At 71.7% G+C, this 56,322-nt stretch carries 55 protein-coding genes and 2 riboswitches (2 of these 57 cut by a window edge); of the genes, 36 read left to right on the top strand and 19 right to left on the bottom strand.

Going from position 1 to position 56,322, the window contains the following annotated elements:
• On the top strand, positions 1 to 1,142 hold the final stretch of the coding sequence (locus ACZ6WH_RS11090) for an efflux RND transporter permease subunit (RefSeq protein WP_432853287.1). The gene continues 2,020 nt to the left of window position 1, outside the view; the window shows 1,142 of its 3,162 coding nt (coding positions 2,021–3,162); its start codon lies beyond the left edge, outside the window; its stop codon occupies positions 1,140 to 1,142.
• A gap of 58 nt (positions 1,143 to 1,200) precedes the next feature.
• Here ACZ6WH_RS11090 and nadA read toward each other — a convergent pair whose 3' ends face one another.
• Positions 1,201 to 2,397: a quinolinate synthase NadA gene (gene nadA, locus ACZ6WH_RS11085; protein ID WP_469727595.1), complete on the bottom strand. Its 1,197-nt coding sequence runs from the start codon at positions 2,395 to 2,397 to the stop codon at positions 1,201 to 1,203.
• A 305-nt stretch (positions 2,398 to 2,702) separates the two neighbouring features.
• Here nadA and ACZ6WH_RS11080 point away from each other — a divergent pair, with 305 nt between their 5' ends.
• A complete protein-coding gene (locus ACZ6WH_RS11080) occupies positions 2,703 to 3,056 on the top strand; it encodes a HesB/IscA family protein (protein WP_361560848.1) in 354 nt (117 codons plus the stop codon).
• Between the two features lie 109 nt (positions 3,057 to 3,165).
• Here ACZ6WH_RS11080 and ACZ6WH_RS11075 read toward each other — a convergent pair whose 3' ends face one another.
• Entirely contained in the window at positions 3,166 to 4,773 is a 1,608-nt protein-coding gene (locus ACZ6WH_RS11075) for a hypothetical protein (protein ID WP_469727593.1), read from the bottom strand.
• Positions 4,774 to 4,928: 155 nt separating this feature from the next.
• Complete coding sequence (locus ACZ6WH_RS11070) at positions 4,929 to 5,162, bottom strand: hypothetical protein (RefSeq protein WP_432853279.1); 234 nt, start codon at positions 5,160 to 5,162, stop codon at positions 4,929 to 4,931.
• Positions 5,163 to 5,303: 141 nt separating this feature from the next.
• On the opposite strand from ACZ6WH_RS11070, the gene ACZ6WH_RS11065 reads away from it, so the two are divergent.
• Positions 5,304 to 6,278 carry a carbohydrate kinase family protein gene (locus ACZ6WH_RS11065; protein WP_469727592.1) on the top strand — a complete coding sequence of 325 codons (975 nt, stop codon included), beginning with the start codon at positions 5,304 to 5,306 and terminating at the stop codon, positions 6,276 to 6,278.
• Between the two features lie 13 nt (positions 6,279 to 6,291).
• Here the strand turns inward: ACZ6WH_RS11065 and ACZ6WH_RS11060 are convergent, their stop codons facing one another.
• Positions 6,292 to 7,686 (bottom strand): aminotransferase class V-fold PLP-dependent enzyme, encoded by a 1,395-nt coding sequence (locus tag ACZ6WH_RS11060; protein WP_469727591.1) that lies wholly within the window; start codon positions 7,684 to 7,686, stop codon positions 6,292 to 6,294.
• A gap of 323 nt (positions 7,687 to 8,009) precedes the next feature.
• On the opposite strand from ACZ6WH_RS11060, the gene ctaC reads away from it, so the two are divergent.
• From ctaC to ACZ6WH_RS11040, 4 genes are all read left to right on the top strand, one after another.
• Entirely contained in the window at positions 8,010 to 8,972 is a 963-nt protein-coding gene (ctaC, locus tag ACZ6WH_RS11055; RefSeq protein WP_432853274.1) for an aa3-type cytochrome oxidase subunit II, read from the top strand.
• Positions 8,969 to 10,702, top strand: coding sequence for an aa3-type cytochrome oxidase subunit I (gene ctaD, locus ACZ6WH_RS11050; RefSeq protein ID WP_432853271.1), 1,734 nt, complete (start codon positions 8,969 to 8,971; stop codon positions 10,700 to 10,702). Before ctaC ends, ctaD begins: the two co-directional genes overlap by 4 nt.
• Positions 10,699 to 11,097: a cytochrome c oxidase subunit 4 gene (locus ACZ6WH_RS11045; RefSeq protein ID WP_030616574.1), complete on the top strand. Its 399-nt coding sequence runs from the start codon at positions 10,699 to 10,701 to the stop codon at positions 11,095 to 11,097. The genes ctaD and ACZ6WH_RS11045 overlap by 4 nt, the downstream gene beginning before the upstream one ends.
• Positions 11,098 to 11,210: 113 nt before the next feature.
• The gene (locus ACZ6WH_RS11040; protein ID WP_469727588.1) at positions 11,211 to 12,485 is read left to right on the top strand and encodes a L,D-transpeptidase; all 1,275 of its coding nucleotides are present in this window, start codon (positions 11,211 to 11,213) and stop codon (positions 12,483 to 12,485) included.
• Between the two features lie 83 nt (positions 12,486 to 12,568).
• Here ACZ6WH_RS11040 and ACZ6WH_RS11035 read toward each other — a convergent pair whose 3' ends face one another.
• Positions 12,569 to 12,970, bottom strand: coding sequence for a hypothetical protein (locus ACZ6WH_RS11035; protein ID WP_361560831.1), 402 nt, complete (start codon positions 12,968 to 12,970; stop codon positions 12,569 to 12,571).
• 287 nt (positions 12,971 to 13,257) lie between these two features.
• Between ACZ6WH_RS11035 and ctaE the strand changes: the two genes are divergently transcribed.
• The 6 genes from ctaE (at position 13,258) to ACZ6WH_RS11005 (ending at position 20,596) form a co-directional block, all read left to right on the top strand.
• Complete coding sequence (gene ctaE, locus ACZ6WH_RS11030) at positions 13,258 to 13,878, top strand: aa3-type cytochrome oxidase subunit III (protein ID WP_432853265.1); 621 nt, start codon at positions 13,258 to 13,260, stop codon at positions 13,876 to 13,878.
• 86 nt (positions 13,879 to 13,964) lie between these two features.
• A complete protein-coding gene (qcrC, locus tag ACZ6WH_RS11025) occupies positions 13,965 to 14,774 on the top strand; it encodes a cytochrome bc1 complex diheme cytochrome c subunit (RefSeq protein ID WP_399708194.1) in 810 nt (269 codons plus the stop codon).
• On the top strand, positions 14,771 to 15,832 hold the full coding sequence (gene qcrA / locus ACZ6WH_RS11020) for a cytochrome bc1 complex Rieske iron-sulfur subunit (RefSeq protein WP_432853262.1): 1,062 nt from the start codon (positions 14,771 to 14,773) through the stop codon (positions 15,830 to 15,832). The genes qcrC and qcrA overlap by 4 nt, the downstream gene beginning before the upstream one ends.
• Positions 15,829 to 17,469: a cytochrome bc1 complex cytochrome b subunit gene (gene qcrB / locus ACZ6WH_RS11015; protein ID WP_361560823.1), complete on the top strand. Its 1,641-nt coding sequence runs from the start codon at positions 15,829 to 15,831 to the stop codon at positions 17,467 to 17,469. The genes qcrA and qcrB overlap by 4 nt, the downstream gene beginning before the upstream one ends.
• A gap of 188 nt (positions 17,470 to 17,657) precedes the next feature.
• Positions 17,658 to 18,722: an anthranilate phosphoribosyltransferase gene (trpD, locus tag ACZ6WH_RS11010; protein ID WP_469727586.1), complete on the top strand. Its 1,065-nt coding sequence runs from the start codon at positions 17,658 to 17,660 to the stop codon at positions 18,720 to 18,722.
• A gap of 145 nt (positions 18,723 to 18,867) precedes the next feature.
• A riboswitch (SAM riboswitch) is annotated at positions 18,868 to 18,984 on the top strand.
• A gap of 208 nt (positions 18,985 to 19,192) precedes the next feature.
• Entirely contained in the window at positions 19,193 to 20,596 is a 1,404-nt protein-coding gene (locus ACZ6WH_RS11005; RefSeq protein ID WP_469727585.1) for an aminotransferase class V-fold PLP-dependent enzyme, read from the top strand.
• 63 nt (positions 20,597 to 20,659) lie between these two features.
• On the opposite strand, the gene ACZ6WH_RS11000 is transcribed toward ACZ6WH_RS11005, so the two are convergent.
• A complete protein-coding gene (locus tag ACZ6WH_RS11000; protein ID WP_052865790.1) occupies positions 20,660 to 20,941 on the bottom strand; it encodes an Lrp/AsnC family transcriptional regulator in 282 nt (93 codons plus the stop codon).
• On the bottom strand, positions 20,938 to 21,687 hold the full coding sequence (locus ACZ6WH_RS10995; RefSeq protein WP_469727583.1) for a rhomboid family intramembrane serine protease: 750 nt from the start codon (positions 21,685 to 21,687) through the stop codon (positions 20,938 to 20,940). Before ACZ6WH_RS10995 ends, ACZ6WH_RS11000 begins: the two co-directional genes overlap by 4 nt.
• A 190-nt stretch (positions 21,688 to 21,877) precedes the next feature.
• On the opposite strand from ACZ6WH_RS10995, the gene ACZ6WH_RS10990 reads away from it, so the two are divergent.
• The 6 genes from ACZ6WH_RS10990 (at position 21,878) to ACZ6WH_RS10965 (ending at position 28,740) form a co-directional block, all read left to right on the top strand.
• Entirely contained in the window at positions 21,878 to 22,117 is a 240-nt protein-coding gene (locus tag ACZ6WH_RS10990) for a hypothetical protein (RefSeq protein ID WP_030256686.1), read from the top strand.
• Between the two features lie 21 nt (positions 22,118 to 22,138).
• Positions 22,139 to 23,506: an NYN domain-containing protein gene (locus ACZ6WH_RS10985; protein ID WP_432864281.1), complete on the top strand. Its 1,368-nt coding sequence runs from the start codon at positions 22,139 to 22,141 to the stop codon at positions 23,504 to 23,506.
• A 317-nt stretch (positions 23,507 to 23,823) separates the two neighbouring features.
• The gene (locus ACZ6WH_RS10980) at positions 23,824 to 24,846 is read left to right on the top strand and encodes a C40 family peptidase (protein WP_361560814.1); all 1,023 of its coding nucleotides are present in this window, start codon (positions 23,824 to 23,826) and stop codon (positions 24,844 to 24,846) included.
• A gap of 258 nt (positions 24,847 to 25,104) precedes the next feature.
• Complete coding sequence (locus ACZ6WH_RS10975; RefSeq protein ID WP_432853248.1) at positions 25,105 to 26,148, top strand: C40 family peptidase; 1,044 nt, start codon at positions 25,105 to 25,107, stop codon at positions 26,146 to 26,148.
• Between the two features lie 99 nt (positions 26,149 to 26,247).
• The gene (locus tag ACZ6WH_RS10970) at positions 26,248 to 27,522 is read left to right on the top strand and encodes a hypothetical protein (RefSeq protein ID WP_469727580.1); all 1,275 of its coding nucleotides are present in this window, start codon (positions 26,248 to 26,250) and stop codon (positions 27,520 to 27,522) included.
• Between the two features lie 75 nt (positions 27,523 to 27,597).
• Positions 27,598 to 28,740, top strand: coding sequence for a glycosyltransferase family 4 protein (locus ACZ6WH_RS10965; RefSeq protein WP_469727578.1), 1,143 nt, complete (start codon positions 27,598 to 27,600; stop codon positions 28,738 to 28,740).
• Positions 28,741 to 28,814: 74 nt separating this feature from the next.
• Here the strand turns inward: ACZ6WH_RS10965 and ACZ6WH_RS10960 are convergent, their stop codons facing one another.
• Positions 28,815 to 30,608 (bottom strand): AMP-dependent synthetase/ligase, encoded by a 1,794-nt coding sequence (locus ACZ6WH_RS10960; RefSeq protein WP_469727577.1) that lies wholly within the window; start codon positions 30,606 to 30,608, stop codon positions 28,815 to 28,817.
• Between the two features lie 264 nt (positions 30,609 to 30,872).
• Between ACZ6WH_RS10960 and ACZ6WH_RS10955 the strand changes: the two genes are divergently transcribed.
• The 6 genes from ACZ6WH_RS10955 (at position 30,873) to ACZ6WH_RS10930 (ending at position 36,300) form a co-directional block, all read left to right on the top strand.
• Positions 30,873 to 31,634, top strand: a complete 762-nt coding sequence (locus tag ACZ6WH_RS10955; RefSeq protein WP_469727575.1) for a metallophosphoesterase family protein — start codon at positions 30,873 to 30,875, stop codon at positions 31,632 to 31,634.
• A gap of 197 nt (positions 31,635 to 31,831) precedes the next feature.
• Entirely contained in the window at positions 31,832 to 32,302 is a 471-nt protein-coding gene (locus ACZ6WH_RS10950; protein WP_361560804.1) for an SRPBCC family protein, read from the top strand.
• Positions 32,302 to 33,501, top strand: a complete 1,200-nt coding sequence (locus ACZ6WH_RS10945) for an ArsA family ATPase (protein WP_469727574.1) — start codon at positions 32,302 to 32,304, stop codon at positions 33,499 to 33,501. The genes ACZ6WH_RS10950 and ACZ6WH_RS10945 overlap by 1 nt, the downstream gene beginning before the upstream one ends.
• A gap of 141 nt (positions 33,502 to 33,642) precedes the next feature.
• A complete protein-coding gene (locus tag ACZ6WH_RS10940; RefSeq protein ID WP_469727573.1) occupies positions 33,643 to 34,158 on the top strand; it encodes a DUF5304 domain-containing protein in 516 nt (171 codons plus the stop codon).
• Positions 34,159 to 34,361: 203 nt separating this feature from the next.
• Positions 34,362 to 35,303 carry an ROK family glucokinase gene (locus ACZ6WH_RS10935; protein ID WP_432853227.1) on the top strand — a complete coding sequence of 314 codons (942 nt, stop codon included), beginning with the start codon at positions 34,362 to 34,364 and terminating at the stop codon, positions 35,301 to 35,303.
• Between the two features lie 202 nt (positions 35,304 to 35,505).
• Positions 35,506 to 36,300, top strand: coding sequence for an endonuclease/exonuclease/phosphatase family protein (locus ACZ6WH_RS10930; RefSeq protein WP_432864278.1), 795 nt, complete (start codon positions 35,506 to 35,508; stop codon positions 36,298 to 36,300).
• A 30-nt stretch (positions 36,301 to 36,330) separates the two neighbouring features.
• Here the strand turns inward: ACZ6WH_RS10930 and ACZ6WH_RS10925 are convergent, their stop codons facing one another.
• The gene (locus ACZ6WH_RS10925) at positions 36,331 to 37,065 is read right to left on the bottom strand and encodes a hypothetical protein (protein WP_469727571.1); all 735 of its coding nucleotides are present in this window, start codon (positions 37,063 to 37,065) and stop codon (positions 36,331 to 36,333) included.
• A complete protein-coding gene (locus ACZ6WH_RS10920; protein ID WP_469727569.1) occupies positions 37,052 to 37,837 on the bottom strand; it encodes an alpha/beta hydrolase in 786 nt (261 codons plus the stop codon). The genes ACZ6WH_RS10925 and ACZ6WH_RS10920 overlap by 14 nt, the downstream gene beginning before the upstream one ends.
• Before the next feature lie 212 nt (positions 37,838 to 38,049).
• On the opposite strand from ACZ6WH_RS10920, the gene ACZ6WH_RS10915 reads away from it, so the two are divergent.
• The 5 genes from ACZ6WH_RS10915 to ACZ6WH_RS10895 all read left to right on the top strand — a co-directional run bounded on the left by ACZ6WH_RS10915 (position 38,050) and on the right by ACZ6WH_RS10895 (position 43,186).
• Entirely contained in the window at positions 38,050 to 38,778 is a 729-nt protein-coding gene (locus ACZ6WH_RS10915) for a lysophospholipid acyltransferase family protein (RefSeq protein WP_361560927.1), read from the top strand.
• Between the two features lie 123 nt (positions 38,779 to 38,901).
• Complete coding sequence (macS, locus tag ACZ6WH_RS10910; protein ID WP_469728002.1) at positions 38,902 to 40,149, top strand: MacS family sensor histidine kinase; 1,248 nt, start codon at positions 38,902 to 38,904, stop codon at positions 40,147 to 40,149.
• On the top strand, positions 40,146 to 40,817 hold the full coding sequence (locus ACZ6WH_RS10905) for a response regulator transcription factor (RefSeq protein ID WP_361560787.1): 672 nt from the start codon (positions 40,146 to 40,148) through the stop codon (positions 40,815 to 40,817). The genes macS and ACZ6WH_RS10905 overlap by 4 nt, the downstream gene beginning before the upstream one ends.
• A 168-nt stretch (positions 40,818 to 40,985) precedes the next feature.
• Positions 40,986 to 42,014 carry a 6-phosphofructokinase gene (locus tag ACZ6WH_RS10900; protein ID WP_469727568.1) on the top strand — a complete coding sequence of 343 codons (1,029 nt, stop codon included), beginning with the start codon at positions 40,986 to 40,988 and terminating at the stop codon, positions 42,012 to 42,014.
• 155 nt (positions 42,015 to 42,169) lie between these two features.
• Positions 42,170 to 43,186: a 2-hydroxyacid dehydrogenase gene (locus ACZ6WH_RS10895; RefSeq protein ID WP_469727566.1), complete on the top strand. Its 1,017-nt coding sequence runs from the start codon at positions 42,170 to 42,172 to the stop codon at positions 43,184 to 43,186.
• Here the strand turns inward: ACZ6WH_RS10895 and ACZ6WH_RS10890 are convergent.
• Both ACZ6WH_RS10890 and ACZ6WH_RS10885 read right to left on the bottom strand, forming a co-directional pair.
• Positions 43,152 to 45,008, bottom strand: coding sequence for an anthranilate synthase family protein (locus ACZ6WH_RS10890; protein ID WP_469727565.1), 1,857 nt, complete (start codon positions 45,006 to 45,008; stop codon positions 43,152 to 43,154). The genes ACZ6WH_RS10895 and ACZ6WH_RS10890 overlap by 35 nt on opposite strands.
• A gap of 108 nt (positions 45,009 to 45,116) precedes the next feature.
• Positions 45,117 to 45,173, bottom strand: a complete 57-nt coding sequence (locus tag ACZ6WH_RS10885) for a trp operon leader peptide (RefSeq protein WP_361560921.1) — start codon at positions 45,171 to 45,173, stop codon at positions 45,117 to 45,119.
• Between the two features lie 100 nt (positions 45,174 to 45,273).
• Between ACZ6WH_RS10885 and ACZ6WH_RS10880 the strand changes: the two genes are divergently transcribed.
• Together ACZ6WH_RS10880 and ACZ6WH_RS10875 are read left to right on the top strand one after the other, a co-directional pair.
• Positions 45,274 to 46,623 carry a class II 3-deoxy-7-phosphoheptulonate synthase gene (locus ACZ6WH_RS10880; protein WP_399708159.1) on the top strand — a complete coding sequence of 450 codons (1,350 nt, stop codon included), beginning with the start codon at positions 45,274 to 45,276 and terminating at the stop codon, positions 46,621 to 46,623.
• Positions 46,624 to 46,763: 140 nt separating this feature from the next.
• Entirely contained in the window at positions 46,764 to 47,021 is a 258-nt protein-coding gene (locus ACZ6WH_RS10875; RefSeq protein WP_469727564.1) for a (2Fe-2S)-binding protein, read from the top strand.
• Positions 47,022 to 47,055: 34 nt separating this feature from the next.
• Here the strand turns inward: ACZ6WH_RS10875 and bfr are convergent, their stop codons facing one another.
• A complete protein-coding gene (bfr, locus tag ACZ6WH_RS10870; RefSeq protein WP_432853211.1) occupies positions 47,056 to 47,547 on the bottom strand; it encodes a bacterioferritin in 492 nt (163 codons plus the stop codon).
• Positions 47,548 to 47,703: 156 nt separating this feature from the next.
• Between bfr and ACZ6WH_RS10865 the strand changes: the two genes are divergently transcribed.
• The gene (locus ACZ6WH_RS10865; RefSeq protein WP_432853209.1) at positions 47,704 to 48,327 is read left to right on the top strand and encodes a sulfite oxidase-like oxidoreductase; all 624 of its coding nucleotides are present in this window, start codon (positions 47,704 to 47,706) and stop codon (positions 48,325 to 48,327) included.
• 40 nt (positions 48,328 to 48,367) lie between these two features.
• Here ACZ6WH_RS10865 and ACZ6WH_RS10860 read toward each other — a convergent pair whose 3' ends face one another.
• The 6 genes from ACZ6WH_RS10860 to thiO form a co-directional block, all read right to left on the bottom strand.
• Entirely contained in the window at positions 48,368 to 48,853 is a 486-nt protein-coding gene (locus ACZ6WH_RS10860) for a DUF4396 domain-containing protein (protein WP_469727562.1), read from the bottom strand.
• A 68-nt stretch (positions 48,854 to 48,921) separates the two neighbouring features.
• A complete protein-coding gene (locus ACZ6WH_RS10855) occupies positions 48,922 to 49,824 on the bottom strand; it encodes a deoxyribonuclease IV (protein ID WP_469727560.1) in 903 nt (300 codons plus the stop codon).
• A gap of 48 nt (positions 49,825 to 49,872) precedes the next feature.
• Positions 49,873 to 51,846, bottom strand: a complete 1,974-nt coding sequence (gene pknB, locus ACZ6WH_RS10850) for a Stk1 family PASTA domain-containing Ser/Thr kinase (protein ID WP_469727559.1) — start codon at positions 51,844 to 51,846, stop codon at positions 49,873 to 49,875.
• 56 nt (positions 51,847 to 51,902) lie between these two features.
• Complete coding sequence (locus ACZ6WH_RS10845; RefSeq protein ID WP_469727557.1) at positions 51,903 to 52,745, bottom strand: thiazole synthase; 843 nt, start codon at positions 52,743 to 52,745, stop codon at positions 51,903 to 51,905.
• Between the two features lie 9 nt (positions 52,746 to 52,754).
• Positions 52,755 to 53,000, bottom strand: coding sequence for a sulfur carrier protein ThiS (gene thiS / locus ACZ6WH_RS10840; protein ID WP_469727555.1), 246 nt, complete (start codon positions 52,998 to 53,000; stop codon positions 52,755 to 52,757).
• Positions 52,997 to 54,223 carry a glycine oxidase ThiO gene (gene thiO, locus ACZ6WH_RS10835; RefSeq protein ID WP_469727554.1) on the bottom strand — a complete coding sequence of 409 codons (1,227 nt, stop codon included), beginning with the start codon at positions 54,221 to 54,223 and terminating at the stop codon, positions 52,997 to 52,999. The genes thiS and thiO overlap by 4 nt, the downstream gene beginning before the upstream one ends.
• Positions 54,221 to 54,334, bottom strand: a riboswitch (TPP riboswitch). It overlaps the preceding gene by 3 nt.
• Positions 54,335 to 54,531: 197 nt before the next feature.
• Here thiO and ACZ6WH_RS10830 point away from each other — a divergent pair.
• The 3 genes from ACZ6WH_RS10830 to thiE form a co-directional block, all read left to right on the top strand.
• Entirely contained in the window at positions 54,532 to 55,710 is a 1,179-nt protein-coding gene (locus tag ACZ6WH_RS10830) for an NAD(P)/FAD-dependent oxidoreductase (RefSeq protein ID WP_469728000.1), read from the top strand.
• Between the two features lie 90 nt (positions 55,711 to 55,800).
• Positions 55,801 to 56,166 (top strand): Rv2175c family DNA-binding protein, encoded by a 366-nt coding sequence (locus ACZ6WH_RS10825; protein WP_346100301.1) that lies wholly within the window; start codon positions 55,801 to 55,803, stop codon positions 56,164 to 56,166.
• An 82-nt stretch (positions 56,167 to 56,248) separates the two neighbouring features.
• Positions 56,249 to 56,322 carry the beginning of a thiamine phosphate synthase gene (thiE, locus tag ACZ6WH_RS10820; RefSeq protein WP_469727552.1) on the top strand. It continues 577 nt past the right edge of the window, so 74 of the gene's 651 nt are visible here — the first part of the coding sequence; it begins with the start codon at positions 56,249 to 56,251; its stop codon lies off the right edge, out of view.

Here is a 56,322-nt window from a genome sequence, read left to right as displayed (position 1 = left end):
GCAACCAGGATCTGAGCGTGGTCGTGAAGGCCGCCGACGGGGACGTGCTGAAGGACGCGGCCGAGCAGGTACGGAAGAAGGTCGCGGGCCTGGACGACGTCACCGACGTCACCAGCGACCTGGCGCAGAGCGTGCCCCGGATCTCCGTCACCGCGAACGACAAGGCCGCTGCCGCCGGTTACACCCAGGCCACCCTCGGTCAGGCCGTCGGCCAGGCGGTGCGCGGAACCACCAGCGGCAAGGCGCTGCTGGACGACGCGGAGCGGGACGTCGTGGTGAAGTCGGCGCACCCGGCCACCACCGAGGCGCAGCTGAAGAAGCTGACGCTGCCCGGCCCGTCGGGCATGGTGAAGCTCGGCGACATCGCCGAGGTGAAGACGGTGGCGGGCCCGGTGCAGATGACCCGCATCGACGGCGCCCGGTCCGCCACCATCACGGCCAAGCCGACCGGTGACAACACCGGCGCGGTCACCACGCAGCTGACGTCCGAGCTGAAGGACCTGGACCTGCCCAAGGGCGCGACCGCCGAGATCGGCGGCGTCTCGGCCGACCAGGACGAGGCGTTCTCCTCGCTCGCGCTGGCCATGCTGGCGGCCATCGCGATCGTCTTCATGCTGCTGGTGGCGACCTTCCGGTCGCTGATCCAGCCGCTGATCCTGCTGGTCTCGATCCCGTTCGCGGCGACCGGCGCGATCGGCCTGCTGGTCGCCACGGGCACCCCGCTGGGCGTCCCGGCGATGATCGGCATGCTGATGCTCATCGGCATCGTCGTCACCAACGCGATCGTGCTGATCGACCTGATCAACCAGTACCGGGCACAGGGGTACGGCGTGGTCGAGGCGGTCGTCGAGGGCGGCCGCCACCGGCTGCGGCCCATCCTGATGACGGCCCTCGCCACGATCATGGCCCTGCTGCCGATGGCCCTCTCGGTCACCGGTGACGGCGGGTTCATCTCCCAGCCGCTGGCGGTCGTCGTGATCGGCGGTCTGATCACCTCCACCCTGCTGACCCTGCTGCTCGTCCCGACGCTCTACGCGATCATCGAGCTCCGCAAGGAGAAGCGGGCGGCGAAGAAGGCCGCCAAGCGGGCCGACTCCGCCGCACCGGAGGAGGACCGTACGCCGGAGCCCGCCGGCGTCTGACCCGCACAGCGCGTGGGGCCCGTACCAAAGTCCGGTACGGGCCCCACGTGTGTGACGGCTACGGCAGCGCCAGCATCCGCTCAAGGGCGAGCTTCGCGAAGTCCTCCGTCTCCTTGTCCACCTCGATCCGGTTGACGACCTTGCCGTCCGCCAGGGACTCCAGGGCCCAGACCAGGTGCGGGAGGTCGATGCGGTTCATCGTGGAGCAGAAGCAGACCGTCTTGTCGAGGAAGACGATCTCCTTGTCCTCGGCAGCGAAACGATTGGCCAGGCGGCGGACCAGGTTCAGCTCGGTGCCGATCGCCCACTTCGACCCGGCGGGCGCCGCCTCCAGGGTCTTGATGATGTGCTCCGTGGAGCCCACGTAGTCGGCCGCGGCCACGACCTCGTGCTTGCACTCCGGGTGCACCAGCACGTTCACGTCCGGAATGCGCGCCCGGACGTCCTCGACCGACTCCAGCGAGAAGCGGCCGTGCACCGAGCAGTGCCCGCGCCACAGGATCATCTTCGCGGCGCGCAGCTGCTCGGCGGTGAGGCCACCGTTCGGCTTGTGCGGGTTGTAGACGACGCAGTCCTCCAGCGACATGCCCATGTCGCGCACCGCGGTGTTGCGGCCCAGGTGCTGGTCGGGCAGGAAGAGCACCTTCTCGCCCTGCTCGAAGGCCCACTCCAGGGCCCGCTTGGCGTTGGACGACGTGCAGATCGTGCCGCCGTGCTTGCCGGTGAAGGCCTTGATGTCCGCCGAGGAGTTCATGTACGAGACGGGCACGACCTGCCCGGCGACGCCGGCGTCGGTCAGCACGTCCCAGCACTCCGCGACCTGCTCGGCGGTGGCCATGTCGGCCATCGAGCAGCCGGCGGCCAGGTCGGGGAGGACGACCTTCTGGTCGTCGGTGGTCAGGATGTCGGCGGACTCGGCCATGAAGTGCACGCCGCAGAAGACGATGTACTCGGCGTCCGGCCGCGCGGCCGCGTCCCGCGCCAGCTTGAAGGAGTCGCCGGTGACGTCGGCGAACTGGATGACCTCGTCGCGCTGGTAGTGGTGGCCGAGCACGAAGACCTTGTCCCCGAGCTTCTCCTTGGCGGCGCGGGCCCGCTCCACGAGATCGGGGTCGGAGGGGGAGGGCAGATCGCCGGGGCACTCCACGCCGCGCTCGCTCTTGGGGTCGGCTTCGCGGCCGAGCAGCAGCAGGGCGAGCGGCGTGGGCTGCACGTCGAGGTCCTGGCGGGGCTGGGCGGTGGTCACGACACGCACCTTCTTTTTTCAGGGACAAGCGCGGCGTAGCCGCTCCAGTGGAGCCGGTGCCTGCACCGGGCTTTTCGTCGAAATGACGCTATCTATCATAGCCGCTTCACGTCAGTTTGACGATGGGCATTATGTCGATGTGACGCATCACCCGGCCGGCCGTACCCCGTCAGTCGCTGACCTTCGCGGCGGGGTGTGCGAGCATGAAGAGGGGCGGAAAATTCCCCAGAACTTCGAGCCCGCCCGGAATGAATCCGGGGCCCCGTCGGTTACTGCCGAGGGCAAGGGGTCCGTACAACCCGGGAGAGATGTAGATGAGCGTTCAGGACGAGACCACCGTCAGCGACGGCATCATCCTGTCCGACGCAGCCGCGTCGAAGGTCAAGACCCTGCTGGAGCAGGAAGGCCGGGACGACCTCGCGCTGCGGGTGGCCGTTCAGCCCGGTGGCTGCTCCGGCCTGCGCTACCAGCTCTTCTTCGACGAGCGCTCGCTCGACGGCGACGTCGTGAAGGACTTCGGCGGCGTGAAGGTCGTCACCGACCGGATGAGCGCCCCGTACCTGGGTGGTGCCTCCATCGACTTTGTCGACACCATCGAGAAGCAGGGCTTCACGATCGACAACCCCAACGCCACCGGCTCCTGCGCCTGTGGCGACTCCTTCAGCTGAGCCGGCCGGCTCCGGCGCACGGAGACATACGACGAAGGCGGCGTTCCCCGCGGGGAACGCCGCCTTCGTCATGGCCGCCCTCGAACCTCCGGCTCGCGGCGGCCCGCCGTCACTTCTGCGGCACCGTCTCACCGCTGGAGGCGTCGATGACCTCCCGGCCGTCCAGCGGGGAGTCCAGCGTCACCGTCTTGCTGAACTGCTTGGCGACCTTCACGCAGACCCCGCCCGGCTTCTTCTCCTTGCCGGTGACCTGCGCGGTCACGGCCGTGCCCGACTGGTCGGCGCTGGCCGAGTAATTGCTGCACACGCCGCCCCAGAAGCGCAGCGTCAGCTTCTTGCCGTCCTTGGAGACCGCGTACGACTCCAGGCTCTGCACGCCCTTCTTGCCCTCCTTGCCGCCCTGCGGCGGCTGCGCGGGCCGCTGGGTGGCGGCGTCACCGGCGTTCCGGTCCACCACGAACTTCGGGTCGACCGCCGGGTGCGCGACCGTCGTGCCGGCGTCCTTGCCGCCGGGCGAGCCGGGCTGCCGCACCTCGTACATCCACGACGGCACGAGCGCCTGGCTGCCGTTCACGAACTGCACCGACAGGCCGAACCGGGCGCCGGTCACCTCGGCGGGCGAGGGCTTCCCGGGCGCCGGCTCGCACGGCGCGACACCCTTCTCGCCCGCCTTGCCGTCGGCCTTCTCGTCCTTCTCGCCCTTGTTCGGCAGCGGCGTCGCGCACTTCTCCTTGCCCTTGCCCTCGGCGGAGCCGGCCCCGCCGTTCAGGTGGTCGAGCGTCTTCGCCGCGCTCAGCAACGGGTAGGTGTCGCCCTTGACCGGCCGCGCGAGCTGGCCGCTGCCGCCGACGACCCGGCCGTCCGAGCCGACCTGGAGATCGCTCTGCCAGCCGTACGTGGGCAGGCCGCCGAACGTCGGGTTCGCGGAGACGATCCGCACCGCGCCGGACAGCCCGCCGGCGTCCAGCTTCGCGTCCTGCTGCCCCAGCGCCGCGAGCACCGGCCGCACCGCCTGCTTCGCCTCGCTCTGCGACACCGCGCCCTTGCCGCTGCCGTCGTCCTCCGTGCTGGCCTCCCGGCCGCGGTACGAGGGGCAGCCGGGCCCGTCGGAGGAGTGGCCGGTCTTCGCGTCCGCCGCCTCGCCCTTGGGCGCGGCGGGCAGCGCGCAGTTGACCCCGCCCGGGGTGCCGTACTGCGCGAACGTCCACGAGCCGGTGCCGGCCTTGGCCACCTGGAGCACGGGCCCGCGGGAGTCCTTCTCCTGGCCGCCGACCTTCCAGGTGCCGCCCTCGGAGCGGATCTCGCCCGAGACGTCCAGCGCCTTGGCCAGCTTGGCCACCGCGGCCTTGCCGACCGGGCCCTGGGCGCGGTACACGGGCGCGTCGGCCGGGCCGTCCGGCAGCTCGCCGACCGCGCGGTACCCGCCGCCCTGCGGGTTCGGCTCGCCCGGCGCGATGCCGCTGTTCCCGCTGTTCCCGCTGTGCGCCTGGCCGTAGCCCTCCAGGGCCAGGGGCGGCGGGTCGGCCGCCGCGCCGGCGCTGCCGTCCTGGCCGGAAGCGCCCGATGCCCAGTACGCCGCGCCACCGCCGGCCAACAGCACGGCGGCGGCCATCGAGGCGACCACCAGCGGGCTGCGCCCGCGCCGCCCCGGGGTGGTGGGGGTGTCGGTGGAATTCTTCCCGCTGCCGGTGGCAGGGGGAGTGTCCTCGGTGCTCACCGCATCGCTCCTTCGGCTCCGCTGAACAACTGATGCGCCATCCTCCGTGAGGGGGACGCCGATTGGACGGAGCCGGGCCGCGGACGGTTCCGCCCGCGGCCCGAACGGGCCGCTGAAGGTCCGTGGAAGAGCGGTGGAGGAGTGGCTCGCCGTACTCAGTCGCCGTACTCGGACATCCCGTCCAGCAGTTTCGCAGAGGTGGCGGGCACCGTGATCCCGCGGAGCTCGGCGGCCGGGCGCGGCGGCGCGGCGAAGTGGCCGTCGCTCCGCCAGTGCGGCGCCATGCGGGCGCAGTCGCCGAGCAGTTGCTCCATCGAGTCGTACGCGGCCCCGTCCGGGTGACGGCCGGTGGAGCGATCTGTTGTGACGGGCTTCACATGTGGGGTCATATCCGCACCGTACGCACCCTTCACACCGCGAAAGAAGACCTACTATCGGGTAGTTTCGCCAGGTCGGAAGGGTCGTCCCGAACGGGTAGCGTTGGGTCACGTCCGTCACCGCCCCACGCCTCCCCGCAGGAGCGAATCGCCGTGCGTATCGCAGTCACCGGCTCCATCGCCACCGACCATCTGATGACCTTCCCCGGACGCTTCGCCGACCAGCTGGTCGCCGACCAGCTCCACACGGTCTCCCTCTCCTTCCTGGTCGACCAGCTCGACGTGCGGCGCGGTGGCGTCGCCGCGAACATCTGCTTCGGCATGGGCCAGCTCGGCACCGCGCCGATCCTGGTCGGCGCCGCCGGCAACGACTTCAGCGAGTACCGCGCCTGGCTGGACCGGCACGGCGTCGACACCGCCTCCGTACGGATCTCCGAGGTGCTGCACACCGCCCGCTTCGTGTGCACCACCGACGCCGACCACAACCAGATCGGCTCCTTCTACACCGGCGCGATGAGCGAGGCCCGGCTGATCGAGCTGCAGCACGTCGCCGAGCGCGTGGGCGGCCTGGACCTCGTCCTGATCGGCGCGGACGACCCCGAGGCGATGATCCGGCACACCGAGGAGTGCCGTACCCGCTCGATCCCCTTCGCCGCCGACTTCTCCCAGCAGATCGCGCGGATGGACGGCGACGACATCCGCACCCTCATGGACGGCGCGGCCTACCTCTTCTCCAACGAGTACGAGAAGGGCCTCATCGAGTCCAAGACCGGCTGGACCGCCGAGGAGATCCTCGGCAAGGTCGGCACCCGCGTCACCACCCTCGGCGCCAGCGGCGTCCGCATCGAGCGCGAGGGCGAGCCGGCCATCGAGGTCGGCGTCCCCGAGGAGAAGGCCAAGGCCGACCCGACCGGCGTCGGCGACGCCTTCCGCGCCGGCTTCCTCTCCGGCCTGGCCTGGGGCGTCCCCCTGGAGCGCGCCGCGCAGGTCGGCTGCATGCTGGCCACCCTCGTCATCGAGACGGTCGGCACCCAGGAGTACGAGCTGCGCCGCAGCCACTTCCTGGACCGCTTCACCAAGGCGTACGGCCACGAGGCCGCCGCCGAGATCCAGCAGTACCTGGACTGAGACCCGGCACGGACTAGACGCGGCGCCGCACCACGTACGCGGCGCCGCGTTCCGGGGGCTCGGCGGCTTCCCCCAGGTACTCCTGGCCCTGCGTCCAGCACCACGCGGGGATGTCCAGCGCCGCCACCTCGTCGTCGGACAGCACGGTCACCGTGGTGCCGACGGCCACTCCGGCGACCGCCTTCGCCAGCTCGATCACCGGCACCGGGCAGCGCGCGCCGAGCGCGTCCACGACCACGTCGCCGGACACGCCCTCAGGGGCCCGCGCGGGCCGTGCGGCGGGCGCGCCCAGCTGCTCCCGCACCCCGGCCACCGCCTCCGGCAGCACCGCCAGGAAGCGGTCCACGTCGGCCGCGTCGGTCCCGGCCGGCAGCGACACCCGTACGTTGCCCTCGGAGAGCACGCCCATCGCCTTCAGGACGTGGCTGGGCGTCAGCGTGCTGGAGGTGCAGGAGGAGCCGGAGGAGACGGAGAAGCCCGCCCGGTCCAGCGCGTGCAGCAGCGTCTCCCCGTCGACGTAGAGGCAGGAGAAGGTCACCAGGTGCGGCAGCCGCCGTACCGGATCGCCGACCACCGCCACGTCCGGCACCAGCTCCGGCACCCGGGAGCGGATCCGGTCCACCAGGCCGCGCAGCCGCGCCGCCTCGGCCACGGCCTCCCCGCGCGCGGCACGCAGCGACGCGGCCGCCGCCACCACCGCCGGGATGTTCTCGAAGCCGGGCGCCCGGCCCGACTCGCGCTCGTCCGCCGGACCCCGGTGCGCGAAGCGGGTGCCCTTGCGGACCGCCAGCAGGCCGACCCCGGCCGGGCCGCCCCACTTGTGCGCGCTGCCCGCCAGCAGCGACCAGGGGCCCTCCACCGCTCCCCAGGCGAGCGACTGGGCGGCGTCCACCAGCAGCGGCACGCCCGCCGCACGGCACGCCTCGGCCGCCTCGGCCACCGGCTGTTCGGTGCCCACCTCGTGGTTGGCGGACTGCAGGACGGCCAGCGCGGTGTCCGGGGTGAGCGCCGCGGCGAACTCCTCGGCGGCCACCCGGCCCGTACGGTCGCAGCCCACCACGGCCACGGTGCCGCCGGCCGCCTCGTGCGTCTCCGCCGCGTGCAGTACGGCGGAGTGCTCGACCGCGGAGTGGACCAGCCGGGTGCCGACACGCCGACGGCCGGCCAGCGCGCCCGCCACGCCCGTGTGCACGGACCGGGTGCCGGACGGGGTGAAGACCAGCTCGTCGGGGCGGCAGCCGACCGCCTCCGCCGCGGCCTCGCGCGCGGCGTCCAGCAGCAGCCGGGCGCGCCGGCCCTCCCGGTACAGCCGGGCCGGGTCGGCCCACCCCTCGTCGAGCGCGGCGAGGAGCGCCTCGCGGGCGACCGGGTGCAGGGGAGCGGAGGACGCGGCATCGAAGTAGGACACGGCGAAACGCTAACGCGTTCGGGCGGCGACGCCTCCGGCGCGCCGGGCCGGACCGGGAAGCGCCCGGCCGGACCGACGGCGCGGCGTCAGATGCCGGGCAGAAGCGGGGAATCCGGTTGTTCCGGGGGGCCAGTGAGGGGGCCGGGCCACCCCTTCGGGGGGTGACGCGCCGCGTTGGGCACCCTCCCCGCGCGACGCCAAATAGCGTCCAGTAGGGTTTGGTCCGCATAAACATCCAAACCCCTGCCCGTGACAGGGCCGGCGACCGACCAGCTGAGACGGCCGCAGCCGGTCCGCGGGCGAGACTCTCGGGAAGGCGCTACGTGAGTCCCAACGGCTCCGACCGCTCGTCGCGGCGCCCGATGCGGCGGAAGCTGCCGCAGGTGCTGGCTGCGGGCCTGGTCCTGCTGACCGCGACCGGTTGCACATACAAGGACTTCCCCCGCCTCGGCATGCCAACGCCCGTCACCGACGAGGCGCCGCGGATCCTCTCCCTTTGGCAGGGCTCCTGGGCCGCCGCCCTCGCAACGGGCGTGCTGGTGTGGGGCCTGATCATCTGGAGCTGGATCTTCCACCGCCGCAGCCGGACCAAGGTGGAGGTCCCCGCACAGACCCGGTACAACATGCCGATCGAGGCGTTGTACACCATCGTCCCGTTCATCATCATCGCGGTGCTTTTCTACTTCACCGCGCGCGATGAGAACGAACTCCTCAAGACTTCCAAGAAGCCGGACCACGTCGTGAACGTGGTGGGCTTCCAGTGGAGCTGGGCGTTCAACTACATGGAGAACGTGGACGGCAACAAGTCGACCACGAACATCGACTCCAAGGAACTCTCCGCGATCCCGGACAAGTGGAAGAAGTCGGCGCCCCAGGGTGCCGAGGGCGTCTACGACCAGGGCACGCCGGGCGAGCGGAACCCGCAGAACGGCAACCCCGGCCCCACGCTGTGGCTGCCGAAGGGTGAGACCGTCCAGTTCATCCTGACCTCGCGTGATGTCATCCACTCCTTCTGGGTGGTGCCGTTCCTGATGAAGCAGGACGTCATCCCGGGTCACACCAATGTCTTCGAGGTGACTCCGAACAAGGAGGGCACCTTCATGGGCAAGTGCGCCGAGCTCTGCGGCGTTGACCACTCCCGGATGCTCTTCAACGTCAAGGTCGTGTCTCCCGAGCGGTACCAGGAGCACCTGAAGGACCTGGCGAAGAAGGGCCAGAACGGTTACCTGCCGGCCGGTATCGAGCAGACCGACCACGCCAGGAACGCGGAGACGAAGAACAAGTGAGCATCCTCAACGAACCTCAGGGTGCCGCCGCCGCATCGGCCTCGGCAGCACCACCCGTACGCAGGAAGCAACCCGGCAACGTCGTGGTGAAGTGGCTGACGACCACCGACCACAAGACGATCGGCACGCTCTATCTGGTGACGTCGTTCGCCTTCTTCTGCATCGGCGGCCTGATGGCGCTCTTCATGCGCGCCGAACTGGCCCGTCCCGGCACGCAGATCATGTCGAACGAGCAGTTCAACCAGGCGTTCACGATGCACGGCACGATCATGCTGCTGATGTTCGCGACGCCGCTGTTCGCAGGGTTCGCCAACTGGATCATGCCGCTGCAGATCGGCGCGCCCGACGTGGCGTTCCCGCGGCTGAACATGTTCGCGTACTGGCTGTACCTCTTCGGCTCGCTGATCGCGGTGGCCGGCTTCCTCACCCCGCAGGGTGCGGCCGACTTCGGCTGGTTCGCCTACTCCCCGCTGTCGGACGCGGTCCGCTCGCCGGGTGTCGGCGCCGACATGTGGATCATGGGTCTGGCCTTCTCCGGCTTCGGCACCATCCTCGGCTCGGTCAACTTCATCACCACGATCATCTGCATGCGTGCCCCCGGCATGACGATGTTCCGGATGCCGATCTTCACCTGGAACGTCCTGCTGACCGGTGTGCTGGTCCTGCTGGCCTTCCCGGTGCTGGCCGCCGCGCTGTTCGCCCTGGAGGCGGACCGTAAGTTCGGGGCCCATGTATTCGACGCGGCCAATGGCGGCGCATTGCTCTGGCAGCACCTCTTCTGGTTCTTCGGACACCCAGAGGTGTACATCATCGCGCTGCCGTTCTTCGGCATCATTTCCGAGGTCATTCCGGTCTTCTCGCGAAAGCCGATGTTCGGTTACATCGGTCTGATCGCGGCGACGATTTCGATCGCGGGCCTTTCGGTGACCGTGTGGGCGCACCACATGTACGTCACCGGCGGAGTACTCCTGCCGTTCTTCTCCTTCATGACGTTCCTCATCGCGGTTCCGACCGGTGTGAAGTTCTTCAACTGGATCGGCACGATGTGGAAGGGCTCGCTGTCCTTCGAGACACCGATGCTCTGGGCGGTCGGCTTCCTGATCACCTTCACCTTCGGTGGTCTGACCGGCGTCATCCTGGCCTCGCCGCCGCTGGACTTCCACATCTCCGACTCGTACTTCGTCGTGGCGCACTTCCACTACGTCGTCTTCGGTACGGTCGTCTTCGCGATGTTCGCCGGCTTCCACTTCTGGTGGCCGAAGTTCACCGGCAAGATGCTGGACGAGCGGCTCGGCAAGATCACGTTCTGGACGCTGTTCATCGGCTTCCACGGCACCTTCCTGGTCCAGCACTGGCTGGGCGCCGAGGGCATGCCGCGTCGTTACGCCGACTACCTGGCGGCCGACGGCTTCACCGCCCTGAACACGATCTCGACGATCAGCTCCTTCCTGCTGGGCCTGTCGATCCTGCCGTTCATGTACAACGTCTGGAAGACGGCCAAGTACGGCAAGAAGATCGAGGTCGACGACCCGTGGGGCTACGGCCGCTCGCTGGAGTGGGCGACCTCCTGCCCGCCGCCGCGGCACAACTTCCTCACGCTGCCGCGCATCCGCTCGGAATCCCCGGCATTCGACCTGCACCACCCTGAGATCGCCGCGCTCGACGCGCTCGAGAACGACGGTCAGAAGGACACGGCGCTCATGGGCGGCAAGAAGGAGGCCGGCAAGTGAAGATCCAGGGCAAGATGTTCATCTGGCTCTCCGTCTTCGTCCTCGCCATGGCGATCGTCTACGGCGTCTGGTCGAAGGAGCCGGCGGGCACCACCGCGCTGTTCCTGGCGTTCGGTCTCTGCATCATGATCGGCTACTACCTGGCCTTCACGGCCCGGCGAGTGGACGCGGGTGCGCAGGACCGCAAGGACGCGGACGTCGCGGACGACGCCGGCGAGGTGGGCTTCTTCAGCCCGCACAGCTGGCAGCCGCTCTCGCTGGGCATCGGCGGAGCGTTCGCCTTCCTGGGCGTCGTCTTCGGCTGGTGGCTGCTGTACTTCTCCGCTCCGATCATCCTCGTCGGCCTGTTCGGCTGGGTGTTCGAGTACTACCGGGGTGAGAACCGCACGCAGTAAGCGCGGTTCCGCACCGACGGGCCGGGCCCGGCCACTCCACGGAGTGGCCGGGCCCGACCCATTTGGCCTCTCCCAACGCGCCGTACGGGGGAGGTTTTTCCTATTTTGTTGCTATGAGCCACATGCCACGATCCCGGACGGTGCTCAGCTCCGCCCTCCTGCTGCTGCCGCTGGCGGCGGGGGTCACCGGGTGCGGCGGGGCGTCGTCGGATCCGCTCGCCGCCCAGCCCTACGATGCGGCCGGCCAGATCGCGGCCAACGCCCCGGCGGGCGAGCAGAAGGCCGATCCGGACAAGCCACTGGAAGTGACCACCAAGGGCGACGAGGCGAGGATCACCGATGTCACCGCCACGGACGCCGCCGGCCGCTACATCCGCGGCCGCCTGACCGCCGACGGCACCCGCTGGCGCAGCACCGTGCCGCTCGCCGCCGGCACCCGCTACACCGTGCGGGTGAGCACCGAGGACAGTGACGGCAAGCCGGGCCGGAAGGTCCTGCACACGGAGACCGAGGGCAACGGCGACCGGCGGCTGCGGGTGACCTTCGGGCCCGACAGCGGCACGTACGGCGTCGGCCAGCCGCTCACCGCCGAACTCAGCCGGCCGGTGCACGGCAAGCGCGCCAGGGCGCTGGTGGAAGGCGCCCTGAAGGTCGACAGCAGACCGCGCGTGCTCGGCTCCTGGCACTGGGCGGACGACAAGACCCTGCACTACCGCCCGCGTTCGTACTGGCCCGCGCACGCCACCGTCGAGGCGTACAGCAACCTCCAGGGCCTGAAGATCGCCAAGGGGCTGTACGGCGGGCCCGGCAAGCCCGTGAAGATCCGTACGGGCGACCGGGTCGAGGCGGTCACGGACGCCGCGGCCCACCGGATGACCGTCCGGCGCAACGGCAAGGTGATCAAGACCCTGCCCGTCACCACCGGCAAGCCGGGCTTCGACACCCGCAACGGCATCAAGGTCGTGCTGGGCAAGGAGGCCTTCGTCCGGATGAACAGCAACACCGTGGGCATCGCGCGCGGCAGTTCGGAGTCCTACAACCTGCCGGTCCACTGGGCCACCCGGGTGACGTGGAGCGGCGAGTACGTGCACGCGGCCCCCTGGTCCGTGGGGTCGCAGGGCGCGGCCAACGTCAGCCACGGCTGCACCGGCATGTCCACCGCCGACGCCCGCTGGTTCTTCGAGCACGTACGGGTCGGCGACCTCGTCGAGGTGGTCCACAGCAAGGGCGACGCCATGACCCCGTTCGACAACGGGTTCGGCGACTGGAACATGCCCTGGGACAAGTGGCGCGCCGGCAGCGCCCTCGGCGGCGGTATGAGCGGCGCGGACGGCGGCGAGAAGGCCGCGGGCCCGGCCGACGCCGCCAGACTGCGCCCGCGGGTCTGAGAAGCCCGCAGAACGGCACACGGCGCCCCGTCCGGGCGGAGCAGCCCGGACGGGGCGCCGTACGTCGTGCGGGCCGGTGTCGCTCAGGCCTCCGCGAGCAGCCGGCGGCGCAGCAGCCCCGCCAGCGCGTCGGCGAACGCCACCGGGTCGATCGGATGGGTCACCGCGGCGTCGGCCCGGCTCCAGGTCGCCAGCCAGGAGTCCTGGGGGCGGCCGATCAGCAGCAGCACCGGCGGGCAGTGGAAGATCTCGTCCTTGATCTGCCGGCACACGCCCATGCCGCCGGCCGGCGCGGTCTCGCCGTCCAGGACACAGGCGTCGATGCCGCCCTGTTCCAGGGCCGCGAGGACGGCCGGGAGTGTCGCGCACTCCACAATCTCCACCTGCGGCACATCGGCGGCGGGGCGCCGGCCGGCCGCGAGGCGTACCTGCTCGCGGGTGCCCGAGTCGTCGCTGTAGACCAGCACCGTGGCAGTCGCCTGCATCGTTCCTCCACGCTTTTGGGGGAGCACCGTTCACGGGAGCACCTCGGGGGCCGGTCCCGTTCAGCGGATGCTACTGCCCGGAAGGCCCCGCGCAGGAGGGTCCGTACCGGACGAAGATCTGTCCGACGACCCGTCAGGACTGGTCGGAGCGGGGGCGTCAGGGGGGTGCGGAAGGTGTGCTTCCCCCCTTCGGGGGACCCCGCCACTGGACCGTACGGGCAGGGCACACCCCCTTGACACACCGAACGGCACCCCCCGGAGTGAGCGCAAGATAAGCGACCGACATAATGTCGGTCGTGGCGACAGCAACAGCAGTAGAAACCGGGCACGCGCACCCGTCGGTCAATCGGCCGAACCTCACCAGCGTCGGAACCATCATCTGGCTGAGTTCCGAGCTGATGTTCTTCGCGGCCCTCTTCGCGATGTACTTCACCCTCCGATCGGTGACCGGAGCCGAGTATTGGAAGGAATCCGCCCATGCGCTGAATCTTCCGTTCTCCGCGACGAACACCACGATCCTGGTGCTCAGCTCCCTGACGTGCCAGCTCGGTGTTTTTGCGGCCGAGCGCGGCGACGTCAAGAAGCTCCGGGCCTGGTTCGTGATCACCTTCGTCATGGGTGCGATCTTCATCGGCGGTCAGGTCTACGAGTACACGGAGCTGGTCAAGCACGAGGGGCTCTCGCTCTCGTCCGGCCCGTACGGCTCGGTGTTCTACCTGACCACCGGCTTCCACGGACTGCACGTGACAGGCGGTCTGATCGCCTTCCTGCTGGTCCTGGGCAGGACGTACGCGGCCAAGAGGTTCACCCACGAACAGGCCACCGCGGCCATCGTCGTGTCCTACTACTGGCACTTCGTCGATGTCGTCTGGATCGGCCTCTTCGCCACGATCTACCTGATCAAGTAGGCAGACCGGTCCCCGACCGGACCCGCAGTTCAGACAGACACAGTCCAGAAGCATCGACGCAGAAGATCCTGACACCGGGGTAATCCGTGAAAAAGCTCTCCGCACGACGGCGCCATCCGCTGGCGGCGCTCGTCGTCCTACTCTTCGCGCTGGCGGTCACTGGGGGGCTGTACGCCGCGTTCGCGCCGGCGGACAAGGCTCAGGCCGATGACACCGCCCAGTCTCTTGCCATCAAGGAGGGCAAGAAGCTCTTCGCCGTCGGCTGCGCCAGCTGCCACGGCACCGGCGGTCAGGGCACCTCCGACGGCCCGAGCCTGGTCGGCGTGGGCGCTGCCGCCGTCGACTTCCAGGTCGGCACCGGCCGCATGCCGGCGCAGCAGCCGGGCGCCCAGGTACCGCGGAAGAAGAACATCTACAGCCAGGCCGAGATCGACCAGCTGGCGGCGTACGTCGCGTCGCTCGGCGCCGGTCCGTCCGTGCCGGAAAAGAAGGACTACAGCGCCGACGGCGCCGACATCGGCAAGGGCGGTGAGCTCTTCCGTACGAACTGTGCCCAGTGCCACAACTTCACCGGTAAGGGCGGCGCCCTGACCAACGGCAAGTTCGCACCGGCGCTGGACGGGGTCGACCCGAAGCACATCTACGAGGCCATGGAGACCGGCCCGCAGAACATGCCTTCGTTCGGCGACGGCAGCCTCTCCAAGGCCAACAAGAAGGACATCGTCGCGTACCTCGGTGAGGTCAACGGCGACAAGACCGCGAGCCCCGGCGGCATGGACCTCGGCGGTCTCGGCCCGGTCAGCGAGGGCCTCTTCGGATACATCTTCGGCCTGGGCGCGCTGGTCGCGGTCGCCATCTGGGTCGCAGCCCGGACAGCGAAGGCCAAGAAGTCATGAGTGAGACTGGACGACACGCAGACGTGCCAGAAGAAAACCTGCCCAGTGAGCGCGACGGTGCTCACGGTGACGTGGCGACGAAGAGCAACCCCTTCGCCGACCCGGGCCTGCCCCCCCACGAGCACCGCATCCAGGACATCGACGAGCGGGCGGCCAAGCGCTCCGAGCGTGCCGTCGCACTGCTCTTCGTGGTGTCCATGCTCGCGACGATCGGCTTCATCGCCTCGTACGTGATCTTCCCGATCGACAAGATCATCTACGTCTGGCCGCTCGGCCACATCAGCGCGCTGAACTTCGCGCTGGGCCTGACGCTCGGCGTGGCGCTGTTCTGCATCGGCGCCGGCGCGGTCCACTGGGCCCGCACGCTGATGTCCGACGCGGAGGTCGCCCAGGAGCGGCACCCGATCGAGGCCGAGCCCGAGGTCAAGGCCAAGGTCATGGCCGACTTCCGGGAAGGCGCCGCGGAGTCCGGCATGGGCCGCCGCAAGCTGATCCGCAACACCATGTTCGGTGCGCTGGCCCTGGTGCCGCTCTCCGGTGTGGTGCTGCTGCGCGACCTCGGTCCGCTGCCGGAGAAGAAGCTCCGCACCACGGGCTGGAAGAAGGGCATCCGCCTGGTCAACCAGTCCACCAACCTCCCGCTGCGTCCCGAGGACATCGCGGTCGGCTCGCTCACCTTCGCCAAGCCCGAGGGCCTGGAGGAGGACGACCACGAGTTCAACCAGAAGATTGCCAAGGACGCCCTGATGCTCGTGCGGATCCAGCCGCAGAACATCAAGGACAAGCAGGAACTTGAGTGGTCGCACGAGGGCATCGTGGCGTACTCGAAGATCTGCACCCACGTCGGTTGCCCGATCTCCCTGTACGAGCAGCAGACGCACCACGTGCTCTGCCCCTGCCACCAGTCCACCTTCGACCTTTCCGACGGTGGCCGCGTGATCTTCGGCCCGGCGGGCCACGCCCTGCCGCAGCTGCACATCACGGTGAAGGACGGCTACCTCGAAGCCGTCAGCGACTTCGCGGAGCCCGTCGGCCCGAGCTTCTGGGAGCGCGGATGAGTAACGAAACGAGCGCGACCAACGCGCGTCGCGGCCAGGCGCCGCGGGGTGAGCGGATCGCCGACTGGGCGGACGGCCGGCTGGGCATCTACAGCCTCGCCAAGTCCAACATGCGGAAGATCTTCCCGGACCACTGGTCCTTCATGCTGGGTGAGATCTGCCTCTACAGCTTCATCATCATCATCCTGACCGGCGTCTACCTGACGCTGTTCTTCCACCCGAGCATGGCCGAGGTCGTCTACCACGGCTCCTACGTGCCCATGCACGGCATCCGGATGACGCAGGCCTTCGAGTCGACGCTGGACATCAGCTTCGACGTCCGCGGCGGTCTGCTGATCCGGCAGATCCACCACTGGGCCGCGCTGGTGTTCGTCGCCGGCATGATGGTCCACATGATGCGGGTGTTCTTCACCGGCGCCTTCCGCAAGCCGCGCGAGGTCAACTGGCTCTTCGGCTTCCTGCTGCTGGTGCTCGGCATGTTCACCGGCTTCACCGGCTACTCGCTCCCGGACGACCTGCTGTCCGGTACCGGTGTCCGGTTCATCGAGGGTGTCATCCTGGCGATGCCGCTGGTCGGCTCGTACCTGCAGATGTTCATCTTCGGCGGGGAGTTCCCCGGCCACGACATCATTCCGCGGTTCTTCTCGGTGCACGTGCTGCTGCTGCCGGGCATCATGCTCGGCCTGCTGGTGGCGCACCTGATCCTGGTCTTCTACCACAAGCACACCCAGTTCCCGGGTGCCGGCAAGACGGAGAAGAACGTCGTCGGCATGCCGCTGCTGCCGGTCTACATGGCCAAGGCCGGAGGCTTCTTCTTCCTGGTCTTCGGTGTGATCTCGGTGATCGCCGCGATCGCGAGCATCAACCCGGTGTGGGCCATCGGCCCGTACCGCCCGGACCAGGTGTCCACCGGCGCCCAGCCCGACTGGTACATGGGCTTCGCCGAGGGTCTGGTCCGTGTCATGCCCGGCTGGGAGTGGGACATCGCCGGTCACTACACCGTCAACTTCGGTGTGCTGATCCCGATCATCATCTTCCCGCTGGTCCTGGCGGCCATCGCGGTCTACCCGTTCATCGAGTCCTGGGTCACCGGCGACAAGCGTGAGCACCACCTGCTGGACCGTCCGCGCAACGCCCCGACCCGCACCGGCTTCGGTGTGGCCTGGCTGATCGCGTACTTCGTCATGCTGATCGGTGGCGGTAACGACCTGTGGGCCACGCACTTCCACCTGTCGATCAACTCGATCACCTGGTTCGTCCGGATCGCGTTCTTCGTCGGGCCGGTGCTCGGCTTCATCGCGACCAAGCGGATCTGCATGGGCCTGCAGCGGCGCGACCGCGACAAGGTGCTGCACGGACGGGAGTCCGGCATCATCAAGCGGCTGCCGCACGGTGAGTTCATCGAGGTGCACGAGCCGCTCGGCCAGGAGCAGCTGCACGCCCTCACCTCGCACGAGCAGCCCAAGCCGCTCGAACTCGGCCCCGAGGTCGACGAGAACGGTGTCAAGCGCAAGATCCCGCGCTCGCAGAAGCTGCGCGCCAAGCTCTCCAAGAGCTACTACGGCGAGGACAACGTCATTCCGAAGCCGACGGTGGAGGAGTACGAGGAGATCACCAGCGGCCACGGCCACCACTGATCTCCGCGGGGGAGCGGTGTCCGCACCGTGACCCCGAGCACGTAGCAGAGAACGCCACCCAGAGGGCCCCGTCCGTTCCCCAAGCTCTTAAGGAGCAGGGGAGACCCCTATCGGACGGGGCCCTCCGGCGTACCGCGGGCCCGATAGGCTCGCCATGAAGCAGTTGACATGAACCAGGAGTGTGGACCATGAACGTTGTGACCCCGGATGACGGCGGCAGCGTGGCGGCCCGCACCTGGCCGGGCGTGCTGAACGCCCTCCTGGAAGGCCGTGACCTCTCCGCCGACTCCACCGAGTGGGCGATGGACCGGATGATGCGCGGCGAGGCCAGCGACGCGCAGATCGCCGGCTTCGCGGTGGCGCTGCGGGCCAAGGGTGAGACCGTCGCGGAGATCTCCGGACTGGTCCGCGCCATGTACGAGCACGCCAACCTCATCGAGGTACCGGGGCCCGGCGTGGACATCGTCGGCACCGGCGGCGACGGCGCCAAGACCGTCAACATCTCCACGATGTCCTCGATCGTGGTGGCCGGCGCGGGCGCGAAGGTCGTCAAGCACGGCAACCGCGCCGCGTCCTCCGCCAGTGGCGCCTCCGACGTCCTGGAGAAGCTGGGCGTGAACCTGGACCTGACCCCGCGCCGGGTGGTGGAGGTCGCCGAGGAGGCGGGCATCACCTTCTGCTTCGCGGTGAAGTTCCACCCGGCGCTGCGGCACGTGGGCGCCGCGCGCGGCCAGCTGGGCATCCGGACCGTCTTCAACTTCCTCGGCCCGCTCACCAACCCGGCCCGGGTCCGGGCCCAGGCGGTCGGCGTGGCCGACGCCAGGATGGCGCCCATCGTGGCCGGCGTCTTCGCCGAGCGCGGCCACTCCTCGCTGGTCTTCCGCGGTGACGACGGCCTCGACGAACTGACGACGACGACCACCTCCCGGGTCTGGGTGGTGCGCGACGGCGCGGTCCGCGAGGAGTCCTTCGACCCGCGCGACGTCGGCCTCGAACTGGTCCCCGTGGAGGCGCTGCGGGGCGCGGACGCCTCCTACAACGCGGACGTCGCGCGCCGCCTCCTGGCCGGCGAGCGGGGCCCCGTACGGGACGCGGTCCTGCTGAACTCCGCGGCGGCGCTGGTCGCCCTGGAGCCGACGGAGGCGCCCCTGAACGACCAGATCGCGGCGGGCATCGCGCGCGCCGCGGAGTCGATCGACTCGGGGAGGGCTCAGGGCGTCCTGGCCCGCTGGGCGGCCGCCACGCAGGCGTAGCTCAGGGGCGCGGGGAACCGCGCGACCAGCCACAGCGGCGCCGCGCCCGGCATCCGAGCGATCAACCCTCCCCGGATGCCGGGGGTGGCGTCCGCCATACGGACACCTCTTGCAGCGCCACGATCATGTGGCATGATTCTCGGCAGGTCACGAGCGACAGCGAATAGGCCCCGGCCCGCTGTCCGGCAACCCTCCGTCCGTGGCGGGGTGCCCCGGGTGATGACCAGGCCGCAGGCAGCAAGGCCCGCGGCAAGCGCGGATCCCTCGCCAGGGATCCTGGTTATCGAGGGAGCCTTTCCGTGATGCAGCGAATGCGATAGGGCCGGTCGGCCCCTTTCTCCGAACACCCCGCCCGAGGCGCCCCCCTTTTTCCGTGTGCGCGGCGCCCGCGGGTTTCTTCCACGCCCCGTGCGTGTCATTCGACTGCTCCGTACGTCTCGTACGGTTCTACGCCTCCGGGAGACTCCGCCATGTCCGTGCGCCCTGACACCGCCACCACCGCCGACGCCGACCCCGCCTGCGCCACCGCCGCGCCGCTCCCTGTGCTCGGCCGCGACGTGAGCGTCCCGCTCGTCACCGGCGGCGAGGTCACCTACGCCGCGCTGGACTACGCGGCCAGCGCCCCGGCGCTCCAGCGGGTGTGGGACGACGTGGCCGCGTACGCGCCGTACTACGGGAGCGTCCACCGCGGCGCCGGGTACCTCTCCCAGCTCTCCACCGACCTCTTCGAGAACAGCCGGCAGACCGTCGCGGAGTTCCTGGGGTGCCGGGAGGCGGACCAGGTGGTCTTCACCCGGTCCACCACCGACTCGCTCAACCTGCTGGCGGGCGTGCTTCCCGCGGACACCCGGGTGTTCGTCTTCGAGACCGAGCACCACGCCTCGCTGCTGCCCTGGGAGCAGCGGGACGACCTGACCGTCACCTACCTCGACGCCCCCCACACCCCGCAGCAGGCGGTCGACACGCTGGAGAGGGCGCTCGCCCACCGCGAGCCCTACGGCCCGGCGCTGGTGTGCGTGACGGGCGCGTCGAACGTGACCGGCGAGCTGTGGCCGGTGCGCGAACTGGCGGCCGCGGCGCACGCGCACGGCGCGCGGATCGTCCTGGACGCCGCTCAGCTCGCCCCGCACCACCCCGTCGACATCGCCGACCTGGACGTGGACTGGATCGCCTTCTCCGGTCACAAGCTCTACGCGCCCTTCGGCGCCGGCGTGCTGGCCGGGCGTGCCGACTGGCTGCAGGCGGCCGAGCCGTACCTGGCCGGCGGCGGCGCCAGCCGGACGGTCGCCCGCCGCGAGGACGGGGGCGTGGCGGTCGAGTGGCACACCACCGCGGCGCGTCACGAGGCCGGCTCCCCGAACGTGATCGGCGTCTACGCGATCGCCTCCGCCTGCAAGGCGCTGACCGAGGCGGGCTTCGACGCGCTGGTCGCCCGCGAGCGGGAGCTGATCGCGAAGGTGCGGACCGGGCTGGCCGAGGTGGACCAGGTGAAGGTGCTCTCGCTCTTCGGCGACGAGGCCGACCGGGTGGGCGTGCTGTCCTTCGTCGTCGAGGGCTGGAACAGCTCGCACTTCGCGGCCGCGCTGTCCGCGGAGTACGGCATCGGCGTACGGGACGGGCTCTTCTGCGCCCACCCGCTGGTGCGGACTCTCCTGGGCAGCGACCCGCAGGACCCGGGGGCCTGCGGTGCACCCGAAGGGGCGCCGGGGGAGCGGTCGCTGAACGCCATCCGGGTGAGCTTCGGGGCCGGGACGCCCGACGAGCACGTGGAGCGGTTCGTACGCGCGGTCAAGGAGCTGGTGACCGACGGCGCGCGGTGGTCCTACCGGACCGAGGAGGGGCGCTGCGTGCCGGATCGCGGCGCGGCGGTCTGAGACCGCGGATGACGGACGGCGGGGTCCCTGCGGGGCCCCGCCGCTGCGTTGCGCCTCGTGGCGTCAGGCGTCCAGCCCGATCGCGAACGCCGCCTCCAGGTCGTGCTGGGAGTACGTACGGAACGCGATGTGCGTCTCGGTGGAGGCGACTCCGGGGACCTTGCTGATCCGGCCGGGGATGACGTCGGCCAGCTCGTCGTGGTCGGCCACCCGGACCATCGCGATCAGGTCGTGCGCGCCGGTGACCGAGTAGACCTCGCTGACGCCGTCGAGGGCCGCGATCTTCTCGGCGATCTCCGGGATCTGGTCCACGCTGGTCTTGATGAGCACGATCGAAGTGATCACGGTTGGCTCTCTCCCTCGGTCGGCCGTTCTGTGGGCCCCACCCTACCGGGGAGCCCCGGCACGGCCTGCGGTGGAGCGTCCGGTGCGCGGAACCGCACCCAGGCGTAGACGAGCCCCAGCAGGAACCCCACGACGTGGGCCAGATAGGCGACGCCGGGCCCGTTGACCGCGCGCTGTGCCGCCAGCCACTGGAGCACGAACCAGAAGATCAGTACGGCCCAGGCCGGGAAGCGCAGCGGCAGGAAGAAGAGGAACGGGAAGAGGCTGGTCACCCGCGCGCGGGGAAAGAGGTAGAGGAAGGCGCCGAGCACGCCGGAGATCGATCCGGAGGCGCCGACCAGGGTCTGGCCCGACTCGGCGTGCGCCGCCGCGTAGCCCAGCAGGGCCACGTAACCGGTCAGGACGTAGAAGACCAGGAAGTGCAGCCGGCCCATCCTGGCCTCGGCCATGCCCCCGAAGACGTAGAGGAAGAGCATGTTGCCCAGCAGGTGCAGCCAGCTGCCGTGCACGAAGAGCGCGGTGAGCGGGGTGAGCAGCGCCTTCGGGTCGCCGCTCCACAGATCGCGCGGGATGACGCCCCAACGGGCGAAGTACGCGCTCTGCGCCTGGAGGAGCGACTCACCCGTGCCGTGTATCCCGTTGAGCCCCGATGCCGGGCCGATGACGAAGACGACGCAGCAGATGCCGATCAGGACGTTGGTCATACGGGAGAACACGGTCCGCGGGGACGGGATCGAGGCCGACATGAAGTGATCATGCCGTAATGACCACAAAGGGGACAGAGTGCCTCGCCGTGTTCCGGCAGCCGGGCACGGACGGCGCCGGGCCGCCGCCAGGCCGTAGGGTTACGGGCAGTACTTTCCGTACTTCCGCAGTTCGACGGCGCACCGCGTGAACCCGCACAACCGCACGAGCTTGACGAAAGAGGACGACACAATGGCTGTTCCCCTGCCGACGGCCGAAACCCGGTGGCGCTGCACCCTGTGCGGCAACCTCACGCGTTTCGACGTGACCCGCCAGTCCAAGGTGGTGGAGTACGTCCACCTCGACCTGGCCGGTGAGCCCAAGGTCGAGGAGCGCGAGGTGCTCAGTGAGAGCATCGAGTCCGTCCGCTGCCGCTGGTGCAACGCGGTCGACCAGATCGAGCTGGTGGACCGGCCCGGCGCGGACGCCTGAGATCGGAGCGGTGCAGCAGTGGTGGAGCGTCCAGCAGGGCATGAGGGGGAAGAGCGCGACCCGGAGGCCGGTGCGGCCGACGAAGTGCTCGACCGGCCCCTGCCCGAGGGCGTGCGGCGCCGTGTCGTGGCGCTCACCGCGGAGTCCTTCGGCGGTCTGACGGTCGCCGAACTTCCGCCGCCGCTGCGCCAGTACGCGCGGTTCACGCCGTCCCGGCGGCTGAAGTTCGCGGGCAACGCTATGGCCGCCGCGCTGGAGAGCGACCCCGTCTTCCGGCAACGGATCGCGGCCCGGCTCCGCGAGACCCAGCAGGAACTGGCCGACGCCCTCCAGCAGGGCACCCCGCCCGCCGCCGCCGACCCGCAGGATGTCGCGGCGGCGGCGTACGTGCTGCGCCCGCCGGGCTGGGCGAAGCTGGTCGCCGCGGCGGGCGAGGAGGTCCGGCGCGCCGACGAGCAGCGGGCCGACGAGGAGACCGAGCGGGAGCTCGCCCGGCTGCGGGAGGAGCTGGCCGAGGCGCGGGCGGCATCCCGCGCCGAGGCCGACAAGGCCAGAGGCGACCTCGAAGCGGCCCGCAAGGAGAACGACGCGCTCCAGCGCAAGCTGCGCAGCGCGCTCAGCGACGTCAAGCGCGCCCAGGCCGCGGCGCGCAAGGCGGATGCCGAGACCGAGTCGCTGCGCTCGGCGGCGGCCACGGAGAAGGCGGTCACCGACAGTGAGACACGGCGGCTGAAGGCCCGGGTCGCGGAGGCGGAGGCGGCGCTCGAAGCCGGCCGCCGCGCCGCGCGCGAGGGGCGCAGCGTGGAGGACATGCGCCTGCGACTGCTTCTGGACACCGTGCTGGACGCGGCCCAGGGACTGCGCAGAGAGCTGGCGCTGCCGCCCGCCAACGTCCACCCCGCCGACACCGTGGACGCGGTGGAGCCGGGCCGGATGACACCCAAGGACGTCGCCACCCGCGCGCTGTCCGAGACGGACCCGGCGCTGCTCGACCAGCTCCTGGCGCTGCCGCAGGCCCATCTGGTGGTGGACGGCTACAACGTCACCAAGACCGGCTATCCGACGATGCCGCTCGACAAGCAGCGGCTGCGGCTGCTGGGCGGACTGGCCGTGCTCGCCGCGCAGACCGGCGCGGAGATGACGTGTGTCTTCGACGGCGCCGAGCTGGCCGCACCGGTACTCCTCGCCCCACCTCGGGGCGTTCGGGTTCTTTTCAGCAAACCGGGCGTAACGGCCGATGAGTTGATTCGTCAGCTCGTACGTGCCGAACCGCCCGGCCGTCCGGTCGTGGTGGTCTCCACCGACCGCGAAGTGGCCGACGGAGTGGCGAAGGCGGGCGCCCGCCCCGTCGCATCCGCCCTGCTCCTCAAGCGACTTGCCCGTACCTGAAGGCGTACGGACCGCCCCGCACGCCGTGTGGGATAGAACACTTCGGCTGCATTTCGCCGGTGCCTGAGCGTCAATTCCCAGCTACGCGCGGTGCGCTATTGGTAAAGGATGCTCGTGTGGCCAAGTTTTTTCCCGTGAAGATTTGAAGCGATCACAACTCGGTTACTAAGGTCAGGCCTCGAACCTTCATGCAGTTGATCATCCAACCGGGATGAACAGTGAAGGAACCGCCGAGTCCGCGGCGTTCACGCGGAGCCGGGGAGCCCAGTTCCCCCCATCACCCGGTAGGCGGCTGAAGGAAGAAGGAGCTCGCCCCCGTGGCGTCCCACCGTCGACCCAAGCAGCCGAGCCGCACGCGCGTCACTGTGCTCACCGCGACCGCCGCCGCGGCCGTCGCCCTCTCCTCCCAGGCCGCCCAGGCCGCTCCGAAGCAGTCCAAGGAAGAAGTCAAGTCCGAGGTCGACAAGCTTTACGAGCAGGCTGAGCAGGCCACCGAGAAGTACAACGGGGCCAAGGAGGACCAGCAGAAGCTGCAGAAGGAGGTCGACCGCCTCCAGGACAAGGTCGCCCGCGGCCAGGAGGAGCTGAACTCGCTCCGCAAGGGCATCGGGACCGTGGCGTCGGGCCAGTACCGCAGCGGCAGCATCGACCCCTCGGTGCAGCTCTTCCTCTCCGGTGATCCGGACACCTACCTGGAAAAGGCCTCCACGCTCGACCAGTTGAGCGGTAAGCAGGCCTCCCAGCTGAAGACCATCGCGGACAAGCAGCGCACCCTGTCCCAGGAGCGCGAAGAGGCCGCCGGCAAGATCAAGGACCTCGCCGACACCCGCAAGGCGCTGGGTGACAAGAAGGACGAGATCCAGGGCAAGCTCGCCAAGGCGCAGAAGCTGCTCAACTCCCTCACCGCCAAGGAGCGCGCGGCGCTCCAGGCGAAGGAGGAGCGTGCCAACCGCGCCAACAGCCGGGTCGACCTGGGCAGCGCCGTCCCCAGCTCGCAGCGGGCCGCCGCCGCCCTCGCCGCCGCCAAGACGAAGATCGGCTCGCCGTACGTCTGGGGCGCCACCGGCCCGTCCTCCTTCGACTGCTCGGGCCTGACTTCCTGGGCGTACCAGCAGGCCGGCCAGTCGCTGCCGCGGACCTCGCAGGAGCAGGCCACCGCCGGCACGCAGATCGGCCGCGACCAGCTCAAGCCGGGCGACCTCGTGATGTTCTACAGCGACCTGCACCACATCGGCCTGTACGCGGGCAACGGCCAGGTGCTGCACGCGCCCAAGCCGGGCGCCGCCGTGCGCTTCGAGTCGATGGACAACATGCCCTTCATGTACGGCGTCCGTGTCTGACGCCGGGTGACCGCGGCCGGGCCCGACACGCCGGAGGCATCCGGACGCGCCGCCCGATCGGGGGAATTGCGGCAGCCGCCGCTGACTTAGCGCCTCGCCGGTGACCTGCGGAGTCACCGGCGAGGCGCGTTTTTGTGCGGGCCCCGAGGTCTTTGGCCGGGGTGTACCGCCGCCATTACTGTCTGCCCTCGCAGCCGCCGGTCAACGACCGCCCGCCCCGGGCGGCAGGGGCTGCACGGGAAGGGAGTGCGGCCTCACGTGGCGTCCCACCGCCGTTCCTCGCCGTCCGGTCCGCAGGGCCCGGCACGGATCACCCTGATGTCGGCCGCAGCGGCGGCCACCGCCGCCGCGCTGACCGCGGTCCCCGCGACCGCCGACCCCGGCACCGGCCGGGCTGCCGAGCGCGCGGAGCTCACCGCTCGTGTCGACGCGCTCTACGCCCAGGCGGAGCGGGCCACCGAGAAGTACAACGGCGCCAAGGAGCGCACCGCCGACCTGCACGACCAGGTGGGCGTGCTCCAGGACCGCACGGCCCGCGCCCAGGAACGGGTGAACCGGCTGCGCGACCGGCTCGGCGCGATGGCCGCCGCCCAGTACCGCGCGGGCGGCGTCGACCCCTCGCTCGCCCTGATGCTCTCCGCCCGCCCGGCGGACTACCTCGACAAGGCGCAGACGCTCAGCCGGCTCGGCACCGCCCAGGCGAGCCGGCTCAACCGGCTGGTGGACGCCGAGCGGGTGCTGAACCGGCAACGCCGCGCCGCCACCGGCCGGCTGACGCGGCTGGAGGAGGCGCGCCGGGCCGTCGCCCGCCACAAGCACGCGGTCGAGCACAAGCTCGCGGCCGCCAAGCGGCTGCTCGACGCGCTGCCCGAACGGGACCGGGCGGCGTACTCGCGTCCCTCGCGCGGCGACCGGCACGGCTCCCTCCCGGAGCTGACCGAACTGGCCGGCGTCTCCGGCCGCTCCTCGCTGGCGGTGGCCGCCGCGCGGTCCGCGGTCGGCGCCCCGTACGTCTGGGGCGCGTCCGGGCCGCGCTCCTTCGACTGCTCCGGGCTGATGCAGTGGGCGTACGCCAGGGCGGGCGTCGCGCTGCCGCGCACGTCGCAGCAGCAGCGGTCCGCCGGGCGGCAGGTGCCGCTCTCCCAGGCCCGCCCCGGCGACCTGGTCATCTACCGCTCCGACGCCAGCCACGTCGGGATGTACGTGGGCAACGGCCAGGTCGTCCACGCCCCGCACCCGGGCGCGCAGGTACGGTACGACCCGGTCGGGATGATGCCGGTGTCCGGGGTGACCCGGGTCTGACCGCGGGCGCGGGCGCGTGGTCGCGCGCCGGGCGCACGATCCGATGACCGGCGGCCGGATGTTGCCCGTCCGTATCCGCTCACGCATACGATTTGCCGCGTGGCGGAAAAGCGGCGGCCGTACCGGCGGCACACGGCGGCGACCTGGGCGGCGGGCGGCCTGGCCGGGCTCCTGACGGCACTGACGGGCTGTGGGGACCCGGCGACCGAGCGGACCGGCCCCGCGGCCGTCCAGCGCGTCCTGGAGGCCCGCGCCGACGCCGTCCGCCACCGGGACACCGACGCCTTCCTCGCGACCGTCGACCCGGCCGCCGACGGATTCCGCGACCGGCAGCGGCGGATGTTCGCGAGCCTGCGCGGCGTGCCGCTCGCCGACTGGAGCTACCGCCTCGTACGGACCGGCGCCTTCCCGCTCCCCGCGGCGGCCGGCGGCGGCCCGCGGATCGCCGTCGAGGCCCGGCTGCGCTACCGCCTCGCCGGGTACGACACCGCGCCGGTCAGCGCCGTCCAGTACCTCACCCTCACCCGGCGCGACGGCCACTGGCGGATCAGTTCGGACACCGACGGCGCGGCCGACGGCAAGTGGACGGCCCGCCAGCTGTGGGACCAGGGCCGGGTGCAGGTCGTGCGCGGCGACCACAGCCTGGTGCTGGGCACGGGGCAGACCGGGGCCCGGCTGCGCGAACTGGCCCGGCGCGCGGACGACGCGGTGCCGGCCGTCACCGACGCCTGGCCGGGCCGCTGGTCGCGCGAGGTGGTGGTCGAGGCGCCGGACTCGGTGCGCGGCATGGCGGAACTGCTGGGCTCCTCGGACGACTCCGCCTACGAGGGGATAGCGGCCGTCACCACGGGCGAGGCGGGCGCCTCGAACCGGGCCCCGGCGGACCGGGTGATCGTGAACCCGCGCGCCTACGGGGAGCTGAGCGGGCTCGGCCGGCGGATCGTCCTCACCCACGAGACGGCCCACGTCGCCACCCGCACCACGACGACGGCCGAGACCCCGCTGTGGCTCTCCGAGGGGTTCGCCGACTGGACCGCGTACCGCACCGCGCACCGCACGCCGCGCGCCGCCGCGCCCGAACTGACCCGCGCGGTGGCCGGCGGCCGGCTGCCGGACCGGCTGCCGACCGCGGCGGACTTCGGCTTCGACGCGGGCGCCGACCGGCTGAACCGCGCGTACGAGGGCGGCTGGCTGGCCTGCCGCCTGATCGCCGACACGTGGGGCGAGGGCCGCCTGGTGTCCTTCTACCGGGCGGTGGGCACGGCGCCGAACGGCCCGGACGCCCTGGACCGCGCGCTCCGCGAGGAACTGCACGTCTCGACGGCGCAGTTCACCGCGCGCTGGCGGGCGTACGTGGCCCGTGTCCTGGGCTGACCACCGGGCCACCGGCCGGCACGGCGGCGTACCTGGGCCGTGTCACCGCGCGGGTACGCGCTACTGTCGGCCCCGATGGACAAGACCCTGATCGTCACGAACGACTTCCCGCCCCGTCCCGGCGGCATCCAGGCCTTTCTGCACAGCATGGCGCTGCGGCTCGACCCGGAGCAGGTCGTCGTCTACGCGTCGACCTGGAAGCGCAGCCCGGACGGCATCGCGGCCACGGCGGCCTTCGACGCCGAGCAGCCGTACCCCGTCGTCCGGGACCGCACCACGATGCTGCTTCCCACCCCGCGGGTGACCCGGCGCGCCGTGGACCTGCTGCGGGAACACGGCTGTACGTCGGTGTGGTTCGGCGCTGCGGCGCCGCTCGGCCTGATGGCGCCCGCGCTGCGCAAGGCGGGCGCGCGCCGGATCGTGGCCACCACCCACGGCCACGAGGCGGGCTGGGCGCAGCTGCCGGGCTCGCGCGAGCTGCTGCGGCGGATCGGCGAGGGCACCGACACGATCACCTACCTCGGCGAGTACACCCGCTCCCGGATCGCGCGGGCGCTGACCCCCGAGGCCGCCGGACGCATGGTGCAGCTGCCGCCCGGCGTGGACGAGAAGACCTTCCACCCCGGCTCGGGCGGCGACGACGTCCGCACCCGCCTCGGGCTGGCCGACCGCCCGGTCGTGGTGTGCGTCTCCCGGCTCGTCCCGCGCAAGGGCCAGGACACCCTGATCGAGGCCCTGCCGCGGATCAGGGCCGAGGTCCCGGACGCGGCCCTGCTGATCGTCGGCGGCGGCCCGTACGAGAAGGAGCTGCGCGCGCTCGCCGCGGCCCGCGGGGTCGGGGACGCCGTGCACTTCACCGGTGCCGTCCCGTGGGAGGAGCTGCCCGCGCACTACGGCGCGGGCGACGTCTTCGCCATGCCCTGCCGCACCCGGCGCGGCGGCCTGGACGTGGAGGGCCTGGGCATCGTCTACCTGGAGGCCTCCGCCACCGGCCTGCCGGTCGTCGCGGGCGACTCCGGCGGCGCCCCGGACGCGGTCCTGGACGGCGAGACCGGCTGGGTGGTCCCCGGCGGCTCCCCGGCCGCCGCTGCCGACCGCATCGTCCCGCTCCTCCAGGACCCCGCGCTGCGCCGCCGCATGGGCGAGCGCGGCCGCGCCTGGGTCGAGGAGAAGTGGCGCTGGGACCTCCTCGCGGAACGCCTCCGCACCCTGCTCTGACGGCCCTCGCGGTCGCACGAAGCCGGCCGGGCCCCTCTCCGGGGCCCGGCCGGCTCATGTCGTGCAGCGAGCGCTCAGCCGCGGTACAGGGCCTCGATGTCCTCGGCGAAGTCCTTGGCGACGACGTTGCGCTTGAGCTTCAGGGACGGGGTGACATGGCCCGACTCCTCGGTGAACTGGGTCGGCAGGACGCGGAACTTGCGGACCGACTCGGCGCGCGAGACCGCGGCGTTGCCGTCGTCCACCGCGCGCTGGACCGCCGCCAGCAGCTCCGGGTCCTGGGCGAGCTCCTCGGGGCCCTTGCCGACCTTGCCGTGCTCGGTCGCCCAGCGCGGCAGGAACTCCTCGTCGAGCGTGATCAGCGCGCCGACGAAGGGACGGCCGTCGCCGACGACCATGCACTCGGCCACCAGGGCGTGCGCCCGGATGCGGTCCTCGATCACGGCGGGCGCGACGTTCTTGCCGCCGGCCGTCACCAGGATCTCCTTCTTGCGCCCGGTGATGGCGAGGTAGCCGTCCTCGTCCAGGGTGCCGATGTCACCGGTGTGGAACCAGCCGTCGGAGAGCGCGTCGGCGGTGGCCTGCTCGTTGTTCCAGTACGTCGTGAAGAGGTGCTCGCCGTGCAGCAGCACCTCGCCGTCGTCGGCGATCCGGACGACCGAGCCGGGCAGCGGCTGGCCGACCGTACCGATCTTCTGCCGGTCCCAGGGGTTGAAGGCGGTCGCCGCGCAGGACTCGGTGAGGCCGTAGCCCTCCAGGACGGTGAAGCCGATGCCGCGGTAGAAGTGGCCCAGCCGCTCGCCCAGCGGCGCGCCGCCGGAGATCGCGTGCGTGGCGCGGCCGCCGAGGACGGACCGCAGCTTGCTGTAGACGACCCGGTCGAACACCTTGTGCTTCAGCCGCAGGGCCATCGAGGGGCCGGCCGGGGTGTCCTGCGCGCGGCTGTAGGCGATCGCGGTGTCCGCGGCCTTGTCGAAGATCTTGCCCTTGCCGTCGGCCTGCGCCTTGGCCCGCGCCGTGTTGTAGACCTTCTCGAAGACGCGCGGCACGCCGAGCACCATCGTCGGCCTGAACGCGGCGAGTTCGTCGGTGAGGTGCTTGATGTCCGCGACGTGCCCGAGCTTGATGGGCGCCATCACGGAGGCGACCTCGACCAGCCGTCCGAAGACGTGCGCGACCGGGAGGAAGAGGAGGACCGAGGAGTCGCCGGTACGGAAGAGGGGGCGCAGCCGCTCGACGATGTTGCCGCACTCGGCGAAGAACGCCCGGTGGCTGAGCACACAGCCCTTGGGGCGGCCCGTCGTGCCGGAGGTGTAGACGATGGTCGCGGGGGAGTCGGCGTCGGCGAGGGCGCTGCGCGCCTCCACCTCGTCGTCGGAGAGCCCGTCGCCCGCGGCGTGCAGCCGGGCTATCGCGTCCCGCTCGATCTGCCAGATGTTGGCCAGCCCCGGCAGCCGGTCGCGCACCGACTCCACCGCGGCCTCGTGCCCGGGCGTCTCGACCACGCAGGCCACCGCGCCGGAGTCGCCGAGGATCCACTGGATCTGCTCGGGCGAGCTGGTCTCGTAGACGGGGACGGTGACGCCGCCCGCGCTCCAGATGGCGAAGTCCAGCAGCGTCCACTCGTACCGCGTGCGGGACATCAGGCCGATGCGGTCGCCCGGCTGGACGCCGGAGGCGATGAGGCCCTTCGCCACGGCGCGCACCTCGGCGAGGAACGCGGCGGCGGTGACGTCCTGCCACCGGCCGGCGACCTTGCGGCCGATGACGGCGACGTCGGGGTGCTGCGCGGCATTCCGGCGGATGAGATCCGTCAGATTGCCGTCCGCGGGGACCTCGTAAAGGGCCGGAAGGCTGAACTCGCGCAAGACTGCTGCTCCTCGGTGGCCGCCGGCGTCACCACGCGGTGCGTCAGGCCGGCTGCGGTCCATGATCAGGCAGGGGGGATTGGACTGCCCGGACGTTACCCATCGGTATGCCTTCGGGGATAGGGGGTCCCGCCCAGATGTTTTATGCGTCACACATGTCCGGACGGCTCACGCGCAGCGTAGTCGAGGTCTCCGGTGACTCGGAAGTAACCGCAGGTCGGCGGGGTCTCCCCGCACCGGCCTCAGGGGCCTAATCTGAGTCGTATGCGCGTACATGTGGTCAGTGACGTACACGGCAACGCCCGGGACCTCGCCGCTGCCGGGGAGGGTGCGGACGCCCTGGTCTGCCTCGGTGACCTCGTCCTCTTCCTGGACTACGCCGATCACTCGCGCGGCATCTTCCCCGACCTCTTCGGCACCGAGAACGCCGACCGGCTGGTCGAGCTGCGCACGGCCCGCCGCTTCGAGGAGGCCCGTGAGCTGGGACGGAGCCTGTGGGCCGGGATGGACAAGAACGCCGCGATCGAAGGCGCGGTGCGCAAGCAGTACGCCGAGATGTTCGCCGCGTTCCCCACTCCTACGTACGCCACCTACGGCAATGTCGATCTCCCCCGTCTTTGGCCGGAGTTCGCCGCTCCCGGCACCACCGTCCTGGACGGCGAGCGGGTGGAGATAGGCGGCCGGGTCTTCGGTTTCGTGGGTGGCGGCCTGCGCACCGCGATGCGCACCCCCTTCGAGATCGGCGACGAGGAGTACGCCGCGAAGATCGAGGCCATCGGCGAGGTGGACGTGCTGTGCACCCACATCCCGCCGGACGTCGCCGACCTCTGCTACGACACCGTCGCCCGCCGCTTCGAACGCGGCAGCCGCGCCCTCCTCGAAGCCATCCACCGCACCCGGCCGCGCTACTCCCTCTTCGGCCACGTCCATCAGCCGCTCGCCCAGCGGATGCGGATCGGCCGGACGGAGTGCATCAATGTCGGGCATTTCAACGCCACTGGGGCGCCGTTCGCGCTGGAGTGGTGACCCGCGGCGCCCGCCGGTGCCCACCGCGCCCGCCGGCACTCGTGCCGTCGCGGCCCGCGCCCCCGGCCCGCGGGTCGGGGCGGCCCCGCCCGCGCGGTAGCCTTCAGCAGCAGGGTCGGCCCCGGTTCCCGCACCGTCGGACCCCGGCCCCCACGAGTCGGCGTACCGGCATGAATCGGCATGGAGGAGTCACGGCGATGGCCGAACACACCAGCTCTAGCATCACGATCGAGGCGGCACCCGCCGATGTGATGGGAGTGATCGCCGACTTCGACCGCTATCCGGCATGGACCGGTGAGGTCAAGGAGGCCGAGGTACTGGAGAAGGACGACCAGGGCCGCGCCCGGCAGGTCCGCCTGGTGCTGGACGCCGGCGCGATCAAGGACGACCACACCCTCGCCTACACCTGGACCGGCGAGCACGAGGTCAGCTGGTCGCTCGTGAAGTCCCAGATGCTGCGCGCCCTGGACGGCTCCTACCGCCTCGCGCCGAAGGACGGCGGAGCGCGTACGGAGGTCACGTACCAGCTCACCGTCGACGTCAAGATCCCGATGCTCGGCATGATCAAGCGCAAGGCCGAGAAGGTCATCATCGACCGCGCGCTGGCCGGCCTGAAGAACCGCGTCGAGAGCGGCGCCGCGGGCTCCGATGAGGCCGCGCGCCCCTGATGACACGTACGGTCCTCGTCACCGGTCCCGGCGGCGCGGGCCGCACCACCGTCGCCGCCGCCACCGCCCTCGCGGCGGCCCGGCGGCAGCGGCGCACCCTGTTCCTCACCCTGGAGAGCGGCGCCCCCGAAGCGCTGCTCGGCATGCCGCTCTCCGGCGGCCCCGTCGAACCGGCGCCCGGCCTCACGGCCGCCAGGGCCGACACCGCCGAGCACTTCCGCCGCGAGTTCCTGGCCTTCCAGGACCGCGCCGCCGCCGCACTCGACCTGCTCGGCGCCACGCCGCTGGACGAGGACGAGGTCACCGAGCCGCCCGGCGCGGAGATCCTCGCGCTGCTGCACACGCTGCGCGCCGCCCACGAGACCGGCGGCTGGGACCTGATCGTCGTCGACCTGCCGCCCGCCGACCGGGCCGTCCGGCTGCTGGCCCTGCCCGAGCAGGCCCGTCGCGGGCTGCGCCGGCTGCTGCCCGCCGAACGCCAGGCGGCCCGCGCGCTCCGTCCGGTGCTCGCGCAGCTCGCCGGGGTGCCGATGCCCGCGCAGAAGGTGTACGAGACCGCCGCGCGCTGGGAACAGGAGCTGGCCGCCGTCCAGGACGTCATCGAGGCTCCGGGCACGACCGTACGGCTGGTCGCCGAGCCGGGCCCGACGGGCGCCGCCGACCTGCGCGCCGCCCGCGCGGGCCTGGCCCTCTTCGGCCACCGGCTGGACGCCGTGGTCGCCAACCGGCTGCTGCCCGTGGGCTCCGCCGACCCCTTCCTGGCCGGGCTCTCCGGCCGGCAGCAGGTCGCGCTCAAGGCGCTGCGGGAGGACTTCGCCGGGGTACCGGTGCACGAGGTGCCGCACCTGGGCCGCGATCCGCAGGGCCCGGAGGAGCTGGCCGGGCTGCTCGACGGGACGCCGGACGGGAGCGCGGACACGGGGGAGAGCACCGCGGTGGACACGGCGGGGGCCGTGGAGGACCGCCTCGCCGAGGACGGGCTGCTGATCTGGCGGCTGCCGCTGCCCGGCGCCACCCGCGAAGCGCTCGGGCTGGTCCGCCGCGGTGACGAACTGATCGTCACCGTCGGCCCGTTCCGGCGCATCCGCACGCTCCCCTCCGTACTGCGCCGCTGCACCGTCTCCGGTGCCGGGCTGCGCGACGGGGCGCTGCACGTCCGCTTCACCCCCGACCCGGACCTGTGGCCCCGCGAGCGGTGACCCCGGGGCGCGCGGCCGTGCCGGTACGCGGCCCGTACGTACGGAATCCGTGCAGGTCCGGGCTGAAGGGCGTGCGGGTACCGCCATTCCGGTAACGTCGAAAGTACCCGCCCTCCGACGTACCGCCGCCAGGAGCCCGTCATGACCGATGACACCGAGCGCCCCGCAGACCACACCTCCCGGACGGACGATGACGCCTGGGAGCAGGCCTGCGCCGAGGACCTGGCAGGGGAGCGCGCCCGCCGCCGCGCCGAGTACGGCCGGCAGCCCGGCAGCGCCGCCGAGGAGCTGCGCAAGCTCGCCGAGGCGGTCGGCGACCGGATCGCGGGCATCCAGCTGCCCGGCGCGGTCGGCGGCATGGCCGCCAAGGGCGCCGTCAACCACCTCATCCAACAGGCCAGGGCCGCCGTCGAGCCGGTCGTCGAGCGCAACCCCGAGGTCTTCGACCACCTCGCGGCGGCCGGCTCCGAGCTGCTCGCCGCCTACCGCTCCGCCGTCGAGGCGGGCGAGCGCCGCTGGACCCGCGACGCCGCCGGCGGCCGGGACGCCGCGGCCCGCGGCCCGCACGCGGACACCGCGGAGGGCTCCGAGGGCGGGCCGCGCGACGACGACGGCCCGGCGGGCACGTCCGGCAGCGAGCGGATCGACCTCGACTAGGGCCTCTCGTTCGGATCTTGCTGGGCTCGCGACGCCGATCAAGCCTGATCCCAACGAAAGGCCCTGGCCCGGCCCGGAGGTGAGCCCGCCGGGCCGCCTCCGGCGCGTGAGGTGCCCGGCTGATGATCCATCGGCCTCCGGTCGCCCCCCGGCTCCGGTACGGTTGTCCGTTGGCGGGGTTCGACCGGAAAACTGAGGGACACATGGGACTCACCATCGGCGTCGACATCGGCGGCACGAAGATCGCGGCCGGCGTGGTCGACGAAGAGGGCACGATCCTTGAGACGTGCAAGGTGCCGACCCCGCCTACCTCCGAGGCACTGACCGAGGCCATCGCCGACGCGGTCCGCACCGTAGGGGCCGACCACCAGGTGGAGGCCGTGGGCATCGGCGCCGCCGGCTACGTCGACGAGAAGCGCGCCACGGTGCTCTTCGCCCCGAACATCAACTGGCGCCACGAGCCGCTCAAGGACAACGTCGAGCAGCGCGTCGGCCTGCCCGTCGTCGTGGAGAACGACGCCAACGCCGCGGCCTGGGGCGAGTACAAGTTCGGCGCGGGCCAGGGCCACAGCGACGTCATCTGCATCACGCTCGGCACCGGCCTCGGCGGCGGCATCATCATCGGCAACAAGCTGCGCCGCGGCCGCTTCGGCGTCGCCGCCGAGTTCGGCCACATCCGGGTCGTGCCCGACGGCCTGCTGTGCGGCTGTGGCAGCCAGGGCTGCTGGGAGCAGTACGCCTCCGGGCGCGCCCTGCTCCGGTACGCCCGGCAGCGCGCCTTCGCCACCCCGGAGAACGCCGGGATCCTGCTCGGCCTGGGCGACGGCACCTCCGAGGGCATCGAGGGCCGGCACATCAGCGAGGCCGCCCGGCAGGGCTGCCCCGTCGCCGTCGACTCCTTCCGCGAGCTGGCCCGCTGGGCCGGCGCGGGCCTGGCCGACCTCGCCTCGCTCTTCGACCCCTCCGCCTTCATCGTCGGCGGCGGCGTCTCCGACGAGGGCGAACTGGTCCTGGACCCGATCCGCAAGTCCTTCCGCCGCTGGCTGGTCGGCAACCAGTGGCGGCCGCACGCGCAGGTCCTCGCGGCCCAGCTCGGCGGCAAGGCCGGCCTCGTCGGCGCGGCCGACCTGGCCCGCCAGGGGTAACAGCGGCCCCCCCCTTTGCGCCCGAGCCGGCGCCGCTTTCGCGGACCTGGACGGTCGCCGTTGGGGTTGCTCCATCGATGGTGACGGCTGTCGGTACTGCCCGTTGCGTCTTTCCAGGCGTGGCGGGCATTGCCATAGTCTGTGCCCGCACCTGTCCGCGTGACGTCCCGGAGCCCGGCGAGAGGATCTTGGCACCTTGAGCATGTTTCCCGAGTCCCGAACCGAGTCCGACGGCTCGGCCGTCGTCCGGGTGCTCAGCTACAACATCCGCTCGATGCGGGACGACCGGGCGGCGCTCGCCAGGGTCATCAGGGCCTGCGCTCCCGACGTCGCGCTCATCCAGGAGGCCCCGCGCTTCTTCCGCTGGCGGAAGGCCGCCGCGGCGCTGGCCCGGGAGTCGGGGCTGGTGTACGCCACGGGCGGCGCGACGGCCTGCGGCCCGATGATCCTCACCTCGCTCCGCGCCCACGTGGAGCGCGCCGAGGACGTCCTGCTCCCCAAGACCCCCGGCCTGCACCGGCGCGGCTTCGCGACGGCGGTGCTGCGGTTCGCGGGGACGGCTCCGGAGGAGCCTTCGCCGGAGGCGGCGGCCGGGCGGCGGGCCGGCGCCCGGCTCGGCGTGCTCAGCGCGCACCTGAGCCTGAGCGCGGCGGAGCGGTACGAGCAGGCGGGGCTGCTCCTGGAGCGGCTCGCGCTGCTGGACGCGCCGCACGCGGTGGCCGGCGGCGACATCAACGACCGGCCCAAGGGCCGCAGCTTCCGGCGGCTGGCCGGGGCGCTGACGGACGCCTGGGAGGCCGCGCCGTGGGGCGGCGAGTACACCTCGACCCCGCACGACCCGCACCAGCGCATCGACGGGGTGTTCACGACTCCGGGCGTGGCGGTCCTGGGCTGCGGCGTACCGATCGACCTGCCGGGCGTCGAGGCGGCCGACCTGCTGGCGGCCTCCGATCATCTGCCGGTGCTGGCGGCGCTGCGGGTGCCGGCCGCTTCCTGAGCGGCCGGCCGCGGGCGGCGCCCGGCGTCCTCAGACGACCGCGCCGCCCCCGGGCCGGGGGTCCTCGTCGTCATCGTCCTTCATACGGGCGACGAGCGTCACGAAGCCGCCCAGGAAACCGCCGATGCCCAGCGTGGTGATCCACCACGTCACCGGCTGCTGGAAGACCAGTACCAGGATGAGCAGCAGCGGCCCGCCGAGCAGCGCGATCCACGCGAACTTGGTCGTCACGTCGGCCTGCGGCAGCGGCGGCGGCTCGGGCGGGGTGAAGTGCCCCTCGTCGTCCTCGTCGAGGTCGTCGTCGGAGGGCTCGGCGGCCGACCAGTCGCGCGGCCCGACACCCGGCGCGAACACGACGAAGCTGCCGGGCCGGTCGCCGGAGGCGCCGCCGGGCCGGTCGGCCGCACCGCTCTCCGGCCGCTCGGCCGGCGGTGCGTCGCCCTGGGCCTCCCCGGCGTCCGGCCGCGCCTCGGCCGTCGTCTCCCGCCCGGCCGCCGCGCCCTTCTCCGGCTCCGTGCCCAGCGGCCCGTCCGGCTTCTCCGGCGGCTTCTCCACCGGGCCCTTGTCCAGTCCCAGCTCCTTCTCCCAGTTGGCCAGGCCCTTCTCCAGGTCCAGGTCGGTCACCGGGCGCTCGGGCTCTCGGGAGACCGGCGCGGACGGCCGGTCCTCCGGCGCGGGAAAGGCCGGCTCCTCGCCGTAGGAGGCCACGATCTCGGCCCAGGCGGCGTCCTCGTCGAGAGGATCGCGCGGGTCACGCTCCACCACTGGTGGTCGTCCCCTCCCCCTTCACGACCGGTGCAAGGCGGGCGATGAAGTCGTAGGTGTCCTCGAAGATCTGCTCCGCGTCGTGGTCCAGGGTCGCGACGTGGTAGCTGCGCTCCAGCAGCTTCTGCCGCAGGTCCTTGGACGAGACCCGGCTCATGATGCGTTCGGAGTCGGCCGGCGGCACGACGTGGTCCTGCGGGCTGGTCATCACCAGCAGCGGCTGGGTGACCTGCGGCAGCTCGGCGTCGACCAGCCGGAAGAACTGGCGTACGGAGTGCGCGGCGTGCAGCGGGACCCGGTCGTAGCCGGTCTCCATCGCGTTCGCCTGGCAGATGTCGCTGGTCAGGCCCTTGGTGGTGCGGACGAAGTGGCGCAGTACCGGCAGCAGCGGGGCGGCCGCGTCGTGCACCTTGTTCGCGGGGTTCACCACGACGATGCCGCTGATCGCGTCGCCGTGCCGTGCGGCGAGCCGCAGCGACAGCGCGCCGCCCATCGACAGGCCGCAGACGAAGACCGGGTCGCAGCGGGCGGTCAGCGCGCGCAGCTCGCGGTCGACCTCCGCGTACCAGTCCTGCCAGGTGGTGATCTGGAGGTCCTGCCAGCGGGTGCCGTGGCCGGGCAGCAGCGGCAGCGAGACGGTGAGCCCGCGGGCCGCGAGGTACTCGGCCCAGGGGCGGACGGACTGCGGGGAGCCGGTGAAGCCGTGGCAGACGAGGACACCGACCTGACCGCCTTCATGGCGGAACGGCTCGGCCCCGGGAAGGAGCGGCACCGGAGGACTCCGTTCGGTAAAGGGGAAGCGCCGGCCTGCGGCGAGAGCTGGTAACTGCAGGGTACGCAAAGCTCAGCCGCCCGGATAGGTCCGCAGGGGAGGGTGTGCCGTGCGGACGGGCGGCGGCGTCGCGCACGGTGAGGGCGCGTGCCGCCCCGCGGGTTAAGGTCTTTGCGTCGGACACAGAAGGAGTGGCGTTGATCTACGGCGCAATGAAGTTTTCCATCGGCGGATCGCTGAAGCTCGCGTTCCGTCCCTGGGTGGAGGGCTTGGAGAACATCCCCGCCGAGGGCCCCGCGATCCTGGCGAGCAACCACCTGTCGTTCTCGGACTCCTTCTTCCTGCCCGCTGTGCTCGACCGGAAGGTCACCTTCATCGCCAAGGCCGAGTACTTCACCTCGCCCGGCGTCAAGGGCAAGCTGACGGCCGCGTTCTTCAAGGGCGTCGGCCAGCTGCCGGTGGACCGCTCCGGCGGCCGCGGTGCCGGTGAGGCGGCGATCAAGAGCGGCATCGAGGTGCTGGAGCGCGGCGAGCTGTTCGGGATCTACCCCGAGGGCACCCGCTCGCCCGACGGCCGGCTCTACCGCGGCAAGCCCGGCGGGCTGGCCCGGGTGGCGCTGGCCACCGGCGCGCCGGTGATCCCCGTGGCGATGATCGACACGGAGAAGGTGCAGCCGCCCGGCAAGGTCGTGCCGAAGATGATCCGGCCCGGCATCCGCATCGGGAAGCCGCTGGACTTCAGCCGGTACCACGGCATGGAGGGCGACCGCTTCATCCTGCGGTCGGTCACCGACGAGGTCATGTACGAGATCATGAAGCTGTCCGGCCAGGAGTACGTGGACATCTACGCGACCGCGGCCAAGCGGCAGATCGCCGACGCCGCCAAGAAGCAGGCCGAGGCGGAGAAGGCGGCGAAGAAGTCCGGGCCCGGCGGCCAGTAGCCCGGCGAGGGGGGCCAGATGACATCGGAGGACCGGATACCCGCCGTGGTGGGGCCGGCGAGCACGGCGGCGGCCACGGAGGAGGAGGCCAGAGGGCGGCCCCGGCAGCCCCGGGTGCTGCGGATGTCCGTCGAACTCCCGCTGTGGCGGGCGCTGACGGGGTACCGCGTGCTCACCCTGGTCTACGCCGTGGCGATCTTCTCGCTCAACTACACCGAGTACGCGCACCCGTTGGGCGGCGCCGCGTACATGGCCGCGCTCACCGTATGGATGGTGCTGACCTGGCGCTGCACCACCTCCGCCGAGCGCTGCACCCGCCGCTTCCTCCTCGGCGACCTCGCCTTCGCGGTCACCGGCATCCTGCTCACCCCGCTCGTCGACACCCACGCCCGGGTGGTGGGCGGCGCGCCCACGCTGCCGTCGATATGGACGGCCGGCGCGGCGCTGGGCTTCGCGATCAAGGGCGGCTGGCGCTGGGCGGCGGGCGCCTCCTCGGTGGTGGCGGTCGCCAACCTCGTGGAGCGCCAGGAGTTCGCCCGGGACACCGTCCACAACGTGCTGCTGGTGTGGGTGGCGAGCGTGGCGATCGGTTACGTCGTCGAGGTGGCCAGGGCGAGTGAGCGCACCCTCGCGCGCGCCCTGCAGATCGAGGCGGCCACCCGCGAACGCGAGCGGCTGGCCCGCGACATCCACGACAGCGTGCTCCAGGTGCTCGCGATGGTGCAGCGGCGCGGTGCCGCGCTCGGCGGCGAGGCGGCGGAGCTGGGCCGGATGGCGGGCGAGCAGGAGGTCGCGCTGCGCACGCTGGTCTCCAGCGGGCTGGTGCCGGCGCAGCGGCCCACGCCGCCCCCGGGCGGGGCGGCCGCGGCGCACGAGGACGGCGAGGCCGACGGGCCCTCGTACGGCGACAACTGCGTGCCCGAGGGGGAGGAGTTCTCGGACGAGCCGTGCGACGTGCGGGCGCTGCTCGCGCCGCACGCGGGCGCCGGGGTGACCTTCTCCGAGCCGGGCGCCCCGGTGCTGCTCCCGGCCTCCCGTGCCGCGGACCTGGCAGCGGCTGTCAGTGCCGCGTTGGACAATGTGCGGGTGCACGCGGGGGACGGGGCCCACGCGTGGATCCTGGTCGAGGACGAGCCGGAGGCGGTGATCGTGACGGTGCGGGACGACGGTCCGGGCATCCCGGAGGGCCGGCTCGCCGACGCCGAGCGCGAGGGCCGGCTGGGGGTCGCGCTGTCCATCCGCGGACGGCTGCGGGACCTCGGCGGCAGCGCCGAGTGGATCTCCGTCCCGGGCCAGGGCACGGAAGTGGAGCTGACGGTGCCCAAGGGCGGTACGCCCGAGGGCGGACGACGGGGGAAGGCAGGCGTATGAGCGAGCCGCAGGGCGTGAAGGTCATGGTGGTCGACGACCATCCGATGTGGCGGGACGCGGTGGCCAGGGACCTCGCCGAGGCCGGGTTCGAGGTGGTCGCGACGGCGGGCGACGGCCCGCAGGCGGTCCGCAGGGCCCGGGCCGCGGCCCCCGACGTGCTGGTCCTCGACCTCAACCTCCCCGGCCTGCCCGGCGTCGAGGTCTGCCGCGAGCTGGTCGGCGGCAACCCCCGGCTGCGGGTCCTGGTGCTGTCCGCGAGCGGTGAGCACGCGGACGTCCTGGAGGCCGTGAAGTCCGGCGCGACGGGCTATCTGGTGAAGTCCGCGAGCACGGCGGAGCTGATCGAGGCGGTCCGCTCCACCGCCGACGGCGACCCGGTCTTCACGCCCGGCCTGGCCGGGCTGGTGCTGGGGGAGTACCGCAGGCTGGCGACCGAGCCGGCCCCGGCCACCGCGGACGAGCCCGGCGCGCCGCAGCTCACCGACCGCGAGACCGAGGTGCTGCGCCTCGTCGCCAAGGGGCTGTCGTACAAGCAGATCGCCGAGCGGCTGGTCATCTCGCACCGCACGGTGCAGAACCACGTACAGAACACCCTCGGCAAGCTCCAGCTGCACAACAGGGTGGAGCTGGTCCGGTACGCGATAGAGCGCGGCCTGGACACGCCCTGACGGCGGAGCGGCGGCCTGCGCCGTTTCGGGAAACGCTCGTACGAGTGAACGGCAGTGCGCCAACACCCCCGAAAATCACCGGAATCCGCCCCTCGCCCCTCTCCTGAGTGACCTGGATCACCATTAGCGTGACCCGCGTCGGTCCATCACGGGCGAAGGGAAGTAGCGATGCGGGTCGGAGTGCTTACCGGTGGCGGCGACTGCCCCGGTCTGAACGCGGTCATCCGGGCGGTGGTCCGCAAGGGCACCCAGGAGTACGAGTACGACTTCGTGGGCTTCCGGGACGGCTGGCGCGGGCCCATGGAGAGCGACACGGTGCCGCTGGACATCCCCGCGGTGCGCGGCATCCTCCCCCGCGGCGGCACGATCCTGGGGTCCTCGCGCACCAACCCGTTCAAGCAGGAGGACGGGGTCCGGCGGATCCGGGAGAACCTCGCCAAGAACGAGGTCGACGCGTTGATCGCGATCGGCGGCGAGGACACCCTCGGCGTCGCAGCGCGCCTGTCGGACGAGCACGGCGTGCCCTGCGTGGGCGTCCCCAAGACCATCGACAACGACCTCTCGGCCACCGACTACACCTTCGGCTTCGACACCGCCGTGGGCGTGGCCACCGAGGCCATCGACCGGCTGCACACCACCGCCGAGTCGCACATGCGGGTCCTCGTCGTGGAGGTCATGGGGCGGCACGCGGGCTGGATCGCGCTCCACTCCGGCCTGGCGGGCGGCGCCAACGTGATCCTCATCCCCGAGCAGCGATTCGACATCGACCAGGTCTGCGACTGGGTCGAGTCCCGCTTCAAGGTCCGGTACGCGCCCATCGTGGTGGTCGCCGAGGGCGCCATGCCCAAGGACGGCCAGATGGTCCTGAAGGACGACTCCACCGACTCCTTCGGGCACGTCCGGCTCTCGGGCGTGGGGGAGTGGCTGTCCAAGGAGATCGAGCGGCGCACGGGCAAGGAAGCGCGCACGACCGTACTGGGCCACACCCAGCGCGGCGGCACGCCCAGCGCCTTCGACCGCTGGCTGGCCACCCGCTTCGGGCTGCACGCCATCGACGCCGTGCGGGACGGCGACTTCGGGAAGATGGTCGCGCTGCGCGGCACGGACATCGTCCGGGTGCCGATCTCCGAGGCCACCGCGAAGCTGAAGACGGTGGACCCGAAGCTGTACTCCGAGGCCGGGGTCTTCTTCGGCTGACGGCTGACGGCTGACGGCTGACGGCTGGCGGCTGGCGCAGCGGGCGCGCGCCGGTGGCGGCGCGCCCTCCACCCCGTACGGCAGTACCGGGCGATGGGTCGTATATTCGGCCCATCGCCCGTATGTCTGCAAAACGGCACAGGTGGGAGCGGAGTGTGGAGATCGTGGCCTTCGGCGTGCAGGCGGACGAACGCAGACTGCTGGAGCGGGCCTTCGACGGCCGGCACCAGATCCGCAGCCTGGACGTCTTCCTCAACGGCGACACCGCACCCATCGCGGCCCACTACGAGATCGTCACCACCGCCGTCAACGACGAACTGACCGCCGGGGTGCTCCAGGAGCTCGCCGTGGGCGGCACGAAAATGATCGCCCAGCGTTCCACCGGCTACAACAACATCGACCTGCGGGCCGCTGCCGACCTCGGCCTCACCGTCGCCCGGGTCTCCTCCTACTCCCCGTATTCCGTCGCCGAGTTCGCCTGGGGTCTCGCGCTGGCGGTGAACCGGCGGATCGTACGCGCCACCAACCGCACCCGGAACTTCGACTTCCGGCTGGACGGCCTGATGGGCCGGGACCTGCGCGGCCGTACCGCAGGTGTGGTGGGCACCGGCAAGATCGGCGAGGCGTTCACCCGGATCGCGCACGGTTTCGGTATGCGGCTGCTCGGCTGGGACATCGCCGAGAACCCGGCCTGTACCGAACTGGGCATGACCTACGTGGACCGGGAGCGGCTGTTCGCCGAGTCCGACCTGATCAGCCTGCACGTCCCCCTGGTGGAGGACACCCGGCACCTCGTCGACGCCAAGGCCCTGGCGGTGATGAAGGACGACGCGCTCCTGATCAACTCCAGCCGGGGCGGCCTCGTGGACACCGCGGCCCTCGTGGAGACGCTCAAGGCCGGCCGGCTCCTCGGTGTCGGCCTGGACGTCTACGAGGAGGAGGCCGGGCTCTTCTTCTTCGACAAGTCGCTCGAAGTCGTCGAGGACGACACCCTCGCCCGCCTGATGACCTTCGGAAACGTGCTGGTGACCTCGCACCAGGCGTACTTCACCGAGGACGCGGTCGGCCAGATCGTCGACACCACTGTCGCCAATGTCGAGGACTACCTGGCCGGCCGCGCAGGCGGCAATTTCCTCGTCACACCAGGACAGCGGCCAGCAGCTGGGAGGTGAGCGCGGCCCCGTCCAGCGTCAGCACCGACTCCGGGTGGAACTGGACGCCCGCGAAGCCCGGGCCGCGCAGCGCGTGCACGTCCCCGCTCGCCGGATCCCGGCTCAGCTCCACCCGGTGCATGGCCAGCTCCTCGACGGTCGTCTCGTCGCAGCGCGCGGTGAAGGTGTTGTAGAAGCCGACCGTCTCCTCGCGTCCGAAGAAGTCGATCCGCTCCTGCGCCCCCTGGAACGGCACGTCCTTCCGGACGATCTCCAGGCCGAGCACCGCGGCGATCAGCTCATGGCCCAGGCACACCCCGAGCAGGCCGTGCTTGTGTTCCCTCAGCAGCTCGGCCGCGAGCCCGCGCAGCGCCCGCATCTTCGGGTCGGCCGCGTCGGAAGGGTTGCCGGGCCCGGGGCCCAGCACGATGGGCCCCTCGTGCGCCGGCGCGGTCTCCCGCAGCCCCGGCTCGTCGTAGCGCCGTACCGTCACCTCCAGCCCCGAGGTGCGCAGCAGGTGCGCCAGCATCGCGGTGAAGGTGTCCTCGGCGTCGATCACCAGCGCGTGGCCTTCCAGTGCCGCGGTCGGCGCGGTGGTCTGCATCCGCAGCCAGAACGGCGCGAGGTCGGCGCGGCGCGCGTCCAGCGCGGCCCGCACCCGCGGGTCCTCGGCCAGCCGCGGCGGCCCGGCGGCGGTGCGGCGGGCCGGTGCCTCCCGCACGCCCAGCGCGGTGAGCACGCCGGCGGCCTTGGCGTGCGTCTCGGCCACCTCGCTCGCCGGGTCCGAGCCGCGTACCAGTGTCGCGCCGACCGCCACCCGCAGCTCCCCGCCCGCGTCGATGTCCGCGGTACGGATCAGGATCGGCGAATCCAGCGTCCGGGCGCCGCCCGCGTCCCGTCCGATCAGCGCCAGCGCGCCCGCGTAGTAGCCGCGCCCGCCGGGCTCGTACCGCTCGATGACCCGGCAGGCGTTCTGCACGGGCGAGCCGGTGACGGTGGCCGCGAACATCGTCTCCTTCAGTACCTCCCGCACGTCCAGGGAGGACCGGCCGCGCAGCTCGTACTCGGTGTGCGCGAGGTGCGCCATCTCCTTCAGGCGCGGGCCGATCACCACGCCGCCCATGTCGCCGACCGTGCACATCATCTTGAGCTCCTCGTCGACGACCATCGAGAGCTCCTCGATCTCCTTGCCGTCGGCGAGGAAGTCCAGCAGGTCGTCGGCGGTGGGGCCGCCGGCCGGGTAGCGGTAGGTGCCGCTGATCGGGTTCATCACGACGGTGCCGCCGCTCATGCGGACGTGCACCTCCGGGCTGGCGCCCACCAGGGTGCGCTCGCCGGTGTGCACCACGAAGGTCCAGTACGCGCCGCGCTCCGTGGTCAGCAGCCGCCGGAAGAGGGCGAGCGCGTCGGCCCGCGCGAAGCCCGGGATCTCGCCCCGGAACGTCCGCCGGATGACGAAGTTCGCGCCCTCGCCCCGACCGATCTCCTGGTCCAGCACGCGCCCGACGATCCCGGCGTACTCCTCGTCCGACACGTCGAAGTCACCGCCCGTGACCGCCACCGCGTGGTCGGGGAGCTGTGCCAGCGCGTCGGAGAGCGGCAGCTCGTACCGCTCCTCGGGGACCAGCGCGGCCAGCGGCGTGCCGTCGTCGCGCACGTCGAAGCCGCGCTCCCGGATCTGCCGGAAGGGCACCAGGGCCAGGCCCTCGGGGAGGTCGGCGAGCCGTTCGTACGTGGCGACCGGGCCGGTCAGCACCTCGACCGTGTCGTGGTCGCGGCCGGGGGTGCGGCGGCGCAGCAGCGCAAAGGGCCGGTCGTCGGCGAGCAGCTCGGCAAGGTGCATGATCTCGTCCTTCTCACTCAGGGGGCTGGGGGAGAGGGACGGGCCGGAGCCGGAAAGGCCGAAGGCCGCCCCTCGGGCGGCCTTCGCAGTCAGTGGTGTACGCGCGAATCAGTGGGCCGCCGGATGAGCGGTCCACCACCAGTTCATGGATGTGTGCGCGAACATGGTCTGCAGCCTACCCGATGGCACGGTGGGCTCTGTGGGTCCTGTCTCATACTGCGGTCGGCGTACTGGACGGCCCCGAAGACCCCGTAATGTTGACGAGGTGACCGTGAACGCTGAAATCCACGCCGGTGGCCACACCTGGCGAGACCTGCCCGCGGCGCAGCAGCCTGACTGGCCGGACCAAGAGGCTCTGCGCGATGTGATCGCGGAGCTCGAGTCCTATCCGCCGCTCGTCTTCGCGGGCGAGTGCGACCAGCTGCGCGAGCGCCTGGGAGCAGTCGCCCGTGGAGAGGCGTTCCTGCTGCAGGGCGGCGACTGCGCCGAGGCATTCGACGCGGTGTCGGCCGAGCACATCCGCAACAAGCTCAAGACGCTGCTCCAGATGGGCGCCGTCCTCACCTACGCCGGGTCCGTTCCCGTCGTGAAGGTCGGCCGGATCGCCGGTCAGTACAGCAAGCCGCGCTCCAAGCCGACCGAGACCCGCGACGGCGTGACCCTGCCGACGTACCGCGGCGACTCCGTCAACGGCTTCGAGTTCACCGAGGCGGCCCGGATCCCGGACCCCGAGCGGCTGAAGCGGATGTACCACGCCTCCGCCGCCACGCTGAACCTCGTGCGCGCCTTCACCACCGGCGGCTACGCCGACCTGCGCCAGGTGCACGCCTGGAACCAGGACTTCGTGAAGTCCTCGCCCTCGGGCCAGCGCTACGAGGCGCTGGCGCGCGAGATCGACCGGGCGCTGAACTTCATGAACGCCTGCGGGGTGGACCCGGAGGAGTTCAAGACCGTCGAGTTCTACGCCTCGCACGAGGCGCTGGTGCTCGACTACGAGACGGCGCTGACCCGTACGGACTCCCGTACCGGCAAGCTGTACGACGTCTCCGGCCACATGCTGTGGATCGGTGAGCGGACCCGGCAGCTGGACCACGCGCACATCGAGTTCGCCGCCCAGGTGAACAACCCGATCGGTGTGAAGCTCGGCCCGACGACCACGCCCGAGGACGCCCTCGCGCTGATCGACCGGCTGGACCCGGACCGCGAGCCGGGCCGGCTGACCTTCATCACCCGCATGGGCGCGGACAAGATCCGCGACAAGCTGCCCACGCTGGTGGAGAAGGTCACCGCTTCGGGTGCGCAGGTCGCGTGGATCACCGACCCGATGCACGGCAACACCTACGAGGCGGCCTCCGGCCACAAGACGCGCCGTTTCGACGACGTGCTGGACGAGGTCAAGGGCTTCTTCGAGGTCCACAAGGCGCTCGGCACGCACCCCGGTGGCATCCACGTCGAGCTCACCGGTGACGACGTCACCGAGTGCGTCGGCGGCGGCGACGAGATCTTCGTCGACGACCTGCACCAGCGGTACGAGACGGCCTGCGACCCCCGGCTGAACCGCAGCCAGTCGCTGGACCTGGCATTCCTGGTCGCGGAGATGTACCGGGACCAGTAGACGGGCGCGTAGACGCAAAGTGGGGCGCGGATCCTGTGATCCGCGCCCCACTGCGTTGTTAAGCACCCGCGATGGCGGGTAAGGTAAGGGTAACCTCACTCAAGATCATCCGAAGCTACGGGAAGGACGGGGGTGACCGCGTGTACGTCTGCTCGTGCTTCGGAATCACTGAGGAAAAGGTGCGCGAACACGCCGACACCGGCGCCTGCACCCCGCGCCAGATCGCGTCCGCCTGCAAGGCCGGCACCGACTGCGGCGGCTGCGTGAAGCGCATCCAGGCCCTGCTGGGCCGTGGCGCCTGCCCCCGCCGGGAGCTGGCCGACAAGGGCGCCCCCGCGCTGGAGGAGCTGCCCGATCGGGGCGCGCCGGCGTCGGCGGAGCTGCCCGAAGCCGCCTAGCCGCCCGCCGGGCGACGGAGCCGCCCGTCTTCGGTCACGCCGCCGAGTCCGGTGCGGTCTGCTCGATCACCGTGGACAGGTAGAGCGCCTCGCCGAGCTTCTCGATCAGCTCCAGCTGGGTGTCCAGGTAGTCGATGTGGTGCTCCTCGTCGGCGAGGATCGCCTCGAAGACATTGGCGGACGTGACGTCGCCCTTGTTCCGCATCACCTCGATACCGCGCCGCAGCCGGTCGATGGCCTCGACCTCGACCTGCCGGTCGGCCTGGAACATCTCGGTCACCGTCTGCCCGACGCGGACGTGGAAGAGCCGCTGGTAATTGGGCAGGCCGTCCAGGAGCAGGATGCGGTCGGTGAGCACCTCCGCGTGGCGCATCTCGTCGAAGGACTCCGCGCGCGTGTACTTGGCGAGCTTGGTCCAGCCCTTGTGATCCTGCAGCTTGGCGTGCAGGAAGTACTGGTTGATCGCGGTCAGCTCGGCGGTCAGCTGCTCGTTCAGGAACTCGATGACCTCGGGATCTCCCTGCATGACTGCAAGGCTCCTTCCACACGACGACTGGACAGGTGCCGGGCATCCTTGCACCGGGGTGCATGGAGCGTCCAGTAAGTGCACGCTTAGTGGGAGTTGCCCGAATCGGTCCCGCCCTGGTCATCAGCACCCCTTCCGGTCTGACACCATGGAGACATGGGTCAGCCGGATAGCCGCGAAGAGGAGCTTCCTCAGCTGCCTCCGGGGCAGCGACTGCAGCGCGGATGGCCGGTCACACACTACGGACCCGTGCCCAAGTTCCGGCCCGAACGCTGGGAATTCCGGGTCTTCGGCGCCACGGCCGACGGGGACAAGCACTGCTGGACGCACGAGGAATTCACCTCGCTGCCGTATGCCACCGTCGTCGCCGACATGCACTGCGTGACGAAATTCAGCATGCTGGGTGCCGAATGGGGCGGGGTGTTGACACGTACGGTGCTCGATCTGGCGCCGCCTGACCCCGATGTCACCCATGTGATGGTCTGGGCCGAGTACGGCTTCAGCTCCAACCTCCCGCTGGCGGACTTCGCGGACGAGCGCTGCCTCTTCGCCAGTCACCGGGACGGCGAGCTGCTCACTGCCGAGCACGGTTTCCCCGTACGGCTCGTCGTGCCGCACCTGTACGCGTGGAAGGGCCCCAAATGGGTCCGCGGCATCGAGTACATGAGGGCGGACCGCCGCGGCTTCTGGGAAGAGCGCGGCTACCACAACCTCGGCGACCCGTGGCGTGAGCAGCGCTACTCCTACCAGGAGGTACCGGGCGACGGCCCGGAACTCTGAGCCGTACGCCCCTCGGCACTCCTGCGGTTCCCGGCCGCCCTCAGTGGTACTGGTGCACCACGGCGTGCCCCTTGCCGCGGCCGATCATCCAGCGGTTCACGGGTGTGGTCACCAGGAACGCCATGACCAGCGAGAACGCCAGCGCTCCCCAGAACAGCCACTCCGACAGATGGGCGTCCATCGCGCCCGGCACGAGAGCGATCACGCCGTTGTCGATCAGCTCCATCACCGCGATCGAGAGGGTGTCGGCGGCCAGTGCGACCTTGACGGCGGCCCGGAAGCCCACCCCGGCCCGCAGGACGCCGCGCAGCGTGAGTGAGTAGCCGAAGACGAACGCCAGGACGATGGCGAGGATCATCGTCGGCACGTTGTGCCAGCCCAGTGCGGTGCCGATCACCATGCCGAGGACCTCGCCGATCGCGCACCCCGTGAGGCAGTGCAGGGTGGCCTTCGCGGCCATCGCCCAGCCGGCCGGGGTGTGGGCGTGCTCGTGGTGTCCGGCCGGTGCGTGCTGATGCTGCTGCATGGAAGCCCCCATCCAGAAGGAACGATTCCCGCCGAAGACGGGAACCGTATACCCCCCTAGGGTATTCCTCAAGGAGTCCCGGGTGTGTCTCCGCCGTCCCGCAGCGCCTTCAGCCGGGCCACGTCCGCCGCATGGCCCTCCTTGCCGCCCGGCGTCTCGATCACCAGAGGCACGCCCGCGGTCGCCGGGTGCCGGAACAGCTCCCCGAACGGCTCGGCGCCGATGTGGCCGGACCCGATGTTCTCGTGGCGGTCCTTGTGCGCCCCCGCCACGTCCTTGGAGTCATTGGCGTGGATCAGCTTCAGCCGGCCCTCGCCGGCCACCGCCACCAGCTCGTCCAGCAGCGCCTTCGTGCCGCCCGGCGCCGCCATGTCGTGCCCGGCGGCGAACGCGTGGCAGGTGTCCAGGCAGAGCCCGGCCTTCGGGTGCCGGTCCAGCGCGTCCAGGTACGGGCCCAGGTCCTCCGCCAGCGAGCACAGCGAGGCGCCCTGTCCGGCGGTCGACTCCAGCAGCAGCCACGGGTCGTCGTCGTGCGTCAGCTCCTCCAGCAGCGGCAGCAGGTGCTCCCGCACCTGCGCCAGCGCCGTCGCCCGCTCCCGTCCGCCGGTCGCCGAGCCGGTGTGCACGACCACGCCGAGCGCCCCGATCTCGCGACCACGGCGCAGCGAGTGCCGCAGGGACTCCACGGACTTCTCGACCGTCGCCGGGGTGTGCGAGCCGAAGTTGATCAGGTACGGCGCGTGCACGTACGCCGGGATCGCACGCTCCGCGCAGGCCGCGCGGAACGCCTCGTCCTGCATCGGATTGCCGGGCGGGGTGGCCCAGCCGCGCGGGTTGGCGACGAAGACCTGGACGGCCTCGCCGCCGATGTCCGCCGCGTACGGGATGCCGACCTTGGCGAGACCGCCGGCCACCGGGACGTGGCCGCCGATCGGATTGCGCTCACGGGCGCGCTGCGGGGAAGTGCTCACCCGTCAAGGGTGCCAGGCGGCCGGGCGCCCCCGACTGTCAGGTACGCCTCACAGCTTGCTGTCCAGCGTGATCGTGATCGTGCTGCCCTTCGGGGCGGTGTCGCCCGCGTCGACGGACTGGCTGTCGACCGTGTCCGACGGGAAGAGGAACGGCTTCTTCACCTCGACCTCGAAGCCCGCGTCCTCCAGCGTCTTCTTCGCGTCGGCGGCCTTCTCGCCCCCGACGTCCGGCACCTCGACCATCTGCGGGCCCTTGGACAGCGTGAGCGTCACCGTGTCGCCCTCGCCCAGCGTCTTCCCCTCACCCGGGGACTGCCGCGCGACCGTGCCCTTGTCCTCGGGGGAGTACACCGGCTGCGTGGCGGTCTTCACCCGGAAGCCGGCCTCGCGCAGCTCGTCCGCCGCGTCGGCCCGCTCGTCGCCGACCACGTCCGGCACGTCGATCGCGCGGCCCCGGCTCACGGTCAGCGCCACCGCCGTATCGGGCCGCCGCTTCGCCCCCGCGGCCGGGTCCGTACGGATCACCGAGCCCTTGGCCACCTCGTCGCTGAACGTCTTGCGCTCGGTACCCGGCGTCAGCCCCCGGTCGCGCAGCTTGCGCCGCGCGTCGGCCACCGGGGTGCCCGACAGGTCGGGTACGGAGACGATGTCCGGGCCCTTGGAGAGGGTGACGGTGACCGTGCCGGTGCCCCGGATGCGCTTGCCGTTCTCCGGGGCGGTGGAGATCACGTGCCCGCGCTCCACGGTGGAGCTGTAGGCATGCGCCACGTTCACGTCCAGTCCGGCGTCGTGCAGCGTCCGCTCGGCCTTGGCCTGCGTCATGTCCAGCACCGCGGGCACGGTCGTGAACTGGCCGGTGGTGACGTACCAGGCGCCCGTGCCGAGCAGCAGGGCCGCCAGCACGGCGAGCACCACGGTGAGCGTCCTGCGGCGCGGCACGCGGGAGGTCCCCGCGCGTCGTCCGCCGCCCGCGGTGGGCAGCCGGTCGGTCCGCGCGTCCGCGCCGGCCGCCGTCGGCAGCCGGCTGGTGTGCCCCGCGGCGTCGTCGGCGTCGTCCGTACCGGGCAGCGAGAGCTGCACCGCGGCGGCGCGCTGGATCACGCTCGTGCGGTCCTCCGAGCCCGCCGTACCGGTCGCCGGCTTCGCGCCCGGAGGCACCGCGTCCAGCTGCTCCTCGGTGAGCGCCGCGCGGGCGTTCCTGGCCAGCGCGAGGAGGGTGACCGCGTCCTGCGGGCGCACCTCGGGGTTGCGCGCGGTCGCCTCGACCACCAGGTCGTCCAGCTCGGGCGGCAGCCCCGGCACGAGCCCGGAGGGCGGCGGCACGTCCTCGTGGAGGTGCTGGTAGAGCACCTGGGCCGCGGTGCCGCCGTCGTGCGGCTTGCTGCCGGTGAGCATCTCGTACAGCGTCACGCCGCAGGCGTAGACGTCCGCGCGGGTGTCCGCGCCGCCGTCCTCGATCTGCTCGGGCGCGAGGTAGGCGACGGTGCCCAGGACCGTGCCGGTGGAGGCCGTGGTGTGCGTGTCGACCGCCCGGACCAGTCCGAAGTCGGCGACCTTGACCCGGCCGTCGTCCCCGATCAGGACGTTCTCCGGCTTCATGTCGCGGTGGATCATGCCGGCGCGGTGCGCGGAGCCCAGCGCCGCCAGGATCGGCTCCAGGATGTCCAGCGCGGCGCGGGGCTGCAGGGCGCCGCGCTCGCGCAGCACGTCCCGCAGGGTGCACCCCGCGACGTACTCCATCGCGAGGTACACGTACGAACCGTCCGTGCCCTGGTCGAACACGCCGACCACGTTCGGGTGCGAGAGCCGGGCGACCGACTTCGCCTCCCGGATGAAGCGCTCGACGAACGAGGCGTCCGCGACCAGGGACGGGTGCATCACCTTCAGGGCGAGCACCCGGTCCAGCCGGGTGTCGACGGCGCGGTAGACCGTCGCCATCCCGCCGGCGGCGATCCGCGCCTCTACGCGGTAACGGCCGTCGAGCAGCTGTCCGACCATGGGGTCCTGGAGGGTGGTGTCCACGGCAGACGAGTCTACGAGCAGCCGTCCACCCGCCTCACGCCCCTGGCGCAGATCGCTCAGAAGGCGGGCCGCTCCGGGTCCAGCTCGGCCAGACCCGCGGCCGGCGAGGACGCCTCGGCGAAGTGGCGGCGCGGAATCCGGCCCGCCCGGTACGCCAGTCGGCCCGCCTCGACCGCGTGCCGCATGGCGTGCGCCATCAGGACCGGCTCCTGCGCCCTGGTCACCGCCGAGGCCAGCATCACCGCGGCGCACCCCAGCTCCATCGCCTGCGCGGCGTCCGAGGCCGTGCCGGCCCCGGCGTCCAGGATGACCGGCACCCCGGCCCGCTCGGTGATCAGCTGGAAGTTGTGCGGGTTGCGGATGCCGAGCCCGGAGCCGATGGGGGAGCCCAGCGGCATGATCGCCGCGCAGCCCACGTCCTCCAGCTTGCGTGCCAGCACCGGGTCGTCGTTGGTGTACGGCAGGACGGTGAACCCGTCGTCGACCAGCGTCTCGGCCGCGTCCAGCAGCTCCACCGGGTCCGGCAGCAGGGTCCGCTCGTCGGCGACGACCTCCAGCTTCACCCAGTCCGTGCCGAGCGCCTCACGGGCCAGCCGGGCGGTGAGCACCGCCTCGCCGGCGGTGTAGCAGCCCGCGGTGTTCGGCAGTGTCCGGATGCCGTGCCTGTTCAGTACGGAGAGCACCGAACCCTGCACCGTCGGGTCCAGCCTGCGCATCGCCACGGTGGTCAGCTCGGTGCCCGAGGCGAGCAGCGAGCGCTCCATGATGTCCAGGCTCGGCGCACCGCCGGTCCCCATGATCAGCCGGGAGCGGACGGCGGTACCGGCGATGACCAGCGGGTCCGCCGCGGGCGCCGCCTCGGGGGCGGCCGTCTCTTCGAGGGTGTGCGTTTCGGTCATCTGTACGGATCAGCCTCCCTGTACTGCGGTGAGCACCTCGATGCGGTCCCCGGCACCGAGCGGGGTCGCCGGCCACTGGCCGCGCGGCACGACCTCCTCGTTGACGGCCGCGGCCACCCCGCCGGCAGCGGTGGTCAGCGTCGCCACGAGCCGGTCGAGCGGCAGCCCTGCCGGTACCTCGCGGGGCTCGCCGTTCACGGAGACGGTCACGGGCGCCGGCCCGGAGGCGGCTTCGGGTGCCTGCTGGAGGGTCATGCGGTCTGCTCCTGAAGTGCGGCGCGCTGCGCCGAAGAGGGGGAAGAGGCGACTGCGGGCCCGAAGCGCAGCGGCGTGAAGGGCCGCGCCTCTTCGGGCAGCTCGCCGGCGGTCAGCGCGTGGGCCATGATGTCGCCGGTGACCGGGGTGAGCAGCACGCCGTTGCGGAAGTGGCCGGTGGCCATCAGGAGGCCGGGCAGCGCGCTGGGGCCGAGGAGCGGCGCGTTGTCGGGCGAGCCCGGACGCAGCCCGGCGATCGTCTCGACCAGCGGCAGCTCCGTGATGCCCGGCACCAGCTCGTGCGCGTCGCGCAGCAGCTCGTAGACGCCGCCCGCGGTCACCGTGGTGTCCCAGCCCAGCTCCTCACTGGTGGCGCCGACGACCATGTCACCGTTCTCGCGCGGCACCAGGTAGAGCGGGCCGCCGCGTACGACGGCGCGCACGGTGCGGGAGAGGAACGGGCCGTACGCGGCGGGGATCTTCAGCCGCAGCACCTGGCCCTTGACCGGCCGGACCGGCGGCCGCACGTGCTCCGGCACCCCGGCCAGCAGTCCGCTGAAGCTGCCGGCCGCCAGCACGACCTGCCCGGCCGGCAGCGGCGTGCCGTCCGCCAGCTCGACGCCCGTGGCCCGGCCGTCGGCGACGGAGAGCCGTCCGGCCCGGTCCCGTACGAACGCCACCCCGGCCCGCTCGCAGGCCGTCAGCAGGGCCGTGGCGAGCCGCCGCGGGTCGATCTGGTGGTCACCGTCCACCCGGAGTCCGCCGCGCACACCCGGCGCGAGCATCGGTTCGAGCTTCCGGCACTCGCGGCCCGTCAGCCACTCCGAGTCCAGGCCGCAGCGGTGCTGCAGCGCGTGCAGCTCGCGCAGGTGGGCGCGGTCGTCGGCGTCCAGGGCCACGGCGAGCGTGCCGCACCGCCGGTACCCCAGCTCCCGGCCGCTCGCCTCGGCCAGCTCGGCGGCGAACGCCGGGTAGCGCGCGGCAGAGTCGAGATTCAGCCCAAGGAGCGTTTCTTCGCCGTAATGCAGCTCGGTGACGGCGGCCAGCATGCCGGCCGCGACGCGCGCCGCGCCGCCGCCCGGCGCCGGATCCACGACCGTCGTGCGCAGGCCCCGCTGGGCGGCGCGCCAGGCCGTCACGAGCCCCGCCAGACCGCCCCCGACGATCACCACGTCGGGGTGCCCGGAAGCCGTCCCCGGCGACATACGTGCAGGTGGATGCATGAGTGTCCAGCCCCTCCCTTCGCCGGCATGACCCGGATCAGGTTCGTACGGTCGGAGGCCGCCGCAGCCTCCCTCTCAGCCCGGTGCGTCCGGGCTCCCGCGAGTACAGATGCCGTCAGAGTAGTACGCGTGCCCGACGCGTCGTAAGGGTGCTCTGCGCGGCCGGACCGTGACCCTGTGTCAGAGATCTCGTCGCGCGGTGCTGAGCCAGTCGAAGGACCGCGTCCTAGAGTGATCGAGTGAGCCAGCAGAGCAAGTACTCGCGGACCCCCGACCGCTCGCGCCGCGTCGTCATCGTCGGCGCGGGGATGGCGGGCGTGCAGACCGCCGTTGCCCTGCGCGAACAGGGCTGGCGCGGCACGATCACCCTGCTCGGCGCCGAACCCCACCCGCCCTACGACCGGCCGCCGCTCTCCAAGGCGGTGCTGCTGGGCAAGGCGGACGGCTCGGCCTTCGACGTCGACTTCGCCTCCCTCGGCATCGACCTGGAGCTCGGCCGGCGGGTCACCGGACTCGCCGCCGACGCGCACGAGGTGCTGACGGACACCGGCCCCGTTCCGTACGACTGCCTGGTCATCGCCACGGGGGCCGAGGCGACCACCCTCCCCGGGAGCGAGGGCGTCCCGGGCGTCCACGTGCTGCGCACCCTGGACGACGCCGAGCGGCTGCGCCCGGTGCTCTCGGCGCAGCAGCGCGTCGTGGTGGTGGGCGCCGGCTGGATCGGCGCGGAGTTCGCCACCGCCGCCCGTGAGGCCGGCTGCGCGGTCACCGTCGTGGAGGCGGCGGACCGCCCGCTGGCCGGCGCGCTGCCCGAGGAGGTCGCCGCCCACATGGCCCGCTGGTACGCCGACGCGGGCGCCGTGCTCCGTACGGGCACCCGGGTCGCCGCCGTGAAGGAGGGCGCCGTCGTGCTCGCGGACGGCACGTCACTGCCCGCGGACGCCGTGGTGATCGGCATCGGGTCGCGGTGCGCCACCGACTGGCTGGCCGGCTCGGGCGTCGAGCTGTGCGAGGACCGCTCCGTACGGGCCGACGAGCGGCTGCGCACCTCGCTGCCCGATGTGTACGCGGTCGGCGACTGCGCCTCCTTCCCCTCCGCGCGCTACGGGCGCCGCCTCCTCGTGCACCACTGGGACAACGCCCTTCAGGGGCCGCGCACGGTCGCCACGAACATCGCCCGGTGCGAGGCGGAGGGCACGGTGTACGACCCGGTGCCCTACTTTTGGTCGGAGCAGTTCGGCCGCTTCGTGCAGTGCGCCGGGTACAGCCCGGTCGCCGACGAGCTGGTCTGGCGCGGTGACCCGGGGAGCGCGGCGTGGACGGCGCTGTGGCTGCGGGAGGGCGCTCTGGTGGCGCTGCTGGCGGTGGGCAGGCCGCGCGATCTGGCGCAGGGCCGCAAGCTCATCGAGCGCGGCGCCCGGCTGGACCGGGCACGCGCCGCCGACGCCTCGGTGCCGCTGAAGTCGGCTGCGCTGCCCGGGCTCTGAGGAGCGGCCGGACCCCTGGTGTGGCCGGTGGTGTGCACTGATGGCGATGCCCGGCTACCGACTGTCAGTGGGGGATGGCACGCTTGGGGTGTGACCGAGATTGACGCAAAGATCGATGGACTGGTTTCCGCCTGGCTCACGCTTCCCGACATCGCCGAGGAGTTCGGCGTCGAGGTGACGCGGGTCCGGCAGCTGGTCAAGGAGGGCCAGCTGATCGCGGTGCGCCGCGGTGAGAACAGGGCCCTCCATGTGCCGGCCGAGTTCATCAAGGACGGAAAGGTCGTCAAGGGCCTGGTGGGGACGCTGACGCTCCTCCGGGACGACGGCTTCACCGACGAAGAGATGCTGGAGTGGCTGTTCACCGCCGATGAGACCCTGCCGGGCACGCCGGCGCAGGCGCTGCGTGAGAATCGCGGCACGGAGGTGAAGCGCCGGGCGCAGGCGCTCGCCGTCTGACACACCCGTCATCACCGCCGTAACCGCAGGGCGTACGGACCGGCAGATCCGGTCCGTACGCCCGGACTGGGGGGAGCACCCGATGAGCACCGCACGACAGGCCCTGTCCGACGCCCGGCTGTACCTCTGCACGGGGGCACGCAAGGAGCAGGGCGA

This window comes from Streptomyces sp. NPDC050806, from assembly GCF_055586425.1.
Note: the sequence above shows the minus strand (reverse complement) of the source record. Positions and strands in the feature narration are given on the sequence as shown.

Coding starts and splice junctions, on each gene's coding strand:
- qcrA (WP_432853262.1), top strand. CDS start 14,771: ATGAGTGAGACTGGACGACACGCAGACGTGCCAGAAGAAAACCTGCCC.
- ctaE (WP_432853265.1), top strand. CDS start 13,258: ATGTCGGTCGTGGCGACAGCAACAGCAGTAGAAACCGGGCACGCGCAC.
- bfr (WP_432853211.1), bottom strand. CDS start 47,547: ATGCAGGGAGATCCCGAGGTCATCGAGTTCCTGAACGAGCAGCTGACC.
- thiO (WP_469727554.1), bottom strand. CDS start 54,223: ATGCATCCACCTGCACGTATGTCGCCGGGGACGGCTTCCGGGCACCCC.
- trpD (WP_469727586.1), top strand. CDS start 17,658: ATGAACGTTGTGACCCCGGATGACGGCGGCAGCGTGGCGGCCCGCACC.
- thiS (WP_469727555.1), bottom strand. CDS start 53,000: ATGACCCTCCAGCAGGCACCCGAAGCCGCCTCCGGGCCGGCGCCCGTG.
- ACZ6WH_RS10900 (WP_469727568.1), top strand. CDS start 40,986: ATGCGGGTCGGAGTGCTTACCGGTGGCGGCGACTGCCCCGGTCTGAAC.
- ACZ6WH_RS11040 (WP_469727588.1), top strand. CDS start 11,211: ATGAGCCACATGCCACGATCCCGGACGGTGCTCAGCTCCGCCCTCCTG.
- ACZ6WH_RS10915 (WP_361560927.1), top strand. CDS start 38,050: ATGAAGTTTTCCATCGGCGGATCGCTGAAGCTCGCGTTCCGTCCCTGG.
- ACZ6WH_RS10930 (WP_432864278.1), top strand. CDS start 35,506: ATGTTTCCCGAGTCCCGAACCGAGTCCGACGGCTCGGCCGTCGTCCGG.
- ACZ6WH_RS11035 (WP_361560831.1), bottom strand. CDS start 12,970: ATGCAGGCGACTGCCACGGTGCTGGTCTACAGCGACGACTCGGGCACC.
- ACZ6WH_RS10990 (WP_030256686.1), top strand. CDS start 21,878: ATGGCTGTTCCCCTGCCGACGGCCGAAACCCGGTGGCGCTGCACCCTG.
- ACZ6WH_RS10945 (WP_469727574.1), top strand. CDS start 32,302: ATGACACGTACGGTCCTCGTCACCGGTCCCGGCGGCGCGGGCCGCACC.
- ACZ6WH_RS10905 (WP_361560787.1), top strand. CDS start 40,146: ATGAGCGAGCCGCAGGGCGTGAAGGTCATGGTGGTCGACGACCATCCG.
- ACZ6WH_RS11005 (WP_469727585.1), top strand. CDS start 19,193: ATGTCCGTGCGCCCTGACACCGCCACCACCGCCGACGCCGACCCCGCC.
- ACZ6WH_RS10845 (WP_469727557.1), bottom strand. CDS start 52,745: ATGACCGAAACGCACACCCTCGAAGAGACGGCCGCCCCCGAGGCGGCG.
- ACZ6WH_RS10955 (WP_469727575.1), top strand. CDS start 30,873: ATGCGCGTACATGTGGTCAGTGACGTACACGGCAACGCCCGGGACCTC.
- ACZ6WH_RS10950 (WP_361560804.1), top strand. CDS start 31,832: ATGGCCGAACACACCAGCTCTAGCATCACGATCGAGGCGGCACCCGCC.
- ACZ6WH_RS10995 (WP_469727583.1), bottom strand. CDS start 21,687: ATGTCGGCCTCGATCCCGTCCCCGCGGACCGTGTTCTCCCGTATGACC.
- ACZ6WH_RS11070 (WP_432853279.1), bottom strand. CDS start 5,162: ATGACCCCACATGTGAAGCCCGTCACAACAGATCGCTCCACCGGCCGT.
- qcrB (WP_361560823.1), top strand. CDS start 15,829: ATGAGTAACGAAACGAGCGCGACCAACGCGCGTCGCGGCCAGGCGCCG.
- ACZ6WH_RS10940 (WP_469727573.1), top strand. CDS start 33,643: ATGACCGATGACACCGAGCGCCCCGCAGACCACACCTCCCGGACGGAC.
- ACZ6WH_RS10935 (WP_432853227.1), top strand. CDS start 34,362: ATGGGACTCACCATCGGCGTCGACATCGGCGGCACGAAGATCGCGGCC.
- ACZ6WH_RS10865 (WP_432853209.1), top strand. CDS start 47,704: ATGGGTCAGCCGGATAGCCGCGAAGAGGAGCTTCCTCAGCTGCCTCCG.
- macS (WP_469728002.1), top strand. CDS start 38,902: ATGTCCGTCGAACTCCCGCTGTGGCGGGCGCTGACGGGGTACCGCGTG.
- ACZ6WH_RS10890 (WP_469727565.1), bottom strand. CDS start 45,008: ATGCACCTTGCCGAGCTGCTCGCCGACGACCGGCCCTTTGCGCTGCTG.
- ACZ6WH_RS10860 (WP_469727562.1), bottom strand. CDS start 48,853: ATGCAGCAGCATCAGCACGCACCGGCCGGACACCACGAGCACGCCCAC.
- ACZ6WH_RS10830 (WP_469728000.1), top strand. CDS start 54,532: ATGGCGGGCGTGCAGACCGCCGTTGCCCTGCGCGAACAGGGCTGGCGC.
- ACZ6WH_RS10965 (WP_469727578.1), top strand. CDS start 27,598: ATGGACAAGACCCTGATCGTCACGAACGACTTCCCGCCCCGTCCCGGC.
- ACZ6WH_RS11080 (WP_361560848.1), top strand. CDS start 2,703: ATGAGCGTTCAGGACGAGACCACCGTCAGCGACGGCATCATCCTGTCC.